The organism is Nocardioides agri, from assembly GCF_013778305.1.
Classification (GTDB): domain Bacteria; phylum Actinomycetota; class Actinomycetes; order Propionibacteriales; family Nocardioidaceae; genus Nocardioides; species Nocardioides agri.
The window spans coordinates 1,630,242-1,685,193 of the sequence record NZ_JACEIC010000002.1; the positions used below are offsets into that span (position 1 = coordinate 1,630,242).

At 70.6% G+C, this 54,952-nt stretch carries 60 protein-coding genes (2 of these 60 only partly in view); 19 read left to right on the forward strand and 41 right to left on the reverse strand.

Annotated elements, in window-relative coordinates; all coding sequences use genetic code 11:
- Positions 1–17 carry the end of a sulfate adenylyltransferase subunit CysN gene (gene cysN, locus HZF07_RS12535; RefSeq protein ID WP_157342037.1) on the forward strand. Its footprint begins 1,291 nt before the window's first position, so the window shows 17 of its 1,308 coding nt (coding positions 1,292–1,308); its start codon lies off the left edge, out of view; it ends in the stop codon at positions 15–17.
- Positions 18–68: 51 nt separating this feature from the next.
- Here cysN and HZF07_RS12540 read toward each other — a convergent pair whose 3' ends face one another.
- From HZF07_RS12540 to HZF07_RS12550, 3 genes are all read right to left on the reverse strand, one after another.
- Positions 69–1,241, reverse strand: a complete 1,173-nt coding sequence (locus tag HZF07_RS12540) for a CDP-glycerol glycerophosphotransferase family protein (protein WP_157342039.1) — start codon at positions 1,239–1,241, stop codon at positions 69–71.
- 120 nt (positions 1,242–1,361) lie between these two features.
- Positions 1,362–2,303: a glycosyltransferase family 2 protein gene (locus HZF07_RS12545; protein WP_157342041.1), complete on the reverse strand. Its 942-nt coding sequence runs from the start codon at positions 2,301–2,303 to the stop codon at positions 1,362–1,364.
- 154 nt (positions 2,304–2,457) lie between these two features.
- On the reverse strand, positions 2,458–3,720 hold the full coding sequence (locus HZF07_RS12550) for a polysaccharide biosynthesis protein (RefSeq protein WP_157342043.1): 1,263 nt from the start codon (positions 3,718–3,720) through the stop codon (positions 2,458–2,460).
- 207 nt (positions 3,721–3,927) lie between these two features.
- Here HZF07_RS12550 and HZF07_RS12555 point away from each other — a divergent pair, with 207 nt between their 5' ends.
- The gene (locus HZF07_RS12555) at positions 3,928–5,253 is read left to right on the forward strand and encodes a hypothetical protein (protein WP_157342045.1); all 1,326 of its coding nucleotides are present in this window, start codon (positions 3,928–3,930) and stop codon (positions 5,251–5,253) included.
- Positions 5,250–6,236 carry a glycosyltransferase family protein gene (locus HZF07_RS12560; protein WP_157342047.1) on the forward strand — a complete coding sequence of 329 codons (987 nt, stop codon included), beginning with the start codon at positions 5,250–5,252 and terminating at the stop codon, positions 6,234–6,236. The genes HZF07_RS12555 and HZF07_RS12560 overlap by 4 nt, the downstream gene beginning before the upstream one ends.
- 45 nt (positions 6,237–6,281) lie before the next feature.
- On the opposite strand, the gene HZF07_RS12565 is transcribed toward HZF07_RS12560, so the two are convergent.
- The 8 genes from HZF07_RS12565 to HZF07_RS12600 all read right to left on the reverse strand — a co-directional run bounded on the left by HZF07_RS12565 (position 6,282) and on the right by HZF07_RS12600 (position 12,548).
- Entirely contained in the window at positions 6,282–7,145 is an 864-nt protein-coding gene (locus HZF07_RS12565; RefSeq protein WP_157342049.1) for a hypothetical protein, read from the reverse strand.
- A 4-nt stretch (positions 7,146–7,149) separates the two neighbouring features.
- Positions 7,150–8,274 carry a Gfo/Idh/MocA family protein gene (locus HZF07_RS24455; protein ID WP_181645129.1) on the reverse strand — a complete coding sequence of 375 codons (1,125 nt, stop codon included), beginning with the start codon at positions 8,272–8,274 and terminating at the stop codon, positions 7,150–7,152.
- A gap of 1 nt (position 8,275) precedes the next feature.
- Positions 8,276–9,421 carry a DUF1972 domain-containing protein gene (locus HZF07_RS24460; protein WP_181645130.1) on the reverse strand — a complete coding sequence of 382 codons (1,146 nt, stop codon included), beginning with the start codon at positions 9,419–9,421 and terminating at the stop codon, positions 8,276–8,278.
- Positions 9,422–9,542: 121 nt separating this feature from the next.
- On the reverse strand, positions 9,543–9,824 hold the full coding sequence (locus tag HZF07_RS12580; RefSeq protein ID WP_157342051.1) for a PqqD family protein: 282 nt from the start codon (positions 9,822–9,824) through the stop codon (positions 9,543–9,545).
- The gene (locus tag HZF07_RS12585; RefSeq protein ID WP_157342053.1) at positions 9,821–10,711 is read right to left on the reverse strand and encodes a nucleotidyltransferase family protein; all 891 of its coding nucleotides are present in this window, start codon (positions 10,709–10,711) and stop codon (positions 9,821–9,823) included. Before HZF07_RS12585 ends, HZF07_RS12580 begins: the two co-directional genes overlap by 4 nt.
- A 75-nt stretch (positions 10,712–10,786) precedes the next feature.
- Positions 10,787–11,242 (reverse strand): hypothetical protein, encoded by a 456-nt coding sequence (locus tag HZF07_RS12590; protein WP_157342055.1) that lies wholly within the window; start codon positions 11,240–11,242, stop codon positions 10,787–10,789.
- A gap of 203 nt (positions 11,243–11,445) precedes the next feature.
- Positions 11,446–11,718 (reverse strand): hypothetical protein, encoded by a 273-nt coding sequence (locus HZF07_RS12595; RefSeq protein ID WP_157342057.1) that lies wholly within the window; start codon positions 11,716–11,718, stop codon positions 11,446–11,448.
- On the reverse strand, positions 11,715–12,548 hold the full coding sequence (locus HZF07_RS12600; protein ID WP_181645131.1) for an ATP-binding protein: 834 nt from the start codon (positions 12,546–12,548) through the stop codon (positions 11,715–11,717). Before HZF07_RS12600 ends, HZF07_RS12595 begins: the two co-directional genes overlap by 4 nt.
- 42 nt (positions 12,549–12,590) lie before the next feature.
- On the opposite strand from HZF07_RS12600, the gene HZF07_RS12605 reads away from it, so the two are divergent.
- Positions 12,591–14,015: a tyrosine-protein kinase domain-containing protein gene (locus tag HZF07_RS12605; RefSeq protein WP_181645132.1), complete on the forward strand. Its 1,425-nt coding sequence runs from the start codon at positions 12,591–12,593 to the stop codon at positions 14,013–14,015.
- Positions 14,016–14,022: 7 nt separating this feature from the next.
- On the opposite strand, the gene HZF07_RS12610 is transcribed toward HZF07_RS12605, so the two are convergent.
- The 6 genes from HZF07_RS12610 to HZF07_RS23915 all read right to left on the reverse strand — a co-directional run bounded on the left by HZF07_RS12610 (position 14,023) and on the right by HZF07_RS23915 (position 18,957).
- The gene (locus HZF07_RS12610) at positions 14,023–15,780 is read right to left on the reverse strand and encodes a DUF4012 domain-containing protein (RefSeq protein WP_157342061.1); all 1,758 of its coding nucleotides are present in this window, start codon (positions 15,778–15,780) and stop codon (positions 14,023–14,025) included.
- A gap of 138 nt (positions 15,781–15,918) precedes the next feature.
- A complete protein-coding gene (locus HZF07_RS12615) occupies positions 15,919–16,317 on the reverse strand; it encodes a hypothetical protein (protein WP_157342063.1) in 399 nt (132 codons plus the stop codon).
- A 288-nt stretch (positions 16,318–16,605) separates the two neighbouring features.
- A complete protein-coding gene (locus HZF07_RS12620; RefSeq protein ID WP_157342065.1) occupies positions 16,606–16,902 on the reverse strand; it encodes a DUF1416 domain-containing protein in 297 nt (98 codons plus the stop codon).
- On the reverse strand, positions 16,902–17,750 hold the full coding sequence (locus tag HZF07_RS12625) for a sulfurtransferase (RefSeq protein WP_157342067.1): 849 nt from the start codon (positions 17,748–17,750) through the stop codon (positions 16,902–16,904). The genes HZF07_RS12620 and HZF07_RS12625 overlap by 1 nt, the downstream gene beginning before the upstream one ends.
- Before the next feature lie 50 nt (positions 17,751–17,800).
- A complete protein-coding gene (locus tag HZF07_RS12630; RefSeq protein WP_157342069.1) occupies positions 17,801–18,250 on the reverse strand; it encodes a DUF4395 domain-containing protein in 450 nt (149 codons plus the stop codon).
- A 236-nt stretch (positions 18,251–18,486) separates the two neighbouring features.
- The gene (locus tag HZF07_RS23915; RefSeq protein ID WP_309504716.1) at positions 18,487–18,957 is read right to left on the reverse strand and encodes a thioredoxin family protein; all 471 of its coding nucleotides are present in this window, start codon (positions 18,955–18,957) and stop codon (positions 18,487–18,489) included.
- A gap of 60 nt (positions 18,958–19,017) precedes the next feature.
- On the opposite strand from HZF07_RS23915, the gene HZF07_RS12640 reads away from it, so the two are divergent.
- The gene (locus HZF07_RS12640) at positions 19,018–19,476 is read left to right on the forward strand and encodes a VanZ family protein (RefSeq protein WP_309504717.1); all 459 of its coding nucleotides are present in this window, start codon (positions 19,018–19,020) and stop codon (positions 19,474–19,476) included.
- Here HZF07_RS12640 and HZF07_RS12645 read toward each other — a convergent pair.
- A complete protein-coding gene (locus tag HZF07_RS12645; protein WP_157342075.1) occupies positions 19,397–19,699 on the reverse strand; it encodes a MoaD/ThiS family protein in 303 nt (100 codons plus the stop codon). The two genes, HZF07_RS12640 and HZF07_RS12645, sit on opposite strands and share 80 nt — an antisense overlap.
- Before the next feature lie 85 nt (positions 19,700–19,784).
- Here HZF07_RS12645 and HZF07_RS12650 point away from each other — a divergent pair, with 85 nt between their 5' ends.
- Together HZF07_RS12650 and mshD are read left to right on the forward strand one after the other, a co-directional pair.
- A complete protein-coding gene (locus HZF07_RS12650; RefSeq protein WP_157342078.1) occupies positions 19,785–20,519 on the forward strand; it encodes a response regulator transcription factor in 735 nt (244 codons plus the stop codon).
- A gap of 4 nt (positions 20,520–20,523) precedes the next feature.
- Positions 20,524–21,339 (forward strand): mycothiol synthase, encoded by an 816-nt coding sequence (gene mshD, locus HZF07_RS12655; protein ID WP_181645133.1) that lies wholly within the window; start codon positions 20,524–20,526, stop codon positions 21,337–21,339.
- Positions 21,340–21,498: 159 nt separating this feature from the next.
- On the opposite strand, the gene ygfZ is transcribed toward mshD, so the two are convergent.
- The 4 genes from ygfZ to HZF07_RS12675 are packed head-to-tail and all read right to left on the reverse strand — an operon-like array spanning position 21,499 to position 24,064.
- Positions 21,499–22,449: a CAF17-like 4Fe-4S cluster assembly/insertion protein YgfZ gene (gene ygfZ, locus HZF07_RS12660; protein WP_157342080.1), complete on the reverse strand. Its 951-nt coding sequence runs from the start codon at positions 22,447–22,449 to the stop codon at positions 21,499–21,501.
- On the reverse strand, positions 22,442–22,861 hold the full coding sequence (locus HZF07_RS12665; RefSeq protein WP_157342082.1) for a Fur family transcriptional regulator: 420 nt from the start codon (positions 22,859–22,861) through the stop codon (positions 22,442–22,444). The genes ygfZ and HZF07_RS12665 overlap by 8 nt, the downstream gene beginning before the upstream one ends.
- Positions 22,858–23,358 (reverse strand): heme-binding beta-barrel domain-containing protein, encoded by a 501-nt coding sequence (locus HZF07_RS12670; RefSeq protein ID WP_157342084.1) that lies wholly within the window; start codon positions 23,356–23,358, stop codon positions 22,858–22,860. Before HZF07_RS12670 ends, HZF07_RS12665 begins: the two co-directional genes overlap by 4 nt.
- Before the next feature lie 10 nt (positions 23,359–23,368).
- The gene (locus HZF07_RS12675) at positions 23,369–24,064 is read right to left on the reverse strand and encodes a hypothetical protein (RefSeq protein ID WP_157342086.1); all 696 of its coding nucleotides are present in this window, start codon (positions 24,062–24,064) and stop codon (positions 23,369–23,371) included.
- Between the two features lie 22 nt (positions 24,065–24,086).
- On the opposite strand from HZF07_RS12675, the gene HZF07_RS12680 reads away from it, so the two are divergent.
- Together HZF07_RS12680 and HZF07_RS12685 are read left to right on the forward strand one after the other, a co-directional pair.
- Positions 24,087–24,443 carry a DsrE family protein gene (locus tag HZF07_RS12680; RefSeq protein WP_157342088.1) on the forward strand — a complete coding sequence of 119 codons (357 nt, stop codon included), beginning with the start codon at positions 24,087–24,089 and terminating at the stop codon, positions 24,441–24,443.
- A gap of 49 nt (positions 24,444–24,492) precedes the next feature.
- A complete protein-coding gene (locus HZF07_RS12685) occupies positions 24,493–27,144 on the forward strand; it encodes a hypothetical protein (RefSeq protein ID WP_157342090.1) in 2,652 nt (883 codons plus the stop codon).
- On the opposite strand, the gene HZF07_RS12690 is transcribed toward HZF07_RS12685, so the two are convergent.
- Positions 27,141–28,154, reverse strand: a complete 1,014-nt coding sequence (locus tag HZF07_RS12690; protein WP_181645134.1) for an alpha/beta hydrolase — start codon at positions 28,152–28,154, stop codon at positions 27,141–27,143. The two genes, HZF07_RS12685 and HZF07_RS12690, sit on opposite strands and share 4 nt — an antisense overlap.
- A 71-nt stretch (positions 28,155–28,225) precedes the next feature.
- Here HZF07_RS12690 and HZF07_RS12695 point away from each other — a divergent pair, with 71 nt between their 5' ends.
- From HZF07_RS12695 to HZF07_RS12705, 3 genes are all read left to right on the forward strand, one after another.
- Positions 28,226–30,379: an RNA degradosome polyphosphate kinase gene (locus HZF07_RS12695; RefSeq protein WP_157342094.1), complete on the forward strand. Its 2,154-nt coding sequence runs from the start codon at positions 28,226–28,228 to the stop codon at positions 30,377–30,379.
- A gap of 108 nt (positions 30,380–30,487) precedes the next feature.
- Positions 30,488–31,111, forward strand: coding sequence for a DUF47 domain-containing protein (locus HZF07_RS12700; RefSeq protein ID WP_181645135.1), 624 nt, complete (start codon positions 30,488–30,490; stop codon positions 31,109–31,111).
- 6 nt (positions 31,112–31,117) lie between these two features.
- On the forward strand, positions 31,118–32,122 hold the full coding sequence (locus HZF07_RS12705) for an inorganic phosphate transporter (protein ID WP_157342096.1): 1,005 nt from the start codon (positions 31,118–31,120) through the stop codon (positions 32,120–32,122).
- Between the two features lie 86 nt (positions 32,123–32,208).
- Here the strand turns inward: HZF07_RS12705 and HZF07_RS12710 are convergent, their stop codons facing one another.
- Complete coding sequence (locus tag HZF07_RS12710; RefSeq protein WP_157342098.1) at positions 32,209–33,276, reverse strand: PDDEXK family nuclease; 1,068 nt, start codon at positions 33,274–33,276, stop codon at positions 32,209–32,211.
- Positions 33,277–33,584: 308 nt separating this feature from the next.
- Between HZF07_RS12710 and HZF07_RS12715 the strand changes: the two genes are divergently transcribed.
- Together HZF07_RS12715 and HZF07_RS12720 are read left to right on the forward strand one after the other, a co-directional pair.
- Complete coding sequence (locus HZF07_RS12715) at positions 33,585–33,899, forward strand: hypothetical protein (protein ID WP_157342100.1); 315 nt, start codon at positions 33,585–33,587, stop codon at positions 33,897–33,899.
- Complete coding sequence (locus HZF07_RS12720; protein WP_157342102.1) at positions 33,896–34,093, forward strand: hypothetical protein; 198 nt, start codon at positions 33,896–33,898, stop codon at positions 34,091–34,093. Before HZF07_RS12715 ends, HZF07_RS12720 begins: the two co-directional genes overlap by 4 nt.
- Here the strand turns inward: HZF07_RS12720 and HZF07_RS12725 are convergent.
- The 6 genes from HZF07_RS12725 to HZF07_RS12750 all read right to left on the reverse strand — a co-directional run bounded on the left by HZF07_RS12725 (position 34,033) and on the right by HZF07_RS12750 (position 39,883).
- On the reverse strand, positions 34,033–34,767 hold the full coding sequence (locus HZF07_RS12725) for a response regulator transcription factor (RefSeq protein WP_309504718.1): 735 nt from the start codon (positions 34,765–34,767) through the stop codon (positions 34,033–34,035). The genes HZF07_RS12720 and HZF07_RS12725 overlap by 61 nt on opposite strands.
- 88 nt (positions 34,768–34,855) lie before the next feature.
- Positions 34,856–35,635 (reverse strand): phosphate ABC transporter ATP-binding protein PstB, encoded by a 780-nt coding sequence (pstB, locus tag HZF07_RS12730; RefSeq protein WP_157342104.1) that lies wholly within the window; start codon positions 35,633–35,635, stop codon positions 34,856–34,858.
- Between the two features lie 31 nt (positions 35,636–35,666).
- Positions 35,667–36,764 carry a phosphate ABC transporter permease PstA gene (gene pstA, locus HZF07_RS12735; RefSeq protein WP_157342106.1) on the reverse strand — a complete coding sequence of 366 codons (1,098 nt, stop codon included), beginning with the start codon at positions 36,762–36,764 and terminating at the stop codon, positions 35,667–35,669.
- Positions 36,761–37,702 (reverse strand): phosphate ABC transporter permease subunit PstC, encoded by a 942-nt coding sequence (gene pstC / locus HZF07_RS12740; protein WP_181645137.1) that lies wholly within the window; start codon positions 37,700–37,702, stop codon positions 36,761–36,763. Before pstC ends, pstA begins: the two co-directional genes overlap by 4 nt.
- Positions 37,703–37,712: 10 nt before the next feature.
- Positions 37,713–38,846, reverse strand: a complete 1,134-nt coding sequence (pstS, locus tag HZF07_RS12745) for a phosphate ABC transporter substrate-binding protein PstS (protein WP_309504719.1) — start codon at positions 38,844–38,846, stop codon at positions 37,713–37,715.
- A gap of 173 nt (positions 38,847–39,019) precedes the next feature.
- On the reverse strand, positions 39,020–39,883 hold the full coding sequence (locus tag HZF07_RS12750; RefSeq protein WP_157342108.1) for an NUDIX hydrolase: 864 nt from the start codon (positions 39,881–39,883) through the stop codon (positions 39,020–39,022).
- Between the two features lie 43 nt (positions 39,884–39,926).
- Here HZF07_RS12750 and HZF07_RS12755 point away from each other — a divergent pair, with 43 nt between their 5' ends.
- Positions 39,927–40,961, forward strand: a complete 1,035-nt coding sequence (locus HZF07_RS12755; RefSeq protein WP_157342110.1) for a hypothetical protein — start codon at positions 39,927–39,929, stop codon at positions 40,959–40,961.
- A gap of 5 nt (positions 40,962–40,966) precedes the next feature.
- Here HZF07_RS12755 and HZF07_RS12760 read toward each other — a convergent pair whose 3' ends face one another.
- The 8 genes from HZF07_RS12760 to HZF07_RS12795 all read right to left on the reverse strand — a co-directional run bounded on the left by HZF07_RS12760 (position 40,967) and on the right by HZF07_RS12795 (position 46,687).
- Positions 40,967–41,173 (reverse strand): copper ion binding protein, encoded by a 207-nt coding sequence (locus tag HZF07_RS12760; protein WP_309504720.1) that lies wholly within the window; start codon positions 41,171–41,173, stop codon positions 40,967–40,969.
- On the reverse strand, positions 41,170–41,463 hold the full coding sequence (locus HZF07_RS12765; RefSeq protein WP_157342112.1) for a metal-sensitive transcriptional regulator: 294 nt from the start codon (positions 41,461–41,463) through the stop codon (positions 41,170–41,172). Before HZF07_RS12765 ends, HZF07_RS12760 begins: the two co-directional genes overlap by 4 nt.
- A 33-nt stretch (positions 41,464–41,496) precedes the next feature.
- Positions 41,497–41,661, reverse strand: a complete 165-nt coding sequence (locus tag HZF07_RS12770) for a hypothetical protein (protein WP_232523044.1) — start codon at positions 41,659–41,661, stop codon at positions 41,497–41,499.
- A gap of 198 nt (positions 41,662–41,859) precedes the next feature.
- A complete protein-coding gene (locus HZF07_RS12775) occupies positions 41,860–42,063 on the reverse strand; it encodes a cold-shock protein (protein WP_157342116.1) in 204 nt (67 codons plus the stop codon).
- A gap of 416 nt (positions 42,064–42,479) precedes the next feature.
- Positions 42,480–42,977: an RDD family protein gene (locus tag HZF07_RS12780; protein ID WP_157342118.1), complete on the reverse strand. Its 498-nt coding sequence runs from the start codon at positions 42,975–42,977 to the stop codon at positions 42,480–42,482.
- On the reverse strand, positions 42,978–43,658 hold the full coding sequence (locus HZF07_RS12785; RefSeq protein ID WP_157342120.1) for a hypothetical protein: 681 nt from the start codon (positions 43,656–43,658) through the stop codon (positions 42,978–42,980). It abuts the gene before it with no gap.
- Positions 43,659–43,692: 34 nt separating this feature from the next.
- On the reverse strand, positions 43,693–46,251 hold the full coding sequence (locus HZF07_RS12790; RefSeq protein ID WP_157342122.1) for a hybrid sensor histidine kinase/response regulator: 2,559 nt from the start codon (positions 46,249–46,251) through the stop codon (positions 43,693–43,695).
- Between the two features lie 106 nt (positions 46,252–46,357).
- Entirely contained in the window at positions 46,358–46,687 is a 330-nt protein-coding gene (locus HZF07_RS12795; RefSeq protein WP_157342124.1) for a YtxH domain-containing protein, read from the reverse strand.
- Positions 46,688–46,887: 200 nt separating this feature from the next.
- Between HZF07_RS12795 and HZF07_RS12800 the strand changes: the two genes are divergently transcribed.
- The 4 genes from HZF07_RS12800 (at position 46,888) to HZF07_RS12815 (ending at position 52,097) form a co-directional block, all read left to right on the forward strand.
- On the forward strand, positions 46,888–47,652 hold the full coding sequence (locus HZF07_RS12800) for an SDR family NAD(P)-dependent oxidoreductase (protein WP_157342126.1): 765 nt from the start codon (positions 46,888–46,890) through the stop codon (positions 47,650–47,652).
- A gap of 236 nt (positions 47,653–47,888) precedes the next feature.
- Positions 47,889–48,890: a hypothetical protein gene (locus HZF07_RS12805; protein WP_157342128.1), complete on the forward strand. Its 1,002-nt coding sequence runs from the start codon at positions 47,889–47,891 to the stop codon at positions 48,888–48,890.
- Between the two features lie 284 nt (positions 48,891–49,174).
- Complete coding sequence (locus tag HZF07_RS12810) at positions 49,175–50,878, forward strand: WxL domain-containing protein (protein WP_157342130.1); 1,704 nt, start codon at positions 49,175–49,177, stop codon at positions 50,876–50,878.
- 145 nt (positions 50,879–51,023) lie between these two features.
- Positions 51,024–52,097, forward strand: a complete 1,074-nt coding sequence (locus HZF07_RS12815; RefSeq protein WP_157342132.1) for a hypothetical protein — start codon at positions 51,024–51,026, stop codon at positions 52,095–52,097.
- Positions 52,098–52,121: 24 nt separating this feature from the next.
- On the opposite strand, the gene HZF07_RS12820 is transcribed toward HZF07_RS12815, so the two are convergent.
- From HZF07_RS12820 to HZF07_RS12830, 3 genes are all read right to left on the reverse strand, one after another.
- Positions 52,122–53,105 carry a LacI family DNA-binding transcriptional regulator gene (locus HZF07_RS12820; protein WP_157342134.1) on the reverse strand — a complete coding sequence of 328 codons (984 nt, stop codon included), beginning with the start codon at positions 53,103–53,105 and terminating at the stop codon, positions 52,122–52,124.
- 158 nt (positions 53,106–53,263) lie between these two features.
- Positions 53,264–54,751: a TRAP transporter substrate-binding protein gene (locus HZF07_RS12825; RefSeq protein ID WP_157342136.1), complete on the reverse strand. Its 1,488-nt coding sequence runs from the start codon at positions 54,749–54,751 to the stop codon at positions 53,264–53,266.
- A 71-nt stretch (positions 54,752–54,822) separates the two neighbouring features.
- Positions 54,823–54,952, reverse strand: the final stretch of a protein-coding gene (locus tag HZF07_RS12830) for a TRAP transporter substrate-binding protein (protein WP_309504906.1). Its footprint extends 1,193 nt past the window's final position; only the last 130 of its 1,323 coding nucleotides appear in the window; the start codon falls outside the window, past its right edge — the gene reads right to left on this strand; the stop codon is at positions 54,823–54,825.

The window sequence follows — 54,952 nt, forward strand, 5'->3', positions numbered from 1 at the left end:
TCAATAGCGGCAGCTGAGGGCTGCTAACCGCCATGTGACTGGGCGTACCAACGCGCAGAGGTCCGCAGTCACATGGCGGCCGGGCAGCGTCCGCCACACCGCCGCAGCTCGGACAGCACCGTCCGCCAGACCCGCTCAGCCGACCCGGGTTCCTCGTGGAGCCCGAGCGCCGCGCGCACCCTTGCCCTCTCGGCGGGCCAAGCGGTCGCTGTGCCACTCAGATCCCTGATGAAGTCCTCGAGTGCACCGGCCGCGGACAGATCCGGCCCCGGGAGCGGCATGTCGAACGCCGGCGGCAAAGCGCCTCTTCCGCTCCGGAAGGCGGGCTCGTCTGCGACGTGGAATGCGATCGGTCGGTCGGTTACCAAGAAGTCGACCCACACCGCCGAGTAGTCGCTGATGAGCCCGGCGGCCGACCCCAACAGCTCGTAAAGGCCGATCCCCGCTCGACGCAGCGTGCCGTCGTCGATGGTGATAGCGCCCGGAACCTCGCGGTTCACGATGTCAAGAGGATGCGGTTTCACGATCACTGCGAGTCCCTGGTCTTGGAGCAGTCCGACAGCGTCGACGAGACCCGAGCCGAGTCCTTCATCACTCGCGACGTCTGTTGTGTTGCTCCAAGCGACGCCGCCTTCCGGTGTGCCCGCGCGTCGGTATGTCGGCATCCAGACGACGTAAGGTCTCTCAATTCCGAGTGCCTCGAGTCGCTCGGCTGCGACGCCGCGACGCAACTGATCCGAACGCGGATACCCCAGCCACCGCATTCGCCCGGGATCGATGTCGCCGAGGTCGGCCATGTAGTCGCTCATCGCTGAACATTGCCCGACCATCATCGAGGCCGGTTGCGACTTGAGGCGTCGGGTCGGAAACAACTTGCCACCGCCCTTGGGCCCCTCGCCGTGCCACAGATTCACGACCAGCTGGGTCGGCGCGGGTGCTGGCTGGCCGAGGACGCCGTGGGTGAAGAACACGATGCGGGCCCGCAGGAAGCGCCAAAGGACCCTCCCACGATGTCGACTCAGAATCCGGACGATGTCCTGCCCTCGGATTCCCAACGCCGCGAGATAGTCGTCGTCGGGCGCGTCGACCCAGTAGACGCGCCCGCCCCGCCATCGCGAAGCTTGTCGACCGATCTCAACGATGTTCGCTTCCTCTGGGGGAGTTCCCACTAGGAGAACAGAACTCGATTTCGGCACGTACTGATTGATCAAACCAATCAGGTAGGTGAGGAGCCGATTCACAACAGACTCCAATGCTCAGGTTCCCATTCCTTGTGCGCTTGCAATGGACTGCGCGGCCGCAGTCCCCGATTCCCGAAAACACCCGACGGTCGGCCTCGGTGACGCGCCGGCAGACGGGCCTCAAGCTTTCGCGGCAGCACGGCCATCCTTGAGCGCCTGCCAGAGACCTCCGACCACACGAGTCCGGGATGGTTCCCGCCGCCGACTTCGACGCCAAGCGCCACCCGCAGCGATCCCGACTGCCAGTGTCGAGTACGGCCAGCGGCCCCATCGTCGTTGGAAGAGGACGGTGTTCCTGAGCAGGTAGTAGGGCGGAACGCCATCCGACGCCTGGTGCATCACAGCGGAGGGCTGCCAGTAGACGGTCTTGCCGTCTCGGCCGAGCTGGACGTGGTAGTCCAACTCCTCGAGATACAGGAAGTACTGCTCCGGCAACGGCCGATCGCGCAGCGTCTCTCCGTCGTACAAGACGGCTGCGCCGTCCAACCATCGCCGCCTGACCGGTGACTCGGGCAGTCGAACTCGCTCGGGCCACGGCTCGCCATGACCGACGTGCGACGGCCTCAGCAGTCGCTTCGAGAGCACTCCGCCGCGTGACCAGACCCGGGCATCGGCGCCGTGTCCGACAACAAGTGTCGGACCGACAGCAACGGCGCCGGTGGCGAGCATTGCCTGCTCAAGGGCGTGGATGGCACCTAGTTCGGGGAGTGTCTCATGCGTGAGGACGAGCACACGACTTCGTAGCCGACCCTCACTCGCGAGATGCCGGACACCAGTGTTGACGGCAGCCGCGTAGCCGGCGTTGTCGGTGAACAGGAGGTTGATGCCTATGTCGTTTCGCTCACGGAGCTCAACGCTGACATCAATCGACTCGCTGTTGTCGACAACAGTGATCTCAGTAGGGCTTACCCCTTCATCGACGACCGCACGAACCGTCGTCCAGATCGTGTCGACACTGTTGTGGTGAACGATCAGCACCGAGTTCGCAGGTTCTGCGTCGCTGGAGCGGTCCACCACTTGCGGGCCAGTCTCGATGGCCAGGCTCCTTTGCTGCGCGTCCATGTGCAGTTCCGCCGATCCGCCCATCCCTCGCAACAAGCAGGATCCGACCGATTCTATTCGGGCGCCACACTATCGATGGCCCTTTGAGCCGACTGCTCCTGCCGAACCGGGTCTGACGACGACGGCGGATCACAGCGTGTCCAACCTTGGTGCGTCAAGGTTGTGCACCGGCGCTCGCGCCGATCAAAAAGCGCACGCGGTGGAGACCCGCCACCTGGACCACGATGACGATCGCCTCTGCCACCGCCACCGCCACCGCAGCCCCCGCCGCGCCGAACGCGTCGCCCAGGACGAGCAACAACGGCACCCCGACGGCGCTGGCCGCGATTCCGCTGAATGCGATCGTGCGAACCTGTCCGATCCGAGCAAGGTAATAGAGGGTCAGACTCAGGCTTCCGCTTCCCAACGCAACGGTCAGCCCGGTCGCCGCCGCCGTCACGACGCTGATGCTCACCTCGTTCCTGAAGATCAGGGATTCGATCACGGGGCGCATGACGACGAACCCGACGCCGACGAGCGTGCCCAGGCAGAGGGTAAGTACAGTTGCGCGCTTGCTCCGCGAGTCCGACTCCGAGGGATCGTTCGTGGAGACCCAACCTTGAAAGCCAGCCGCGATGGACGACAGTGCCGTCAGGCTGAGGATTCGCAGGCGATCCACTGCTGCGTACTCGGCAACCGCGTGCGGAGCGACGATCATGACGAGCGGCACGGCAAGGGCCGTGTATCCAGCCTGGACCAACCGCGAGCTCACGAGACCGGCGTTCTGCCGGAGGTGCCCCAGCCCTGCAGCGAAGTCGTCTCGGTCTAGGCGCCCACCGAAGCGAAAGGCTCCCAGGCTCGCGCTGGCCAGGGCCGCGAGCAGAAAGAGCAGCGGATACACCACCAGGGGAACCCCCTGGACGAGCAGAACCGCACTCAGCGCACTCACACCAACCTTGGGGAAGGTGTCGAAAAGCAGAATCGCCCTCGAGCTTCCCGTGCCCACCAGATACCAGATCGGGCCTAGACCCCAAGTGCCGTAAGCAAGCGCCATCACGACGGCAGCGACTTGATGGTCGGCGCCCAGCAGGCCAGTTGCCACAGCTCCCAAAGGGATGAGCAAGCTGGCGACACACGTCCTGGAAGTCAGGCTCGCCCGGTAGTAGCGATTGCGGTCCTCCTGCTGCGCAACGGCAATCACGCTCGGACCTGTAGTGCCCCACCCGTATCCGACTGCCATCATCACAAAGGTGCCGATCGCCTGGCCGAGAGCGATAGCGCTCCAACCGTCAGCCCCCGCAGAGGAGGTGATGGCAGGCAGGACAACCAACGGGGAGAGCATCGCGAGCGCCGGGATGCCCGCGAACCCGACGAGACGCCGCCACGGTATGTCCGTCGCGACCTGTTGTCTCACCGTACGGCGCGGATGGCGGCGCACCGACTCGACTCCTGACAACGGGCTCCTTGGCAAAGGGTTTCTCTCACGTCCCTCAACCATGCGACGCGACTCCCCACATCCTAAGCGGCGGACCGCCTCTGCATTCGCGAACCGGCTTCGATCGCGACTCTCGTCGGATAGAATCGTTGCCGGTCAGCGCCTCTCCACTGGTTAGCCCCGCTCGGCCGTCTCACCTTGGAGAGATCGATGGCACGAACCTACGAAACACGCCAACTGGGCGGCCCTGCGCTCACGTCCGCCCTTCTCGGCGCCGCGATCGTCCTGGCCGTTGCCTACACCACACGATCTGCCGTCTACGCGATCACAGTAGGGGCGCTATCGCTACTCCTGACAAGGGTGGACGCTACTCTCCGCACACCATTCGCGATCTGGCTGGGCGCGACCATTTGCATCCCGATCTGGTTCGGGGTCACGGTCGGAGGTGTTCAGGTCCCGTTCGCGACTCTCCTCGCGGTCGCCGCATTGTTCTTCATCGCGACCAGTGGGATGAGTTTTCAGCTCAACATCTACGACTGGCTCGTCGTCGCTCTCTGGGCAGGCACGTTCATCGCCTGGCAGTTCGGGGGATCGCCGGCCTTCTTCAGCGATGCCACCCTCCGGTGGTCTGTGCCGTACTTCCTGGTGCGACTGACCGTCAAACAGGTGGGCCTCGAGCCGGTCTATCGCGCTTTCCTCGCCGCAGGATTGGTCGTAGCCGTGTGGTCGGTCGCCGAATGGGCCACCGACGTCCACATGTTCGCTGACACTGGGTACACCGGGATCGCTCAGCTCAAGGAGATCTGGCAAACAATCCAGCTCCGCAACGGTCACGCGCGGTCTGAGGCCGCGTTCGGCCATTCGATTGCCTTGGGCTGCTTCTTGGCGATGCTGGCACCACTGGCGATGCGCTCCAGGCACCCCGTCGTCTACTGGCTAGTCATTGCCGCCGGCGCCGCAGCGTCGCTCTCCCGGACAGCGGTATTGGCCGTCGCGCTCTCGACCTTGCTCGCCCTCTGGAGCGACTATGGTCGGCGGAAGCGCGCATCCGGCCGCGTTCTCATCATCGGCGTGTTGGCAGCGGCGGCCTATTACGTGGCTACCAGCTACACCACGGTCTCATCGTCGACGGAAGTCGAACTCAGCGATTCGTCGACGTACCGGAGCTTTGTCCTCGAACAAGGACTGCCATTGACTCAATGGATCGGTACCGCGCCGGGAATCAAGGGACTCTTCCAATCCGTTGACAACGCTTATCTCAGGCTGGCCCTTCAGGATGGTCGCTTGGTAGCGCTTGCACTCCTCGCGCTGATGCTCTGCCCGCTGATCCTCGCCATCTTTCGCAGGCCTGGGCCGGCGACCGCCGGCGTCGCAGCAATGAGCGTCGCCTTGACCGCCGTCGCCCTGATCACGCAGTGGGAGATGCTTGTCTTCGCATTACTCGCTACGGCTGCTAGCGAGCTTGAGCAACTTCGAGCGACCTCGGTCGCCGCGATGGATGCTCATGTGATCCCCTCGGGAAAGTCTGAGTCTTGAGATCAATCAGCCTGTCGAACCCGCTCCCCCAGGCACTGCGCCACTACGAAACCGAACTACAAGACACGCTCGCCCGCATCGGCCTCGTTGGAACCGACATCGGAATGCGGGGCGTTGAGGGCGGTCACGGACTCGCGGGTCATATCAAGATGGCTGTCGACTCCGTCCGGAACACTCGCCAGTTTCGACGCGCGTCTGTTCCAATCCTGCAGCTGTGGCCGACCTGGGGACTCATGGAGCTAGCGCTGCTTCAGTCTGCGCGCGCCCGTCACGCGTTGGTCCTCCACGATCCGATTCCGATCACGAAGCAACCTGGCTACGGCAACCTGGGTCGACGTGTCGTCAACGCTGGCAAGTCCGCGGAACGAACCATGGTCATCGTTCACTCCGATCGTGCCCTCGAGGTGGCTCAACAGCAACTGCCCCACCATCACATCTCCAAGGTGCTGCACCCGGTCACGTCCACGGACGCAGCGCACGGGAACGCGAGCGACGCAGCCCCGTTAGTGCTCGTGGCCGGGCAGTACAAGCCAGAGCGAGATCTGCAACTTCTCGCTCGGCTGGGCCCCGAGCTCACGCGGCTGGGATACGACACGCGCATCTCTGGCCGAGGCTGGCCGGACGTACCGGGTTGGACCGTCGACTCTCGGTTCCTTACCGAAACCGAGCTGGAGGCAGAACTGAGTGCTGCCAGCGTTCTTCTGATGCCCTATCGGAACTACTTCCAGAGCGGCGTCGCCCTCCGGGCGCTGGAGTGCGGAACGTTGACCGTTGGCAGGCGCTCGACGTTCCTGACGGACTTGTACGGCGGTCGCTCCGACCTTCTGGTGGACGACGATCGGATCGACTCCTACCTCCGCGCGATCGGAACGGGTATCGAGCGGGCCGGTGCTGGACAACTGCTCGTGGCCTACCGACGCGCTGTCGACATCTCCTGGCAGTCCTTCCTCGCGACGGATGGGGCGTCGCTCATCTCGGAATAGTCGCACGCCCGCTCGCGCGCGGAGCCGCGCCGCACGATGACTGCGCTAGCTGTGCCAGTACCTGTCGACCAGCTCGACGGTCGACTCGATGTTGGCGCGGCTCGAGGCGCCGAAGACGATCGACTCGATGTTCGGGAGGCCGGCGACCCACTCGATCGCCTCCTCCGGACGGATCGCTCCGGATGCGTAGACCGACATCGCGATCGCGCGGAACTTCCGGTTGTGGAGGGCGTCCAGGTAGGAGTCGATCCCGCCCGACATCCGGAATCCGATCTTGTTGATGTTCGAGCAGACGATCGGGTTCACGATGCCGACCGAGTCGAGTGCGTCCAGCAGCCGGGGCAGGTTCATCGTGATGAAGGCCGGCTCGGCGTCGTACCGGGTCGCCACGTGCTCGGCGAAGATCCGGAACGCGTCGGTGAATCCCATGCCGAGCAGGAAGTCGACGACGACGTTCTGCAGGAAGACCACCGGGGTCTTCAGTCCTGTGAACATCTTCATCTCGGCGTCGATCAGCAGGGTCGTGATGCCCTCGATGTCCTTCTTCGCCAGCGATCGCCCGCCACGCATCGCGGCATCCATCAGACCGCCGTCGGGCAGGAACTGCCGGATCGCGCCGAACATGCCCTCCTCGGCCATCGCGTTGGCGTACTTGTGGGCGTACGGCATGCAGGGATAGAAGACCTGCTTCTCGTAGCGCTCCGGATCGGTCCGCATCCGGTCGGTGACCGAGGCGATCCGGTCGTGGGTCGTGCACATGAACGTCGTCACGCCGGCGTCGTACGCCGCGTCGAGGACGGACATGATCGCGTCGAGAGACTGGAAGCGCATCGCCTGGGCGCGCGCCTTCTCCTCCGACATGTGGTTGACGCCGAAGAACTGGTTGTCCCCGAACAGAAGTCGATCCATCGTCTCAGCCCTTCAGCTCCGCGCGGACCGCTCGACGAGCGGCCCTGCGCTCCCGCCAGCTGCGGCGCCGCGGTGTCGTGTCCGTCGTCTCCCCCGTCGCCACAGGACGAACGCCGGCCCGGTCGTTGTTCGCGATGGCGTAGAGCACCTCGTCCGCCGCTGCCGCCTCGACGAAGTCGGCCGCACCACGGATGGCGCCCTCCTCCACCCGCTTGACGAAGGTGGCGAGCTGCGCGCTGTACTCCTCACCGCGGACGTAGAAGTCCACCTCGTCGCTGAGCTCGGTCGTGTAGCGCACCGTCCACCCGGTGTCGTAGCCCTCCGGTGCCTCGACACCGTCGCGCAGGTAGACCTGGATCTCCTGGCGGTCGACGTAGATCTTGCCGTTGGTCCCCCACACGGTCACCCGGGTCGTCATCTTCCGGTGCGACTCGTCGGACCAGCTGACGCTGAGCTGGCCGCTGAGGCCGCCACCCCAGTCGAGGGTGGTGAAGACCTCGTCCTCGGTGTCCTCGGAGAAGACGTGGCCGAGGTAGGTGCCCGACACCGTCTCCGGGCGGCCGAAGTACCAGGTCAGCAGGTCGACGGGGTGGGCAGCGTAGTCGTAGAGCGCGCCCCCGCCCTCCTCTTTCCGGCTGCGCCAGGTGCTGCCCTTCGGCTTGAGGACGACGGGTCCGTACGCCTCGGCCAGCACGTGGCTGACCTTCCCGAGCACGCCGAGATCGAGCAGCCGCTTGGCCTCCGCGAACGCGCCGACGTGGCGGTTGTGGTAGCCGACCTGAGAGACGAGACCCCTGTCCGAGGCGAGCTTCGCCAACGCGAGCGAGTCAGCAGGATCGAGGCAGAACGGCTTCTCGCAGAAGACGTGCAGACCCCGCTCGAGACAAGCGCGCACCATCGGCGCGTGGAACTTCGACGGCGTGGAGATCACGACGGCTTCGACCCCGGTCGACTCCAGCATCTTCTCGTAGTCGGAGAAGGTGTCGACCCCGGTGTACTTGCTCAGCACGTCGAGCACGTAGCTGCTCGAGTCGCAGACGCCGACGACCTTGACGTTGTCGTGCGCGTTGATGATCGAGAAGTGGGACAGCCCCATCTTCCCGAGACCGATGACTCCGACGTTGACCACGTCACGCCCTCTTCTTGTTGGTGGTGCGCGCCAACGTCTTCCGCAGCAGCGCTTCGTACTGGCCGGCGACGCGATCCCAGGTGAACTCGTCCTGGTGCCGGGTGAGCGCGTTCTCGCTCAGCTGCTTGCGCAGGTCGACGTCCGAGATCAATCGATCGACGTGCGCGTCCACGTCGTCCGGAGTGCTGAAGTAGAGGCCCGCGGCTCCGGCCACCCACGCGTTGTACTTGTTGTCGTGGGCGATGACGGGGTTGCCCGCCGCCAGGGCCTCGACGAGCGACGGATTCGTGCCGCCCACCGTGTGCCCGTGCAGGTAGCCGAGCGAGTGGTAGCGCAGGCTCTGGACGCGCTCCGGCTCGTAGATCGCGCCGAGGAAGACGACCTCGTCGCTCGCCGCCTCGATCACGGCGCGGTGGTAGGGGTCGCTCGCCGCTTCGTAGTTGCCGAGCAGTGCGAGCTTCACGCCGCGCTTGCGGGCGGAGAACCCCTGGACGATCTCGAGGATCGAGTTCTCGGGGATCGGCCGTGCGATGAGGGTGAGGTAGCCGTCCGGCTCCAGCCCGAGCTCGCGCACCGGCGCTGAGGAAGCGTGCTCGATCGGGTGCGCACCGTAGGTGATCGTGGTGATCTTCCGGGCGGGCGCTCGGGTCTGGAGGTAGGTGTTCAGCTCCGGGTGGTCGGCGATCAGCTCGGTGCCGGTCCACGCCGCGAAGCGCTCGCCGACGTAGAGGATCGCCTGGCGGAGCTTGCCCCATCGCTTGCGGGACCACTCGATCCCGTCCATGTTGATCACGTTCGGGACACCGGCGATCCACTGGATCAGGTTGAAGACGCCGGTGTTGTAGCCGAACGTCAGGCACAGGTCCCGCCGGCGCACGGCGTGCCAGATGGAGATCCAGTCGAAGCGCGCCGTCCCCGTCCAGCCCTTGTCCGGCACGGAGATGTTGACCCTCTCGATGCCCTGCCAGGTGTCCTCGAATGTCGGGCCAGCGTGGTCGGTCTGGCAGTAGACGATGGCTCGCCAGCCGTGGTCGACCAGGTAGCGCGCGACGTTCTCAGCGGCCGTCTCGAAGCCACCGTAGTTCGCAGGAACGCCGTGCGTCCCGAGGATCCGGACGACAGGCCGAGTGTCGTTGGTCTGGCGCACAACCGTTCCCCATCAGTGTTCAGCAGGCCGCCGGCGTGGCTGCAGCCTCTCCCCCGAAGGAATTATCGCCGACGACAGTCCGCAGTTTGGTCGAACCGTGAAATACACGAGGTCTGACGCGTCACGTCGCCACCTCGAGGAGGCGCCTGCGGGCGAGGTCGGCGACGAACGCCTCGACTCCCGCGACGATCGTGGTGCGCTCCACACCGGGGTGGCGTCGAACCTGCGCCTCGACCAGGTCGTCGAGCGAGACGCCCCCCGCCAGATCGCGCCAGAGCTCGGCGCCGGTGCCTTCGAGAATGACGGGCAACGCTGACGGGTCGCCCAGGTCGAGCACCGCCGCCCGCCCATCGATCTGCACGTACGCCGCTTCGCGGCTCGGCAGCCAGCGCTCGGGCGTCATCGACGCCGTCCGTCCCGGCGTGCCGAACGGAGAGCGCGCGCCGCTCCCGGCAGTGCTGCCACGCCCCTGGAAAGCCGTCGCCAGCGCAGGGCCAGCAGCTCGCGTGTGCTGGCATCGGGCCGGTCGTGCTTGACGCGCAGCGATCCGGCGGCCGGCCACGCAGCGCGCCACAGGAGCGATGGGCGACGGCGCCACGGCTCGCGGGTTAGGGCGTAGAGCCAGCCCACGCTCGTCGACGAGGTCGACGTCGCCTGGACCAGCCACGTGTCCAGGCCGTCGGCGTACCGGGGGTCGCGGTCGGGCACGTCGACGCCGACACGCTGGAAGAGCGGCCGCAACGTCGTCTCCGCACCGGTCGCCTCGGCGATCGTGACGAGGTCCGTGCCCTCGATCTCGGGGTGTGCCGCCACGGCCGCCGCCAGAGCATCGAGCTCGACGACCCTGTCCTGCGACGCGAGGTCCCGGATGTAGTTGAGGCCCGCAATGACTGAGTGGGCGGCCGGGTCCGGCGCCTGCACCGATCGGCCGGCCACCCGGACCGTCACGCGTCGCTCCCAGAGCTCTTCGAACACGACCTCGGGTGGGGCGAGGAACCCCGGGAACCGGTGGTGGAGGTCCAGCTCGCATGGCCAGGTGGGGTGTCGCAGCGTGCCCGCGAACTCCCCGAGGACAGACGGCGCTGCGTCGTCCGGCCGGTGTTCCCAGCCACGGTCACGGAGTGCGTGAACCAGGTCGGGGGCGCGGGCGGGATCGACGAGGACGTCGACGTCGCCCGAGCTGTAGGCGGGACGGAGTCCCTGCGCGGTCAGCACCGGGCCCTTCACACAGAGCGCACGGATCCCCTGGGACCGCGCCACGTGGTCGACCAGCGCACATGCAAGTGGCACCGCCTCGCTCAACGTGAGCGAAGACGGTGCCACTGCTGGAGCTTCGGTCAGGACCTGCGGAACGCAGGGTCCCGATCAGACCGTGACGCTGGAGAACGCCTTCGGCGTTCCCGTGGCGCCGGGGGAGGCGGTGATGGTGAGCGTCGTGGCCTGGTTGTTCTGCAGCGTGAGCAAGAACGTGGCCGGCGTGGTCGACGAGTTGCCGGCCAGCTGCGACTGCCGCGTGAAGACCACCGAGTTGCCGGACCTGGCCGCGCTCCACCCGGTCGGCGCCGCGGGCTGCGTGCCCGCCAGCGATCCGCTGGACGCGACGGTCACTGTCAGCGCGGTCGTGCTCTGGTTGTTGGAGTTCACGACGACCACGTTCGGGATCGTGACGTCCTTCTTGTTGCGGCTGGCGGTGCCGACCGAGCTGGTCGACAGGTTGGCCGGACCGGAGGCAGCAAAGCTCGGCGCTGCCGCGGCGATCTGCACCATCGGGACCGCCCACGCGGCCGCGGCTCCGGCACGGACAACGGAGCGGCGGGTCATGCCGGACCGCTCCTGTGCAATCAGGTCGTCAGGCACCGAGGACGAGTCAATGGACGGCATCTTTCCCCACATTCGTGTGTTTGCTTCCGGAGCGGGCCGTCCGAGCTCGGCCTGAATCGTGAACATTAGTGCTGCGTCAAGATCCGTGCGGAGATTTCCTCAGATTCGAGGACAAGTTGCCGATTCCTTGCAGTTTCGGAAAATCAGCGGGGCTCCGGCGACGCCTCGGTGAGCGCCCCGGTCTGGATCAGCGTCTCCACGGCGCCCCTCGTCGCGGCGAGCGGATCGTCGGTGGGAGGTGCCCCGAACTCGGCAACGAGGGCGACGTGCAGGTCCTCGACCTCGACGCCGCCCGCGCCAGCGGCGGCGACGATGAAGGCGGCCAGTGGAGACAGCACCAGCACCTGGTCGTCGAGGAGGACTGCGGTCTCGCCATCCTCTTCGTAGGACTCCAGGACTGCGGACTGCACCCTCATCTCGCACCGTCCAGGAGACCGGACACGATGGGGCGCAGGTCGCCGACCTCCCGGTAGCGGACCCGGTGGAGCCCGCCGACGCGGTGGAGCGTCGACGCGACGCGACGCAGTGGGGTCTCGAACCTCGTCAGGGACGAGATCTGGGGGCTCAGCTGGGCGATCGCCCGCACGGTGGGCATCGACTCGACGGTAGGTCGCTCCGGGCCGTCCGGGTCGCGGTCCAGCCACAGGATCGCAGCCAGCTCGAGCCGCTCCGGCGCCACGGGAAGTCCGAGCACTCCGGGGTCGACCTGCTGCTTGACCGTGTCGTCAGGCCCGACCAGTACCGAGAGCGGTTTGGGGTACGCGACCACGGTGCCGTCCGCGGTCACGCCGACGGTCTCGTCGGAGACGTAGGAGAGATGACGTCCGAGCGTCGATGCCGCCGTCGTCTTGCCGGTGCCGGACGGCGCGACCAGGGCGATCGTGCGTCCCGTCCGTGGGTCGGCGAGCCCGCAGGCGTGGAGCATCAACAGCTCGCCTGCCTGACGCTCGATCGCGGCGACCGTCACCGCCGGCGAGATGGCATCCATCAGGCGCGGCAGGCTCGTGCTGCTCAGGGCGACCCTGGACTCCGCGACGGCGGATCCGTCCGTGTCCGCGAGGACGGCCAGCGTCACCGGGTCATCCAGGCCGGCCAGGTGCTCCTCGACGAGGCAACGCGACCATGCGCTGCGCAGCTGCGTTGCAAGAACCTTGCGCTGGTCACCTCTGACGTTCAGCCGCACAGGAATGCCCAACGCCTTAAGGTTTATGGGAATGCAGGCGTCGTCTGCATGATCGTCGGGCACCCGCGGATCCTACCCGGGTGCCTTTGCTCGGAAGGCAGTTTGATGGAGCTCAGGGACTACTTGCGGATCCTCCGCGCGCACTGGGTCGGCGTGACGGTGATCACGCTGGCATCGGTCGCGATCGCGGGCGTCTACACCTTGAGCCAGCCGAAGATCTACGCGGCGAATGCCAACGGCTTCGTCTCGAGCGGGCAGACCACCGACCCCGCACTGGCGTCTGTCAACGACACCCTGGCGAAGTCGCGCGCCAAGTCCTACGTCGACATCGCCACCAGCAGGGCCACCGCACAGCGGGTGATCGACGACCTCGGGCTGGACGCCAGCCCGGCGGGCCTGATCGGAGACATCTCGGTCGAGCAGCCCATCGACACCGTGCTCCTGAAGATCACCGCGAAGGCGACCAGCCCCCAGGAGGCACAGGCCCTCGCCGATGCGTGGGTGCGTGCGCTCGCGAGCCAGGTCGACACGATCGAGAACCCGAAGGGCGGACCGACCGAGGTCGTCAAGATCGTTCCCGTCGAGGCGGCTGCGCTGCCGAGCGCGCCGGTCTCGCCCCGCCCCAACCTCAACCTGTTGATCGGCCTGCTCGCCGGTCTGCTGCTCGGGTTCGGGTACGCCATGGTGCGCAACCAGCTCGACCGGCGCCTCCGGTCGGCGACCGAGATCGAGCGCGAGTTCGGCGTGCCGGTCGCGGGCACCGTGCCCGCGACGCGCGTGGTCGAGCAGGCCAACGGTCGCGCCGCGCTGACGGTCGTCGACGGCGCCGGCGAGCGCGCAGCGGCGCCCGCCGAGGCCTACCGCAAGCTGCGCACCAACCTCGCCTACATGGACGTGGACAACCCGCCGCGGGTCATCGTCGTGTCCAGCCCGCACCAGTCCGACGGCAAGTCCACGATCGCGGCCAACCTGGCGGCAGCCATCGCCCTGTCCGGCGAGTCGGTCACGCTGGTGGACGGCGACCTACGCCGGCCCATGGTGGCGAACTCGTTCGGCCTCGTGGAGGGCGCCGGCCTGACCGACGTGCTGGTCGGGAACGTCGGGATCGACGACGTGCTGCAGGAGCACCACGACTACGAGCGGCTGCGGGTGCTCGCCGCGGGCAGCATCCCCCCGAACCCCAGCGAGCTCCTCGGCTCGAAGGCGATGCGCGCCACGCTCGAGAAGCTCGCGTCCGACAGCATCGTCATCATCGACGCCCCGCCACTCCTGCCGGTCACCGATGCCGCCGTGCTGACGACGCACGCCGACGGCGCGCTCGTCGTGATCTCGCACGGGCGCACGCTCGACACCGAGCTGAAGGCAGCTCTCGGGCACGTGTACGCCGTGCAGGGCAAGGTGCTCGGCGTCATCCTCAACCGGGTCCCGCGCAGCGACACCGAGTCCGGCTACTACGGCGGCTACTACTACCGCCGGACCGAGGAAGCGACGGGCTTGGCCCGGCTGCGCGAGCGCCTCACTCGCGCCTGACCAGCGACTAGGAACCGTTCGGGGCGGAGCAGGACGTCCGCACGGCGACGTCCTTGCTCCCCGCCTCGATGCCCGGGGTGACCCGGACCTCGAGGTCCCCCGACTGACGGCGATCCGTCGTCATCGTCCACGTGACCTCGACCGGCTCCGGACCGCTCACGAGGATGGCCAGCGTGGTGGCCGGCCGGCCGCCGAGGTCGACGACGTCGACCGGCACCCTCTCGCCGTCGATCCTGACGTCGCTGATCGCGCCGCCGGTCGGAGCGATCAGGTGGACCGCATCGGTCTGAGCGCCGGGCTCGGTGCCGAAGTGGCCCGCGGCAGTCAGGTAGTCCGGGAGCCGCGCCGCCTCGGACTGCGGGATGGTCTGCGCCATCGTCAGCCGGCCGGCGAGAGTCTGACGATCGTCGGCGCACCCGGTAGAGGACATCTCGACCGCGTAGCGCAGGTAGTAGGACATCTTCGCGCCGGTCGCGTCGTTGATCGCCACGTCGACGGTCGCAGCGCCGCGACGGCCCGTGGCCAGCTCACCGGCGATCGGCGTGCCGGCCAGGTCGCGGCGGACCTTCGCGTCGAACGACGCCACCAGCAGGCGGCGTTCGCGGACCGACCTCACCAGCCCGTCGATGAGGTCGGCAGGCGAGTCGGGTGCGCCGGTCACGGCGTCGAAGACCTGGCGCGCGGCGCCGGCGAAGAACGCGTCCTGCTGGGCCGGCGTCAGCTCGAGGTAGGGACGGTTCAGGAGCTCGGACACAGCGTTCTCCTGCGTGAGCGTCCGCCCCTCGGCCTGCACCGGTCCGGTGCCGGCCAGCAGGTAGGACATCGCCACGGGGTCGAGCGCGATCACGCCGTCGAGAGCCGTGCCCGGCTCCTCCTCCTGCCAGCGCGCCGCCAGGAGACGCGCTGCGCGCGGGAAGTCCGGGGTGAGGTTGGCGTCCACGAAGAAGGTGCCGACCTGCGGGCCGAAGAGCGCCTCTTCGGCGCCGGTGATCGGCAGGACGGGGGTGTTGCGTCGCGGCAGCGTGCCGCCGGCGCTCTGGGACTCGAGCGACAGCCTGCCGTCGTCGGCGCTCAGGAGGGCCGAGGATCCCGGGATGCCTCCGGTCGCACGGATCTCCGCGTTGTTCTGGAAGACCAGCAGGTAGTGCTGGGGGCGGCTCGCTCCCAACATGCCGGGAAGGACGCGGAGCGCGGTGTCGGCGTTGCGCAGGGCATCGGCGGCATCGTCCACCTGGTGGGTCAGGTCCGCGAACTTCGAGCGCAGCGGGGCGACGTACGACGACGGATCCTCGGCGCTCAGTCGCTCGTTCGCATCGTCGAAGGCGGTCAAGCCGGTGGTGACCGACTGACGGAGTTGCTCGAGGGCGCGCAGGTCGACCCGCCCGTCGCCGAGGACGATCGCGTCGAGCGTGTCCGACATCGCGACCAGCGGCGCGACGCCGTCGGCGGCCAGGTCGCGGACCACCCCGCTGGTGAGCGCGACCCCACGAGCATCGTCGCCACCGAGGGGGAGGTGGGTCAGCGTCGACCAGGTCCTGCCCGAGGTCCGTTCTGCCGCCGCGGCGCTGTGGTCTTTCAGGCGTGCGAGCGCGACCTCGGTCGCGGGCGCGTCGCCGAGCTCGACGCTCTCACGGACGGCGGCAGCGTCGGCCACGGCTGCCGCGAGGTCCCGGTTGACCTGGTAGGCGGTCCAGAGGACCCACCCGGTAGCGAGCACGACGACGGCGAGGAGGACGAGCGCGACCCAGGACAGACCGCGCTTCACGACGCTCAGAGTATGCGCCCGCGATCCGGTCATCGACCACTACCCCCCTCTTGCAGTCGCCACGGCGACGAAATGCGTCCGGGCCCCGCGACGAGGTCGCGAGGCCCGGACGGTGCTCAGCTGGTCGAGCGCGTCCCGTCAGCGAACGACGAGCGTCGCGCTGCGGCTCGACGGCTTCAGGTGCGACGTCGCAGCCGGGGTGAAGGTCACCTTCACCTTGTAGGTGCCCGCCGCCATGAGGGGCAGCCGCACAACACGGGTCTCGTCGTTGTAGCTGCGGACGATCGTCCGGTCGCCGAACTTCACGGCGAGCTTGCCCTTCACCTTGGCGTTGCTGGCGGCCCGGACCGTCACCGTCACCGTCGGGTGCTGGTCTGCCGTGACCCTGCTGCCCTTGGCAACGGTCTTGGTGGCGAAGCAGATCGTGTACTTGGCCGCGCAGTCGACGCTGGGCGCCGCCTGAGCCTGTCCCGAGAGAGAGACGAAACCGGCCGTCAGCAGCAGCGCCGCAAAGAGACCAGTGATGAACTTCTTCATGTGTGGGGCTCCCCCAGGTTGGTTCTCGAGTCTGTGGAGCGGTCATCAAATCACGAAAATTGGCGATGCGTAGGCGAGTTGAGCAGGAAACCCCTCAGATCACACCACCACCTGCCGATACGAGCCTTTTCGGGGCCGATGAGCGCCGCGAACGGCCACGCGAACGGCCTCATCGCGTCAAGTGGTCTAGGGCAGACAGTGGTCCTCGGAACGCGAACGAGCCCCCTTCCCCGCCGGTGGGAAAAGGGGGCCCGTTCGTGTCCGAGGGCGGCGCTGCAGTGCCCGGGCTCAGATCGCGACGACGACCTCGGCGATCGAGCCCGTGGCGGCGATGACCCGCTTGTCGACGGGGTCGGCCTTCGGCGCGAGGGTGCGCAGCGTCCACTCGCCGTCGCCGGCGAAGAACCGGAAGTGACCGGTCGCGGAGGTCGGGACCTCGGCGGTGAACTCACCGGTCCGATCGAGCAGGCGCACGTAGGCGTTGCCGACCGGCGAGCCGTCACGGACCACCTGGCCCTGGACGATCGCCTCCTTCTTCACGTCGATGCCGTCGAGCGAGAGGCCGCCCTCGGTCGCGCCGCACATCAGGCTTCCCCTGCCTCGTCGCCCAGCACGACCGGGACGCCGACGAGGGAGCCGTACTCGGTCCACGAGCCGTCGTAGTTCTTGACGTTCTCCTGGCCGAGCAGCTCCTTGAGGACGAACCACGTGTGCGAGGAGCGCTCACCGATGCGGCAGTAGGCGATGGTGTCCTTGCTCCAGTCGACGCCGGCCTCGGTGTAGATCTCCTTCAGCTCCTCGTCGGACTTGAAGGTGCCGTCGTCGTTGGCCGCCTTGCTCCACGGCACGTTCGCCGCGGTCGGGATGTGGCCGGCGCGCTGGGCCTGCTCCTGCGGGAGGTGGGCCGGGGCGAGCAGCCGGCCGGCGTACTCGTCGGGGCTGCGCACGTCGACGAGGTTCTTCACGCCGATCGCCTCGACGGTCTCGTCGCGGAAGGCGCGGATGCTCGTGTCCTGCTCCTGCGCGGTGTACGACGTCTCCGCGCGGGTCGGCAGCTCGTCGGTGAGCTCGCGCGAGTCGAGCTCCCACTTCTTGCGGCCGCCGTCGAGGAGCTTGACGTCCTGGTGGCCGTAGAGCTTGAAGTACCAGTAGGCGTAGGCCGCGAACCAGTTGTTGTTGCCGCCGTAGAGCACCACGGTGTCGTCGTTGGCGACGCCGCGGCCCGAGAGCAGGGCCTCGAACTGCTGCTTGTTGACGAAGTCGCGGCGGACCTGGTCCTGCAGGTCGGTCGTCCAGTCGAGCTTGATGGCGCCCCGGATGTGGCCCTTGTCGTAGGCGGTGGTGTCCTCGTCGACCTCGACCAGCACCACCTTCGGGTCGTCCAGGTGCTCTTCCACCCACTGGGCGGAGACGAGGGAGTTCTCGCGAGTCATGTGCTTCTACCTTTCTTGTGCGCCGGGGAAGGCGCGGGGTCTGGTGGGGATCAGGCGGTGACGCGGCGGATCAGGAGGTACATCTCGCAGCCCAGACAGAGCCGGAAGACGGCGTTGAGCAGCGCCGCCACCAGCGCGAAGCCGACGGCGACCAGGCCGAGCACCTCGAGGCCGAGGGCGAGCCCGACCAGGCCGACGAGCGCGAAGACCAGCCCGACGGCCTGGGCGAACCGCGGCGGGGCCGGGTCCTCGAGTTCGTCGGGCGCGGACAGGCGCGGACGGACCAGGGTGCGGAAGACCCAGGAGTACGGCGCGTGCTGCACGCCCCGGGTGGCACCGATCGCGAAGACGACGCCCTGCAGCGCGAGCAGCACGACGGCGGCGGGGCCGGGGGCGAGCAGCAGCACCACGACCAGCACGACCGAGGTCAGCGCAGCGGCGAGCTGCGGACCGCGCGGGTCGATGCCGGCGGTGGTGCGGGGCGTGGCGACGGTGGACATGTCTCTCCTGCGAGCGGGTGCGTGGCGGACCGGATCGGTCGCGTGGCACTCAGAAGGAGGCAGACAGGCGCGACCGGCTCAGCGCATTCGACACAGCGCCGAGCGGACGCGGCAGTGGTCCACTGCGCGGCGCTTGGTCAGCAAGGTCGAGGACATGTCGTCCAGAGTAGGGAGCGGCGGGGCCGTGCTCACAATCGGCGTCTCACGATACGGAACGGATATCCACGATGTGGACATCAGGCGTTCCCGAGCGCGGCGATGACCTGCTCCTTGCGCGGCGCACCTGCGGCACGGGTGACCTCGTGGCCCGTCGCGTCGAGCACGAGCGTGGTCGGCGTGCGCAGGACGCCGAGCGCTCGCACGAGCTCGAGGTGGTGCTCCGCGTCCACCTCGAGGTGGGTCACGCCCGGGACCAGCTCCGCCACCTCGGACAGCGTGCGCCGGGTGGCCCGGCACGGTGCGCAGAACGCCGAGGAGAACTGGAGCAGCGTCGCGCGCTCGCCGAGCTGCGCCTGGGGTACGGCGGTCCGCACGGCGTCCCAGGCGACCGGCGTCGAGACAGCACGGGGCCCTTCCTCGACGGTCGGCGGCTCGGCGTCGCGCACCTGGTGCGTCCCGCGGAACCTCCCATCGGTGAGCAGCCGGTAGGCGCCGAACCCGAGGGCGAGGACGACGGCCGCGACGGCGATCCAGGCTCCGGTGCTCACGTCCCGCGCAACGACCGCGCCGTCGGCCACATTCCCTGCGCCGTGAGAGGGTCTCGTCACGTGACCCGAGTCGACGTACGCCGGTGGGAGGTCGTCGGGCTGCTCGTCTACTGCGCGCTCCTCGGCGTGGCCCTGCTGGCGCCGACCTCGAGCACCCAGTCCGGCATGGCGGGCTGGCTCGCCCATGGCGGCCTGAACCAGTCCGACGCGGAGTTCCTCTGCAACGCCCTCATCGTCGCGCCGGTCTCGGCGCTCGGGTCGATCCTCTGGCCACGCACCACCTGGCGGACCTGGACGGCGCTCGCGTTGGTGGGCGCCTGCGCCGTCGAGATCACCCAGGGAGCGCTGCTCACCGAGCGCACGGCGTCGTACGTCGACGTCGTCGCCAACACCCTCGGCGGCCTACTCGGGGCGCTGGTGGTGCTCGCCTGGCGACGCGTCAGCCGCCGGCGAACGGCGGCAGGAACTCCACCGTCGAGCCCGGTTGGACCACGACGTCCCCGGGATCCTCGGAGCTGACGGGCCGGTCGCCGACCAGCGCGGAGCAGACCTTGAGCACGTCGGGCAGCCGCGTGCCCGGGTGCAGTGCGCTCGCGCGGCGGACCACCTCGTCGAGGGTGATCGGCCCGTCGACCTCGAGCGCGTCGCCGCCCACGCCCGCAGCAGCACGCGCCGACGCCCAGTAGTGCACCTGGATGGTGTCGGTCTCATTTCGCTTGGAAGGATCCAATGCGACGCTCATGTAACGGTATTCTTCCCGACGAGAGTCACCGGCCGAAGCCCAGCGTCGCGTTTCGGTCCCCGCCCGATCGGGAGGAGACCACTCCATGAGCACGCTCCTGCTTCTCACGAGCGCCCTCCAGCCGTCCGCCGAGGTGCTGCCCGCCCTCGCGCTGCTCGGCCACCAGGTCCGGATCCTGCCCGCCGAGGGCAGCGCGCTCCTCGAGGCGCCCGACTCCGACCTGCTGCTCGTCGACGGTCGCCAGGACCTGGCGCACGCACGCGACCTGTGCCGACTGATCCGCACCACCGGCACCGACGTCCCCGTGCTGCTGGTCTGCACCGAGGGCGGCCTCGCGGTCGTCGCCCAGGACTGGGGCATGGACGACGTCGTGCTGCACACCTGCGGCCCCGCCGAGCTCGAGGCCCGGATCAAGCTCGCCATCGGCCGGCTCAACGCCCGCCGCGACGCGGACGACCCCGAGTCCCACGTGATCCGCTCCGGCGAGGTCGTCGTCGACGACGCGACGTACACGGCCAAGATCAGCGGCCGCCCGCTCGACCTGACCTTCAAGGAGTTCGAGCTGCTGAAGTTCCTGGTCCAGCACCCCGGCCGGGTGTTCAGCCGCCAGCAGCTGCTGCAGGAGGTCTGGGGCTACGACTACTTCGGTGGCACCCGCACCGTCGACGTCCACGTACGCCGCCTGCGCGCGAAGCTCGGACCCGAGAACGAGACGCTCATCGGCACCGTCCGCAACGTCGGCTACCGCTTCGTGCTCCCGTCGAAGGAGCAGAAGGCCGCCGCCGACGCCCGCGCCACCGAGGACGCCGCCCTAGGCTGATCCCGTGACCGACCTCGACGCCATCGCCGCCATCGCGGGCGAGGCCGAGGCGGCTGACGGTGCGGCGCCGCTCGACGAGGCGACCTGGCGCGCGCTCAAGCACCGGCCCGACGACGTGCGGAGCTGGAGCCACGACGACGGCTTCGCGCTGCTGGTCGGCGGCGAGCTGAGCCTGGTCGTCCGTCCGTCGGCGCGAGGCCGAGGGATCGGCGCGGCGCTGCTGGCCGAGGTCCCCGCCGGTCCGCTGACCGCCTGGTCGCACGGCGACCACCCCGCGGCCGCGGCGCTGGCGCGGCGCCACGGCTTCGAGCGGGTGCGCGCACTGTGGGTGCTGCGGCGGCCGACCTCGACGCCGCTGCCCGACCTCGCCGTCCCGGACGGCGTGACGATCCGCGGCTACACCCCCGCCGACGCCGACGATCTGATCCGGGTCAACGCCGCGGCGTTCGCCCACCACCCCGAGCAGGGCGCGATGGACGCGGCCGACCTGGCCGAGCGGATGGCCGAGCCGTGGTTCGACCCCGCCGGCCTCCTGCTGGCCCACGACGGGGACCGGCTGGTCGCCTTCCACTGGACCAAGCAGCACTCCCCCACCCTCGGCGAGGTGTACGTCGTGGGCGTCGACCCGGCCGCCCAGGGCCGCGGGCTCGGCAAGGTCGTGACCCTCGCCGGCCTCCACCACCTCACCGGCCTCGGCGTCGACGAGATCCATCTCTACGTCGAGTCCGACAACGACGCCGCCGTCGCGCTCTACACGAAGGTCGGCTTCACCCACGCGGACGCCGACACCCACGTCATGTACCGACGCGGCACCGCATAGCGGCCCGGTCTGGACAACGCCTGGTCAGGTCCGGCCCAGTCGAGCGTTCGCCCACGTCGGTGGACGAGTTGCCCTATCTTCCCGTCGAGTGGCGCGAGCAGGTCCTCTCCAGCTGCGGGAGAGGACCTGCTCGCGCTCTCGCTTCTCGACGGGCCGCCGTCAGCGCAGCGGGCGGACGTGCAGGCCGACCTCGGGGTCGACGACGACCTCCTGGGCGGCCGGCATCCCCTCGACGCTGAGCTCGACGTCGAGGGGCACGTTGCGCTTGACCATCGCGAGCGCGATCGGGCCGAGCTCGTGGTGGCGGGCGGAGGTGCCGACGAAGCCGACCACCTTCTCGCCGTGCAACAGGTCGGACCCGACGGTGGGCAGGCGGTTCTCGGAGCCGTCGAGGTGCAGCAGGGTCAGCCGGCGCGGCGGCCGGCCGAGGGTGTGCACCCGCGCGACCGTCTCCTGCCCGCGGTAGCAGCCCTTGTCGAGGTGGACGGCGGGTCCGATCCAGCCGACCTCGTTGGGGATCGTGCGGTGGTCGGTGTCGAGGCCGAGGCGGGGCTCGCCGCGCGCGATCCGCAGCGCCTCGAACGCCCACAGCCCGCAGGCCGGCCCCGCCGCGTCGGCGTACGCCGTCAGCTGGGCGCGCGGGACGAGCTCGTAGCCGGCGTAGGGACCCTCGGCCGCGGCGCCCGGGCGCCAGGTGACGGCCAGCTCGTCGGTCACGTCGGCGACCTCGACGCGCATCATGAAGCGCATCCGGTCGAGGAACTCCACGAGGGCGGCCGCCGCGCCCGGCTCGGTGTGCGCGGTGAACGCCTCGCCGTCGTCGTACCCGAAGAACGCGTGCTCGACGTGCCCCTGCGGGCTCAGCACCAGCGCGCCGGTCCACGCCTTCGGGGCGAGCGACTCGAGGTGCTGCGTGGTGAGCGAGTGCAGCCAGGTCAGGCGGTCGGGTCCGGACACCCGCACGACGTCGCGGTGCGAGAGGTCGACGAAGCCGTCGCCGGACTCGAGCGTGCGCTGCTCGGTGTTGAAGGAGCCGTAGTGCGCGGCGACGTCGTGGTCGACGCCGTCGCCGGCCACGGCACCGGGCAGGCTCAGCAGGGGGCTACGCATCCGTCTCACACTCCACGCACTCGCCGAAGATGGCCAGGTGACCGACGTCGAGCACGAAGCCGTGCTGCGCCCTCGTCGCGTCCGCGAATCCGGCCACCTCACCAGCATCAACAGAAACGACCCGCTGACACTTCCGGCAGACCAGGTGGAAGTGCGTGTGGTCGCTCACGGAGTGGTACGTCGGGGCGCGGTCGGACAGGTGGGCGTGCCGCACCAGGCCGAGCTCCTCGAGCACCTCGAGGTTGCGGTAGACCGTGGAGGCGTTGACCGCGCTCGCGTGCAGCTGCACCTCGGCGAGGATCTCGTCCGGCGTGGCGTGGCCCAGCTTGTCGACCGCCTGGAGCACGAGCTGGCGCTGCGGGGTGAGCCGGTAGCCGAGGCTGTGCAGCCTGGCGGCGAGTTCCTCGTTCATTGCCTGACGAGCTGCGCGTGCGTGTGGGGCTGCAGCTCGTGCCCCATCGCGGCCATGTCGAACGCGTAGAGGAGGTCGCCGTTGACGTAGCCGTAGAGGCGCTTGCCGCCGGTGTACTCCTTCGCGGTCGCGGTCCGCGCGACCGCGTCGGTGACGATCTCGAAGCGCGGCTGCTCCGGGTGGATCTCGCCGGTCCAGATCTCGACGAACCCGGTGTTGTGCGTGAGCAGCACCTCGAGGGTGCCGTCCGCCTTCGGCCGGAGGAAGCCCGTCTCCTGCGCGGCCTCGCGCACGTGCTTGCCCTCGGCGTCGACGATCCAGGCCCGGGACACGTAGTGGATGAACGGCCGCCCGTCCTGCTGGAAGATGACCTCTTGGCCGAACTGGAAGTTCTCGATGCCGGGGTACTCACCGTGCCCGTTGCCCGCCCACTTGCCGATCAGCCAGGCGAGCCGGGCGCAGTCGGGGTGGATGTTGTCCGGGATCTCGAACGGCATGGGGTCAACTCTAGAGAGCGGCGGGCAGGCCCAGCGAGTCGCGGACGATCCGCTCGAGGGTCCCGTCGACGCGCAGCTGCCGGACGAAGGTGTGGCCGCCCCCCGGGTGGCGGTGCACGGTCACCCCGGGCCGGCCGGCGGCGAGGTCGGCGTGGGCGAGGTCGAGGTCGTCGTCGGAGACGTGCAGCTCGACCCGGGTCGAGCCGTCGGAGGCGTCGAGCAGCGGCCGCAGGTCGAGGAGGGTGTCGGATCGGGCTGCGTCGTAGAGGGCCCGCGCCCGGGGGCGCCACCGCGCGTCGTTCATCGCCGCGCGGTCCTCACGGCGCATCGAGACCTGCGCGCCGAAGGCGTGCACCTCCTCGAAGCGGCCGACCAGGGCGGCCGCGACCGCGGCGAAGCCGCCGGCGGAGCTGCCGAACAGGACGGCGCGGCCGCAGAGGTCGTCGACCACGCGGCGCAGCCCGAGCGCCGCCGCGCGCAGGTCGGGGCCGAGCTCGGGCACCCCGTCGACGTACCAGGCCTGCGCGGGGTCACGGATGAAGACCTTGGTCACCGGCATGCCGCGCGTGAGGCCGAAGAACTCGAACGGCGCGATCGCGAGCCGACCCTTCAGGCCGCCGAAGGCGACCAGCGCGACCTCCGATCCCTGGTCGTCCACCGCCAGGTTGCAGGTCGGGTCGTCGAGGAGCTCTTCGAAGGAACGCACCGACGAACTATAGGTTGCTGCCATGCGCCCTCTCGTCGTCAAGGTCACCTGCGGCGCGGACGAGCCCGAGCGTGCCAACCAGGGGCTCACCGTCGCCGCCACCGCGCTGAGCGCCGGAGCCGACGTCAGCCTGTGGCTGACGGGCGAGGCTGCCTGGCTGGGCGTGGCCGGACGCGAGGGCTTCTCGCTCCCCCACGCGGCCCCGGCCGCCGACCTGGTGGCCGCCGTCGCCGCGGGTGGGCGGGTCACCGTGTGCACGCAGTGCGCCGCGCGACGGGAGATCGGCGAGGCCGACCTGCTGCCCGGAGTCCGGATCGCGGGCGCCGCGGCGTTCGTCGAGGAGGCGCTCGCGGCGGACGCCCAGGCGCTCGTCTACTGACGGGCGCATCGCGCCGCATCGACGCCCTGAGGCCCTAGGCTTTCGCCTGATGACATCGAACGACCCGACTCCGACCCGCTGGTGGCAGCGCAAGGCCGAGCACGGCGAGCTGAGCGAGCAGGCCGGTCCTGAGTCCCCCGCGCCCCCGCCGAGCCAGCCGGAGCCGGCCGTCCGGACGCCCGCCGACCTCCAGGCCGCGGTCGAGCGCGCCACGGAGCTGCGCCGGCGCACCGAGCAGGCCGCCGCCGAGCAGGCCGCCGAGCGGCTCGTCGCCGAGGAGGCGGCCACCCAGCACGCGCGCGCTCGCGCGGAGGCGGACGACCGGGCCGCCGAGCACGCCGCCAAGGCGCAGGAGGCGTACGACGCACGCCGCGCCGCCGAGGAGGCCGCAGCCGAGCACGCCGCCGAGCGGGTCCGGCTCGAGGAGGCGGCGACCGCCGCGGCCCGCGAGCGCGTCGAGGCCGAGGAGGCCGCCCGCAAGCTCGTCGACTCCGCGAAGGTGGCGACCGCCCTGCGGCTGGCCGCCGAGCAGGCCGGCGCCCAGCAGACCGTCGACCGCGCGGCCGCCGAGGAGGCCGCCCGCGAGGCCGCCGCCCGGGAGGCAGCGGCCAGCGAGGCTCGGGCCGCCGCCGAGGCCTACGCCGAGGAGCAGGCGACCGCCGCGGCCGAGGCCCACCAGGCGCGGGTGGCGGCGGAGCAGGCCGCTGCCGCAGCCGCGGAGCGGGTCCGCGCGGCCGAGGAGGCCCGCGCGGCGGCCGAGGCCCGCGTCGCCGACCTCGAGGAGCAGATCGCCGCTGCCGGCGAGGCGCGCCTCGCCGCCGAGCGGGCCGCGGCCACCCAGGCCGACGCCCGCGCCAAGGCCGAGACCGCGGCGCGCGAGCAGGCCGAGGCGCGCGCCGCCGCCGAGGCCGCGGCCGCCGAGCAGGACGCCGCCGCCACCGCCGCGCACCAGGCACGGACCGCCGCGGAGCAGTCCGCGACGGCCGCAGCCGAGCGGGCCGCCACCGCCCTCACCGAGCGGCAGGCGGCCGAGCAGGCGGCGCAGGAGGCCGCCGAGCGGGCGACCGCCGCACACGCTGACCGCGAGGGCGCCGAGACCCGTGCCACCGAGCTCGCGGCCCGCCTCACCGCAGCGATCGCTGCGCACGAGGAGTTCGTGACCGGCTCGCAGGAGGCCCGCGCGGCCGCGGAGCAGGCGGCCGCGGACGCGGTCGAGGCCCGCGCCGCCGCCGAGGCCACCGCCGCGGAGGCGCTCCAGGGACGCGCGACGGCCGACTCGTCGGCCGCCGAGCACGCCCGGCTCGCCGACGAGGCGCACACCGCGCGGCTCGCCGCCGAGCAGGCGGCCGATGAGCGCGCCGCCGCGGCCGAGGCCGCGCAGGCCGCGCGCACCACGGCGGAGGAGGCGGCGACCCGGGCGGCCGAGGCCGCAGCCGCAGCCGCGCTCGGCGAGGAGGAGGCGCGCCGTACCGCTGCCGAGATGGCGGGCGCCCTGCAGGTCTCCCACGAGGCCAAGCTCGCGGCCGACGAGTCCGCGCGGACCGAGGCCGAGCGAGCCGCCGAGGCCCACGTCGCCCGGACCGTCGCCGAGCAGGCGGCCATCGACGCGGCCGCCGCCCGCGAGGAGGCCGAGCGCCAGGCTCGCGCCCAGCTCGACGCCGCCGCGGCCGCCCACGCCGACCGGGCCGTTGCCGAGCGCGACACCGAGGCCGCCGTCGTCCGCGCCGGACAGGCCCAGGCCGAGCGCGAGGAGGCCGAGCGCCGAGCCACCGCCCAGACCGAGGCGGCCGCCGCCGCGGCCGCGGCCCAGGCAGCCGCCCACCAGCAGGCAGCAGAGCACGCCGAGGTGGCCCGCACCGCCGCCGAGGCCCGAGCCGCCGCCGACGCCACCGCCGAGCAGCACGCCCACGCCCGCGCGGACGCCGAGCGCGCAGCGGCCGAGGCCACCGCCGCGCGCGAGCAGGCCGAGCGGCAGGCCAGCGCCCAGCTCGAGGCTGCCGGCGCCGCCCACGCCGACCGGACCACGGCCGAGCGCGACGCCGAGGCAGCAGCGACCCGCGCCGAGCAGGCCCAGTCCGAGCGCGAGGAGGCCGAGCGCCGAGCCACCGCCCAGGCGGAGGCCGCCGCCGCCGCGGCCGCGGCCCAGGCAGCCGCCCACCAGCAGGCAGCAGAGCACGCCGAGGTGGCCCGCACCGCCGCCGAGGCCCGGGCCGCCGCCGACGCGACCGCCGAGCAGCACGCCCAGGCCCGCGCGGACGCCGAGCGGGCCGCGGCCGAGGCCCTCGAGGCCCGGCGCGCGGCCGAGGACGACGCACGGGCGCACGCCGAGCTCGCCGCCCGCGCCGCTGAGGAGCGCCGCGAGGCCGAGCAGCGGCTGCGCGAGGTGCTCGCGGCCACCGGCGAGGAGACCACCCGTCACGCCGACGAGCTGCGGACCGCCGTCGCCGCCCGGGAGGCTGCCGAGCAGGCCGCCGCCGAGCAGGCCCGGCTGCGGACCGAGGCCGAGTCGGCCGCCGCCGACCGGGCCTCCGACCGCAGCGCCGTCGAGGCCGCCGTACGGCACCAGGCCGAGCTCGCCGAAGCAGCGATGGAGGAGCGGCTCGCGGCCGAGGAGCGAGCCCGCGAGCTCGCCCAGGAGCTGGAGCAGGTGCGCGCCGATCTGCTGGAGCTACAGAAGAAGAAGGGGATCTTCCGGCGCTAGGCGAGGTGGCGTCGGAGCGCGGCCGCGATCTCCGCGTTGGCCGCCCGGGCCGAGCGCCCCACGCCGACCATGTTGAAGAAGCCGTGGATCTGGTCGCCGAACCGGCGCAGCTCCACTGCCGCCCCCGCCTTCTCCAGCAGCGCCGCGTACTCCTCGCCCTCGTCGCGCAGCGGGTCGAAGCCCGCGGTGACCACGTACGCCGGCGCGAGGGTCGCCGGCAGGTCGGCGTACGCCGGCGAGATCCGCGGGTCGCGCGGGTCGCCGCCGGCCACGTAGCTGTCGTGGGCGAGGTCCATGAACGCGCTGGTCAGGTAGAAGCCGGTCTGGAACGACGTGGAGCTCGCGGTCTCGCGCGCGGCGTCCGTCACCGGGTAGACGAGCAGCTGGAGCGCGAGCGGCAGCCCCTCGCGGGCCGCCTCGATCGCGACCACGGCAGCCAGGTTGCCCCCGGCGGAGTCGCCACCCACCGCGAGCCGCGTGGGGTCGGCGCCGACCTCGTCGGCGTGCTCGACGACCCAGCGGTACGCCGCGAGCGCGTCGTCGTACGCCGCCGGGAACGGCTGCTCCGGACCGAGGCGGTAGTCCACGGCCAGCACCCGTACGCCGGAGCGCTCGGCGAGGAACCGGCAGGCGGCGTCGTGGGACTCGAGGTCGCCGTACATGAAGCCACCGCCGTGGAAGAACACCAGCAGCGGCCCGCGCGAGAGCGACGGCGTGTAGAGCCGGGCCGGGAGGCCGGCCACCCGCAGGTCGCGCACCTCGCCGATCGGCTGCCGGCCGGCGACCAGCCGGGTGTGCCGGCGGATCGCGCGGCGTCCCTCGGGGATCGGCAGCGACTCCGCGGCCGGCTCGCGGATCAGCCGCTGGATCCGCAGCATCAGCTGGGTGTCGACGGCGAGCGGCTCGCCGTCGACGACGACCGGCCGGCCGGCGAGCACGCGCTGGACGCGTGGTGGCAGCGCGAGGGCGGCTCGCAGCAGGAGGGTCTCGACGGGTTCGAGGGCGTTCACGCCCGGCAACCTACCGATCCGTCCGCGGTCGGCGTCACCCCGTGTTCACCGGTTGGTGCCAGACTCGGTGCATGACGCTCGACAGCCTGCCTCCCGACGCCCTGTCCAGCCATGGCGAGGCGATCCCGGAGGAGACCTTCGAGGTCGAGCCGCCGTACCTGCCCGACCACGACGCGCTCGCCGCGGTGGAGAAGTACGAGGACCGGTTCCTCGACCGCGAGCTGTCCTGGCTGCGGTTCAACCAGCGCGTCCTCGAGCTCGCCGAGAACCCGGACCTGCCGCTGCTCGAGCGGACCCGGTTCCTCGCGATCTTCACGAGCAACCTCGACGAGTTCTTCATGGTGCGGGTCGCGGGCCTCAAGCGCCGGATCGCCGCCGGGCTCGCCGTGCGGGCGGCGAGCGGGCTGATGCCGAGTGAGGTGCTCGACCTGATCCTGCGCACGACCCGCGAGCTCTCCGAGCGTCAGGCGCGGCTCTTCCGCGACGAGATCGTGCCCGCCCTCCGCGACGCCAACATCGAGCTCGTCCGCTGGGACGACCTCGACCGCGACGAGCAGCGGGCCTGCAAGCGGCTCTTCAAGGAGCGGGTCTTCCCGGTGCTGACGCCGCTGGCCGTCGACCCGGCGCACCCGTTCCCCTACATCTCGGGGCTCTCGCTCAACCTGGCGGTGCTGATCCGCAACCCCAAGACCGGCAAGGAGCACTTCGCGCGGGTGAAGGTGCCGCCGATCTTCTCCCGCTTCGTGCCGGTCGGCAACCAGCGCTTCGTGCCCCTGGAGGACGTGATCGGCGAGCACCTCAAGCGGCTCTTCCCGGGCATGGAGGTGCTCGAGGTCCACACGTTCCGGGTCACCCGCAACGAGGACCTGGAGGTCGAGGAGGACGACGCCGAGAACATCCTCGCGGCCCTGGAGAAGGAGCTGCTGCGCCGTCGGTTCGGGCCGCCGGTCCGGCTGGAGGTCGAGGAGTCGATCGCTCCCCAGGTGCTCCAGCTGCTCGTATCCGAGCTCGGCGTCTCCGAGGCGGAGGTGTTCCGGCTCCGGGGTCCGCTGGACCTGCGCGGGCTCCACGACATCGCGGACCTGCCGCGGGCGGAGCTGAAGTACCCCGCGTTCGTGCCGGTCACGCACCCGCGGCTGGCCGAGGTCGAGTCGTCAGCGCCCGTCGACGTGTTCAAGGCGGCCCGCAGGAACGACGTACTGCTGCACCATCCCTACGACTCCTTCGCGACGTCGGTGCAGCGCTTCCTCGAGCAGGCTGCCGCCGACCCGCACGTGCTGGCCATCAAGCAGACCCTCTACCGCACCTCCGGCGACAGCCCGATCATCGACGCGCTCATCGATGCCGCCGAGGCGGGCAAGCAGGTGCTGGTGCTCGTCGAGATCAAGGCGCGCTTCGACGAGGAGGCCAACATCCGCTGGGCCCGCAAGCTCGAGCAGGCCGGCTGCCACGTCGTCTACGGGCTCGTCGGCCTCAAGACCCACTGCAAGCTCGCGATGGTGGTCCGCGACGAGCCCGACGGCATCCGGCGCTACACCCACATCGGCACCGGCAACTACAACCCCAAGACGTCGCGGATGTACGAGGACCTGGGGCTGATCACCACCAACGAGCAGATCGGCGAGGACGTCGCCCATCTCTTCAACAACCTCTCGGGCTGGTCGCGCAACGCGTCGTACGAGCAGCTCCTCGTCGCGCCGGACTCGGTGCGCTCCGGGCTGGTCGAGCAGGTGCACCGCGAGATCGCCAACCACCGCGCCGGCCGCCCGGCCCGGATCCGCCTCAAGGCCAACTCCGTCGTCGACGAGGCGGTCATCGACGCGCTCTACCTCGCCTCGCAGGAAGGCGTCCCGGTCGAGCTGCTCGTGCGCGGCATCTGCGCGCTGCGGCCCGGCGTACCCGGGCTGTCGGAGACGATCACCGTGCGCTCCGTGCTCGGCCGGTTCCTCGAGCACAGCCGGATCTTCTGGTTCGAGAACGCCGGCGACCCCACCGTGTGGATCGGCTCCGCCGACATGATGCACCGCAACCTGGACCGTCGGGTCGAGGTGCTGGTGCGGCTGCCCGGCGCCGACAGCATCCAGGTGATCGGCGAGCTCCTGGACCTCGCCTTCGCCCCGCACGTGACCGCCTGGGAGCTCGACAGCGAGGGCTGCTGGGCGCGCAACGAGGGCGCCACGGACCTCCAGCAGGCGCTGATCGAGAGCCCGCGCCGGCGTCGGTGACCACCGACACAGGGCGCGGAGGGCTCCCGGAATGGGCGCCACTTGCGTTTTCGGGCATCTCACCCCCTAGGCTGATCGCGTTCTTTTCCTCCTCACCAGGAGTTATCCGTGGGTTTGCGCCTTCGCCCCGTCGACACGTCGTTCTACGTCCTGCTGACCGAGTCGGCCCAGCACCTCATCAGGGGAGCATCGCTGCTCGCCGAGATGCTCGCCGACGGCGCCGACCACGATGACGTGGCGCGCCGGATGCGCGAGGCCGAGCACCAGGCCGACGAGACAACGCACGCCATCGTCAAGAAGGTGAACTCGACCTTCGTGACGCCGTTCGACCGCGAGGACATCTACTCCCTCGCGTCCGGGCTCGACGACGTCATGGACATGATGGACGAGGTCGTCGACATGATCCTGCTGTACGAGGTCAAGCTCCTCCCGGCCGAGCTCTCGGCCCAGGTCGAGGTGCTCCAGCGCTGCGCGGAGCTGACCGCGGACGCGATGCCGAACCTCCAGTCGATGCAGTCGCAGTCCCTCGAGGAGTACTGGATCGAGGTCAACCGGCTCGAGAACGCCGGCGACAAGAACCACCGCCGTACGATCGCGAAGCTCTTCAGCGGCGAGTTCAAGACCATCGAGGTGCTCAAGCTCAAGGACATCGTCGAGGGCCTCGAGGAGGCGATCGACGCGTTCGAGAAGGTCGCCAACACGGTGGAGCAGATCGCGGTCAAGGAGTCCTGACCCCACATGGAGCTCGCGATCGTCATCACGGTCGTCGTGGTGGCCCTGGTGTTCGACTACACCAACGGGTTCCACGACGCCGCCAACGCCATCGCCACCTCGGTGTCGACGCGTGCGCTGACCCCCAAGGTCGCCCTCATCCTGGCGGCCGTCATGAACTTCGTCGGCGCCCTGCTCGGCCAGGAGGTCGCGCACACCGTCAGTGAGGTGATCTCGCCACCAGAGGGCACCCACGGCCTCGTGGTCATCCTGGGCGGCCTGCTCGGCGCCATCACCTGGAACCTCATCACCTGGTACTTCGGCCTGCCGTCCTCGTCCTCGCACGCGCTGATCGGCGGCATGGTCGGCGCAGCGATCGCGGCCGGGGGCGTCGACCTCGTGCACTGGGCGACGATCGTCGACAAGGTGCTGATCCCGATGGTGCTGTCGCCGGTGTTCGGCTTCTTCGCGGCGTTCGTCGTGATGTTGACGATCATGTGGGTCTTCCGGAAGCGGAATCCGCACCGGGTCTTCCGCGGGTTCCGGATGGCGCAGACCGTCTCCGCCGCGGCACTGGCGCTCGGCCACGGCCTCCAGGACGCCCAGAAGACGATGGGCATCATCTTCCTGACGGTCACGACCGCGGGCTACTACGCCGGCCAGGAGAACCTCCCGATCTGGATCGTGATCTCCTCCGCCGCGGCGATCTCGCTCGGCACGTACTCCGGCGGCTGGCGCATCATGCGCACCCTCGGCCGCCGGATCATCCACCTCGACCCGGCCCGCGGCTTCGCGGCCGAGTCGGTCGGCGCAGGTGTCCTGTACACGACGGCCTTCGTCTTCCACGCCCCGATCTCGACCACCCACCTGATCACCTCGGCGATCATGGGCGCCGGCGCCACCAAGCGCTTCTCCGCCGTCCGGTGGGGCGTCGCCCGCTCGATCGTCACCGCCTGGGTCCTCACCTTCCCCATGGCCGGCCTCGTCGCCGCCGGCTTCTACGCGGTCCTGCACGCGATCCTCGGCGTCTGAGCCTGCTCGTCGTCGCGATACCCAGCGACGTTCTGGTTGGTCCGGCACGGTCGGAACGACCACTACGTCGCTGGCTATGCCGGCGGTCAGCCCGTACGGCGATACCGCAGGAGCCGTTCGCGCTGGTCGAGTGACAGCGAGCGGCGCTGCTCGACCGTCGCGGTGGGGGTCCACGACGGTGGCGGCTCGATCGTCCACCTCCGGTCCGGCACCGGCGTGAACGGCGAGCGCGCGCGGGCGGCCAGGATCCGCCGGGCCATCCGGGACCGGTCGGCCCGGTCGGCGGCGACGAGCGTGAGGTACTCGAGCCCGAGTCGCCGCAGGTCGTCCTCCCGGACGAGGTCCCGGGCACGCCGATCGGCGGCGAGGTGGACAGGACCGTCGTACTCGACCACCAGACCGGCTTCGACGTCGATCAGGTCCGGAGTCGCGACGTGCCGGCCATGACTGTCGAACACCGGCCGGTTGGTCAACGGAGGCTCGAGGCCCAGCTCCAGCGGCCAGGTCAGCCGGACGTCGACCTCGGCCGGTGACCATGCGTTCTCGTCGACCAGCTGCGCCGCCTCACGGGCCTGCGGGATCCCGATCCAGTGGTAGAGCAGCTCCAGGTGGTCGAGGAGCTCGGCGACCGACACCAGGTCGGCCGCCGCCGCCATGTCGAACGCCCGCACCGCCGCGACCAGGCTGTCGGCGTACCGCATCTCGAACGCGACCGCGCACGCCGGCGTGACCACCCTGAGCCCGTCGACCACCACGCGGTCGCGAGGCGGGATGCACTCCGACGTCACCGCCAGACCGGGGCGCGACCGCACGGCGTTCCTGATCGTCGTGACCGGCACCGCGAGCTCCGACCTGCCCCCGTCCGTGCGGCCGTCGAACCAGCCCGCCAGCCTCCAGCTCAGCGCTGCCCATCCGGTGACCGCACTCGCGCTGGAGAGATGGTGGGCCGCTTCGACGATGCGCTGCTCGGGGAGGTTGCGGCTCACCTCGGCCGGGACGTAGAAGCCACGGCTCGTACGCCGCCACCGCGCCCCGCGGACCTGGGCACGGGTCGGCCCGGTGACGCCCTCCGGGTCGACCCGGACCGGCCGCACGACGTACGGCCGCGCCGGGTCGAACGGCGGCGGCCACATGTGTCGGGTGCGAGGTCTCACGCCGCCACGGTGCGGGACAGCGGCGCTGCCTCGCCGCGCTCATCCACAGCCCTCCGCCGCGCGCCCGGCTGGGTGGTGCCTACGTCCCGATAGCCACAGACGTTCTGGTTGTTCCCAACGGTTCGGAGCAACCAGAACGTCGCTGGCTATCGCCGACAGGTGCAAGGCAGGACCTGAGGGCATTGCAGTTGTCTTGCAGGAAAACGGGGGACGGGTCGGGCGGGGTCTTGAGGTCGGCGCGGTTTGATCGTCCTGTCACGAACACCCGCGGCGGGTCCAGCGGCGGGATCCCAGGGGGGAGGGACCAGATGCGCACCACCAGCTCAGCACCCAGCACCGTGGTCACCGCGCTCAGCGCGGTACTCGCGGTCACCGTCGTCCTCGTCGTGGGGCCGGCCGCTCTGGCCGAGCACGCGGAGCACGCCGTCCGGGCGCTCACCCACCGCTACGGGACCACCTGGGTCGCGGCCGCCGGGGTCGTGGCGCTCGCCGTCGTCCTGGTACGCCGCGCGCAGCCGCGTCGCGGCGCACGGGGCACCGCCCCGGCAATCGTCCCGACGCCGACCCACCGGCCCGACGGCCGCCCGCGGCTCACCCTCGTCCGGGCGGAGGCGCAGTCGTGAGCACCACGGCCGAGACCTTCCAGCCCGCGACGTTCCGTCGCCTGGTGCCCGCGCACAGCGGCGTCGATCTGTCCCGCGGCGTCCGGATCGAAGCCGGGTCACTCGTCGCCGACGGCGAGCAGCAGGGCGTGGTTCAGCTGGCGGGGCACATGCGGTACCCGACGCCCCGCACCGTCTCGACGAACCGCACCTGACCTCGCCGGTCGCCGAGCTTGCGGCGCAGGTTGCCCATGTGGACCTCCACGTGGTGGGTCTCGCCCCAGGTCTGCCCCCAGACCTCCTCCATCAGCAGCGCGCGCGTCCACACCCGGCCGGGCGCTCGCATGAGGCGGGTGAGCAGCTCGAACTCGGTCGGCGTCAGGTCGACCTCCTCGCCGTCGCGCCACACCCGGTGGGCGTCCACGTCGACGGCCAGGCCTCCGTGCCGGAGGACCTCGTTGGCGTCACCGGAGAAGCCGCCGGCGACACCGGCCGGCACGGCGACCAGGTCGGCGCCCACGGCCACCGGGACCTCGAAGAAGTGCCGCGGCCGGCGGAACATCGCGTTGACCCGCGCCTTGAGCTCACGGACGCTGATGGGCTTGGCGAGGTAGTCGTCGGCACCGGTCTCGAGGCCGATCAGCCGGTCGATCTCCTCGGCCTGTGCGGTCACCATGATCACGTAGGCGTCGGTGAGCGGCCGGATCCGGCGACACACCTCGAGCCCGTCGATGCCCGGCAGCCCCACGTCGAGGGTGACCAGGTCCGGCGACAGCGCGGCGACCAGATCCACCCCGTGCTGGCCGTCGTGGGCGATCGTGACCTCGAAGCCCTGGGAGGTCAGCGCAGTCTCGAGGAGCGTCGCGATGTCCGCGTCGTCCTCGATCACGACAGCGCAGCGTGGCACCTGTCCCCCAGGGTGAAATCGACAGTTCAGGCCCTCTCGATCGGCCGGGGCAGCCGCTCCCTGAGGGATTTCAGCCGAAGCGCCCTGAGATGTACGCCTCAGTCGCGGGCTCGTCCGGGTTCGTGAACATCTTGTGGGTCGGGTTGAACTCGACGAGATGGCCCGGCTGACCTGCGGCCTTGAGGTTGAAGAAGCCGGTCTCGTCGGACACCCGGGCCGCCTGCTGCATGTTGTGGGTGACGATCACGATCGTGTACTCGGACTTCAGCTCGTGGATGAGGTCCTCGATCGCGGACGTCGAGATCGGGTCGAGCGCCGAGCACGGCTCGTCCATGAGCAGCACCTCCGGCGAGACCGCGATGGCGCGGGCGATGCACAGGCGCTGCTGCTGACCACCGGACAGACCCATGCCGGGCTTGCCGAGGCGGTCCTTGACCTCGTTCCAGAGGTTGGCGCCGCGCAGCGACTTCTCGACGATCCCGTCCGCGTCCGACTTCGAGAGCTTCTTGGAGTTCAGCCGCATGCCGGCGAGCACGTTCTCGTAGATCGACATCGTAGGGAACGGGTTCGGGCGCTGGAAGACCATGCCGATCTGGCGGCGTACGGCGACCGGGTCGACCGTCGGGTCGTAGAGCGACTGCCCCGACACGATCACCTTGCCCTCGACGCGGGCGCCCGGGATCACCTCGTGCATCCGGTTGAGCGCTCGGAGGAACGTGGACTTGCCACAGCCCGACGGACCGATGAACGCGGTCACCGCCCGCGCGCGGATGGACATGTTGACGCCCTCGACGGCCTTGAAGTCGCCGTAGTAGATGTCGAGGTCGGAGACGTCGATGCTCTTTGCCATGGTGTTCTCTCTGCTGTCTCTCGGCTGGCGCTCAGCGGCGCCGCTCGGTCTTGGGGGCGAACGTCTTCTGGAGGATGCGGGCGGCGAGGTTGAGGACCATCACGATCGCGATGAGCACGAGCGCGGCCCCCCACGCCCGGGCGTAGCCGGGCGGCGGCCCCGTCTCACCGAAGGCGGGCACGCCCGGCGAGCTGTACTGCGTGTAGATGTAGACCGGCAGCGTCATCATCCGGCCCGAGAAGAGGTTCATGTTCACCGAGTCGGTGGCCCCGGCCACGACCAGCAGCGGCGCGGTCTCGCCGATGACCCGGGAGATCGCCAGCACGATGCCGGTGACGATGCCGCCGAACGCCGTCGGGAGCACGACCTTGATGATCGTGCGCCACTTCGGCACGCCGAGCGCGTACGACGCCTCGCGGAGGTCGCTCGGCACCAGGCGCAACATCTCCTCGGCCGAGCGCACGACCGTCGGGATCATCAGCAGCGACAGGGCCACCGAGCCCCCGAACCCGATCCGGATCGCGGGCCCGAAGATCATCACGAAGAGCGCGAGCGCGAAGAGGCCGGCGACGATCGACGGGATGCCGGTCATGACGTCCACCAGGAACGTCGTGGTGCGGGCCAGGCGGCCGCCGCGGCCGTACTCGACGAGGTAGATCGCGGTGAAGAGCCCGATCGGCACCGAGATCAGCGTCGCGGCGAGCGTGACGAGCAGCGTGCCCATCAGGGCGTGGTAGATCCCGCCACCCTCCCCGACGATGCCGCGCATCGAGTAGGTGAGGAACTCGACGCTGAGAACGCCGAAGCCGTTCTTGAGCACCAGCCAGACCAGCCAGACCAGCGGCACGACGACGGCCGCGAACGACGCCCACACCAGGCACGTCGCGAACCGGTCGGCCGCGGCGCGGGAGCCCTCGACCATCCGTGACCACAGCGGCAGTCCGACGACGAAGAGCAGCGCGGCGACCACGAAGCCGGCGACCAGGCTCAAGCCGAGGACCATGGTCAGCAGGCCGGCGAGCGCCAGCGCCATCACGGCCACCAGCGCCGAGCCCCATCGCGGCAGCCGCGGCTGGACGAGGCCGGCGGAGACCGCGAAGTCCGGCTCGATCGGAGTCGTGGTGCTCATCGCGACACCTTCTTCTCATGACGGGAGACGATCAGCCGGGCCACGAAGTTGACGGCGAACGTCACCGCGAAGAGCACCAGGCCGGTGGCGATCAGCAGCGCCTGCCGGTCCGGCGTGGCCTCCTTGTAGTTCGAGGCGATGTTGGACGCGATCGTCGCGGGGTTGGTGTTGGAGATCAGGTTCAGCGTCACCACCGGCGTCGCCGAGAGCACCATCGCGACCGCCATCGTCTCGCCGAGGGCACGGCCGAGGCCGAGCATCACGCCGGAGACGACGCCCGAGCGGGCGTAGGGGAAGACGGCGAGGCGGATCGTCTCCCAGCGGGTCGCGCCCAGCGCCATCGCCGCCTCCTCGTGGAGGCGCGGCACCTGGGCGAACACCTCCCGCGAGATCGCGGTCGTGATCGGGATGACCATGATCGCGAGCACGATGCCGGCGGTCAGCATGGTCCGGCCGGTCACCGACGGCGGGCCGGCGAAGAACGGGATGAAGCTGAGGTTGTCGTAGAGCCAGTTGATCGCGGGCGTCATCGAGTGGGCCAGCGCGAGGCCGCCCCAGAGGCCGTAGACGACGCTGGGGATGGCCGCGAGCAGGTCGATGACGTAGGCGATCGGCGCGGCCAGCCGCGGCGGCGCGTAGTGGGAGATGAAGAGCGCGACGCCGATCGAGAACGGCACGGCGATGACCAGCGCGACGATCGCGGCCAGGATCGTGCCGAAGACCAGCGGACCCACGTAGGACCAGAAGTCGTCGGCGGGCTTGTAGATGCTCTCCGGCGCGGTCAGGCCGGGCAGGCCCTCGATCGTCAGGAAGACGAACACCCCGGCGAGGGCGAGCATGATGATCAGCGCGGCGGTGCGCGCAGTACCGGCGAAGAGCCGGTCGCCCAGGCGGACGACCGGCTTTCGCGTTGCTTCGGTTGGAGCGCTGAAGGTCACGCGTGCCCCATCAGCTCGAGGAGATCGCGCCGACGATCTCCTGCGCCTGCGAGGCGAGCTCGGCGTCGAGCGGGGCGGACCCGGCCTGCTCGGCCGCGGCCTGCTGGCCCTCGTCGGAGACGATGAAGGACAGGAAGGCGTTGACCAGCGCCGCCTCGTTGGCGTCGTCGTAGTGCTGGCAGGCGATCAGGTACGACGCGAGCAGCACCGGGTAGGCGCCGGCCTCGGTCGTGGTGCGGTCGATGTCCATCGCCATGTCGACGTCCGTGCGGCCCTCGACCCGCTTCGAGACGGCCAGCGCCTTCGACGCGCCCTCGGCGGACGGGGCGACGAAGTCCTCGCCGACCTTGACCGACACCTGGCCCAGGCCGGTGGTCTGGCTCTCGTCGGCGTACCCGATCGTGCCCTCGCCGCCCTTGACGGCCGCGACCATGCCGGAGGTGCCCTCGGCCGCCTCGCCGCCCTTGATCGGCCAGACGCCGTCGGGGTCGTAGCTCCACGCGCCCTCGCCGGCCTTGTTCAGGTAGTCGGTGAAGTTCTGCGTGGTGCCGGAGTCGTCGGAGCGGTGCACCGGCGAGATCGTGGTGTCCGGCAGGTCCGCGCCGTCGTTCTGGCCGGCGATCGCCGGGTCGTTCCACGTGGTGATCTTGCCGTCGAAGATCGAGGCGATGGTCTTGGCGTCGAGGTTGAGGCTGTCCACGCCGGGCACGTTGAAGACGATGGCGATCGCGCTGACGTAGGCCGGGACCTCGATCGGGTCCTCCCCGCCGCACCGCTCCTTCGCGGCGCTGAGCTCGCCCTCGTCGTCGTTGAGGTAGGAGTCGGAGCCCGCGAACGAGTAGGCCTTGGAGTTGAAGCTCTCGCGGCCACTGCCGGAGCCCACCGGGTCGTAGGTGATCTGGACGTCGGCGTTGGTGCTGCCGAACGCAGCGCGCCAGGCCTGCTGCGCGGTGTCCTGCGAGCTGGCGCCACCACCGGCCAGGGCGCCGCTGAGGTCGCCCGCGGCGGCGGCGGCGCTGGTGCTGTCGCCGCTGCTGGCCGAGCCGTTGTCGTCCTCGTTGCTGGCACCGCACCCGGTGAGCGCAAGGGCGAGCATGGCGATGCCGGGCACCACGGCCCGGCGGATGGAAGAAGTGCGAGTCACTTCGGAGCTCCTGAGTTCGTCTCTCGTCTGTCTGACAACAGCGAAGTTAGGGAGCGCAGGTGGACGGATCCGGGGTCGTCGGTGAACGAGGAGTGAACGCCGTCCGCCGAGTCGGCGACCAGTGACGGGGAATCCGACGACGGCGGGGTGAACGCCGCGCGTCCGCCCGCGCGTCAGTGGATCTGGTGCGCCTCGGTCGCCAGGACCTGGCCCTTGCGGACGTGGGCGACGAGCAGACCGCCGGTCTCCAGCTTGGGATCGCGGACCCCGAGCGCGTCGAAGACGGTCGGAAGCACCGGCCGGTGGCTGCAGACCACCGAGCCCTCGTCGGCCGCGAGCAGCTCGTCGACGAGCCCGACGACGCCCTCAGCCGACGCCGCCTCCTCGCTCAGCCCGTCCTCGAGCTCCAGCTTCCAGCCGGTGGTGTCGGCGTACGGCGCGACGGTCTCGACGCAGCGGGTGCTGCTGGAGCTGACGATCCGGGTGACGTCGTACGCCGCGAGCACGGGGATCACGCGCTGCGCCTGCTGCCGACCCGCCTGGAGCAGGGGGCGCAGCCGGTCGTCCTGGCGGCGCCAGGCCTTCCGGGATCGGGCGTCGCCATGCCGGAGCACGACGATGGCGCGCGTCGGGCGGCGCAGGGGGCGCGCCTCACGGAGCGTCTCCTGGTCGTGCTCGTAGCTGAGCCGATCGAGTGCCTCGTCGTAGGGCACCCACTCGACCCGGTCGATCTCCGCGTTGGCGCGGTAGCCGCTGACGTCGTCGGAGCCGACGGCTCGGCCGACCCAGTAGGACACCGCCTTCATGCGACCGCCGGACACGGCGTAGCGCTGCCCGGCGAGCGGTGGCCCGAGCCGCACGTGCAGCCCGGTCTCCTCGGCGACCTCGCGCACCGCCGCGACGGCGACGTGCTCCCCGCGGTCCAGCTTGCCCTTGGGGAAGGACCAGTCGTCGTAGCGGGGCCGGTGCACGAGCAGCACGCGCTTGCCCGGACGGAAGACGACGACACCGGCGGCGAGCACGTCCTTCGCAGGCATGCCGCTAGTGTCACACCACCGCGGCCATGAGGAGGAGACCGACGTGCGCAGAGGCCTGGTGGCCGCCACCGCCGCCGTCGGAGTCCTGGCCCTCGCCGGGGCGTGCCTGGTCGGGGTGCGTTGGTGGCAGAGCCGCGACCGGACGACCTTCGCGGAGGCCACGTCGTACGCGCCTGCCGACGCTGCGCGGCTCACCTGGACCGACTGGGCGGCGGTGCGCGACGCCGTCGGCACCGATGATCTCGACACCCTCCTCGACGACGCCTTCGAGCGCGACCTGAGCTCGGGCTCGGCGCTGGTGCAGTCGGCGCCCGTGCTCGAGCGCGCCTTCGGCTTCTCGCCCGCCTCGATCGCCTGGGAGCTCCTCAGCCAGTCGTCCGACGGGGCGGTGGTGATCGTGCGGCTCGGCGGAGGCTCCGATCTCGACGGGGTCGCCGACCACCTGGCCGACGCCGGCTTCACGGAGCCCGAGGAGGACGACGGGGTCTGGCAGGGCGGGCCCGACCTGCTGGCCGGGATCGGCTCCGACCTGACGCCGGAGCTCGGGTACGTCGCGCTCGTCCCCGACCACGACCTGGTGCTGACCAGCGACCAGCCCGACTACCTCCAGCAGGTCGTCGACGACCTGGGCGACGACTCGCTGCCCGCCCCCATGCGCGACGTGGTCGCGGCGTCGGGGTCGCCGCAGTCCGCGGTCGTCTACGACGGCGACTACACCTGCTCGGAGCTGGCGATGAGCCACGCCGACGCGGAGGAGCAGGCCACCGCGGAGCGGCTGATCAGCGAGGCGGGCGGGGTCGACCCGCTCACGGCGTACGCGATGTCGGTGCAGCCCGACCGCGAGGTGCGGGTGGCGATGGCCTTCTCCAGTGCGGAGCAGGCCCGTGCGAACGCCGACAGCCGCGCCGTGCTGGCTGCCGGGCCGGCTCCCGGTCAGGGCGGCGACTTCTCGGACCGCTTCACGGTCGAGTCGGCGACCGCCGAGGGGGATGTCGCCACGCTCGACCTGGCACCGGCGGAGGGCGCGTACGTGCTGTCCGACCTCTCGTCCGGGCCGGTGCTGTTCGCGACCTGCTGACGCGCTCAGGCGAGCGTGTAGCCGGCCTCGTCGACGGCGGCGGCGACGGCGTCCCGGTCGAGCGGAGCATCGCTGTCGACCGCGACGGCGCCGGTCTCGAGGGTGACGCGGACGTCACGGACGCCCTCGATCGCGCCGATCTCGGCGCTGACGGCCGCCACGCAGTGGCCGCAGGTCATGCCCACGACCTGCCAGGTCGTCGTGGCGCTCACGACCGCACCAGCCGGGAGATCGCGTCGACGGCCTCGCTGATCTTCGCGTCGGCCTCCTCGCCGCCGGCCCGGGCGGCGTCGACCACGCAGTGGCTGAGGTGCTCCTCGACCAGGCCGATCGAGACCGCCTGGAGGGCCTTCGTCATCGCGGCGACCTGGGTGAGGATGTCGATGCAGTACTGCTCCTCCTCGACCATGCGCTGGAGGCCGCGGGCCTGGCCCTCGATGCGCCGCAGCCGCCGCAGGTAGTCGTCCTTGCGGTGGATGTAGCCGTGCTGGTGGTCCGTCATGGCTCGATCATACCCCTCGGGGGTATGAGCCACTCACTCCTCGCGTCGCGGCTCGGGCAGCACGCCGAGGATCTCGTCGATCTCGGCGATCGACAGGTGCTCCTCGGCCTCGCTGGCCGCGATGATGAGATTGGTCGTGAGCTCGACCTCTCCGAGGAGGTCCGAGTCCTCGAGGGTGATGTCGAACTGGTCGTGCACGTGCTTCTCCCTGCCCATTCGGCGTGCTTGACCCCCTCCCAACGTCCAGCGTGCCCGACGGTCACGCCAGACAAACGCCACGGTCCAAATCTGACCCGTTCGGGCCACCCCGGGTGGCCCGTCGGGGTCCCACAAAGGCGACGAGGCCCCACCCTCGCGGATGGGGCCTCGCGCAGTCCCGGTCGGAACCGGGTCACATCACAGCGGGCGGACGTTCTCCGCCTGCGGGCCCTTGGGGCCCTGGGTGACCTCGAACTCGACCTTCTGGTTCTCGTCGAGGGACTTGTAGCCCTGCGACTGGATGGCCGAGTAGTGGACGAAGACGTCGTCGCCGCCGCCGTCCTGCGCAATGAAGCCGAAGCCCTTCTCGGCGTTGAACCACTTAACGGTGCCCTGAGCCATGTGCTCGTTACTCCTCTGTCGGGGCGAGAGATCGTCACTTCGACGATCCCGCACAGATGCGGGTGACACGTCGCTCCGACTTACCGTGAGTGGCAGGCCCACGAAAGCTGAAACGCCGTTGGATCACAAACTCCGCGGGCGTCAGACCTGCTGGAACTTGCACCTGTTGCGTGGCACACGTTACCAACCATCGCGCGCAAGGAAATGGGGTCCGCTGGGATTTTCTCACCCCGCGGATGACCCAGCCCACACGCCGGGCACACGCGGGGCACACACGCGGGCGCGCGCGAGGGCGCAAATAGAAACAAGCCGCGCTGGCGTCTCGGGTCACCAGCGCGGCTTGTGACAGTGACTTTATCGGCCCACCGGACCGCTCTCCAAGGGGATCGGGCACACCTTGTAGAAAACTTGAGCATCTACCCCGCGGTGAGCGGGCGACGGGTCCGCGCCCGCCAGTCGTACACCACTGCGGTGGCCAGCACCCGGTCCTGCAACGACCGGTTCCGCCGGTCGACCGCCACCCACATCAGTCCGATCGGGAAGACGATGTACGCCGCAGCGCGCAGCGCGGCGCGCGGCCAGCCGACGTCCCCGCCGTAGACCCCGACGACGCGCAGCCCCATCAGCAGGTTGCCGTAGGTGCGCCCGCTGACGGCCCAGGCCGCCGTGAGGTAGACGAACATCAGGCCGGCCGCCACCAGCATGCTGCGGAAGAGCTGGGTGTCGGGGAAGCTGAACGACCGCGGGTCGAGGAGGAAGAGCACTCCGGCGTACCCGAGGTAGAGGGACAGCAGCGTCACGGCGATCACCGCGGCGTCCACGGCGGCGGCGAGGGTCCGGGTCACCACGCCGGCGCGGCGGCCCTGCAGTGCGCGGGCCTCCCGCGGGACGGCCGAGAGCTCGTGCTCGTGCATTCAGGGGGTCCCGCCGGCCTCGAGGCGCGGACGCCGCATCAGCAGCCGGTCGATGACCCGGTTGACGGCCTCGTCGGCGCTGGCGCCCTGGAGCCGGACACCGTGCACGGTGTCGGAGGCCATCGTGCCGGTGGACTCACGGATGATCTCGGGGAGGTCGATCTCGTCGAGGACCTCCTCGACCAGTGCCGGCAGGTCGATCTGCGCCAGCACCGTCTCGACGACCCGCTTGAGGTCGACGCGGCGCAGCACCGTCTCGGTCAGGTCGAGCCGGTCGAGGATCGCCTCGACGTCGATCCGCGCGGCCACCTGGTCGAGGTCGACGCGCGCGATCACGGCCTCGACGTCGAGCCGGGCCGCGACCGCGTCCAGGTCGACCGTGGCGACCAAGGCGTCGAGGTCGACGTACCGGCGGACCAGCTGGGTCGGCGGCACCGTCCGGAAGACGACGTCGAGCACCTGGGGCAGCAGCAGCTCGACGTCGCGCAGCGCCCGCGCCCGCCACTCGCCGCCCAGCCGCACCAACGGTCGCGCGGCCACGCCGAGCACCGGCGCCAGCCGCAGCGTCCGCACCGTGGCGCCGGCGACCGTCACGGTCGCAGCGACCGCGCCCACGGCGAGGTCCAGCGCGGTGACGGCGCGCTCGGCGTCGCGGGGCAGCGGGCGCACGACAACGGTCACGCCCGCAGTGTCCGCCCCGCGCACGCCGGATGCCTCACCCCTCTTGGGTGAACGGCTCCCGATCGGCCCTGCCGACCCACTTGTGGATCGCCTGCTCGATGGCGCGCAGGTGCACGGGCTTGGTGATGTAGTCGTCCATCCCGGCCGCCAGGCAGCGCTCGCGGTCGCCGTCCATCGCGCTGGCCGTCATCGCGATGATCGGCGTGCGCTGGATGGTGCGCTCGATCCGGCGGATCTCGGCCGTCGTCTGGTAGCCGTCCATGCCCGGCATCTGCACGTCCATGAAGATCGCGTCGAAGGTACGGCGGCGGATCGCCGCCAGGGCCGCCGGCCCGTCGTCGACGACCACCGCAACGCACCCGAGCCGCTCGAGCATGCCGGTGGCGACGATCTGGTTGATCTCGACGTCGTCGACGACGAGGACCACGCCGCGACCGTCGACCTCGGTGGCCTGCCGCGGCGACCGGGCGGACGTCCGGCCGGGGAGCGCGAGCTCCTGGAGCGCGGCGTGCAGGCGGTCGAGGCGGACCGGCTTGCTCAGCGTCGCCGCGAACCCGGCCGCCTCGGCCTCCTCCGCGCTGACGTCGGCGCCGGTGGCGAGCAGCGCAAGCTCGGTGCTGGCGAGCATCGGATCGGCGGTGATCCGCCGGGCCAGCGCCAGACCGTCCATGTCGGGCATGCTCAGGTCGATGATCGCGACGTCGAAGGGTCGCCCGTCCCGGGCCGCCGCGACCAGCGTGTCCAGGGCGGTGTCGCCGTTGTCGGCGACGGACACCGCCATCCCCCAGGCGATGAGCTGGTCGTGGAGCACGAGCCGGTTCGTGGTGTTGTCGTCGACGACGAGGGCGCGCACGTCTCGCAACAGGTCGGTGGGGCGGGGCGGGCGGATCGTCTTGTCGTGCGCGTGGGCGAGCGGCAGGGTGACCCAGAAGGTGCTGCCCTCCCCCGGCGCGCTGTCCGCGCCGATCGAGCCGCCGAGCGCGGTGACCACCTGCCGGCAGATCGCGAGCCCGAGGCCGGTCCCGCCGTACCGGCGCGTGGTGGAGGAGTCGGCCTGGGAGAACGGCTCGAACAGCCGGGCGACGTCCACGCCGTCGATCCCGATGCCGGTGTCGACGACCTCGAACCGGACCAGGACGCCGTCCGCCGTCGTGCCGTCGAGGTGGGCGCGGACGACCACCTCTCCCGACGAGGTGAACTTCACCGCGTTGCCCACGAGGTTGAGCAGCACCTGACGGATCCGGGACGGGTCGCCGCGCAGGGCGAGGGGCAGGTCCGGCGAGCAGTACGCCAGCAGCTCCAGGCCCTTGGCCCGCGCCGGCTCGGCCACCAGCTCGGCGACCTCCTCGACCACCTGCACGAGGTCGAAGTCGATCTCCTCCAGCTCGAGGTGGCCGGCCTCGATCTTCGAGAAGTCGAGGATGTCGTTGATGACCGCGAGCAGCGCGTTGCCGGCGCTCTCGACGCCTTCGGCGTACTGCCGCTGGCGGCCGTCGAGCTCGGTGCCGAGGAGCAGCCCGGTCAGCCCGATCACGCCGTTCATCGGCGTCCGGATCTCGTGGCTCATGGTCGCGACGAACTCGGACTTCGCCCGAGAGCCCTCGAGGGCGGCGTCCCGGGACGCGGCGAGCTCGATGCGGGCCGCGTCCGCGAGGTGCAGCAGCCGTGCCGTGCGGGCGAAGGTGACCAGCGCGAGCAGGCACAGGGTGACGACCGCCTCGGCGAGCGGGACCCTCCCGACGCCGAGGTAGTGGTCGAGCACCAGCATCGCGGGCGGCACCACCAGCGGCAGGACGGCCAGCACGAGCCGGCGCCGGGGCATCGGGCCCTCGAGCTCCGCCCCGGCCGCTTCGCCGTCCGCGACCCTCGGCCGGAAGGTCGCCGTCGCGAGCAGGGCCGACCCGAGCAGCCAGATCACGTCGAGGTACGCCGTCGACGCGCTGCCGAACGCGCCCTCGAACGGGACGTAGCCCACGTGCGCGACCAGCCAGCACCAGACCGCGCCCGCGAAGGCGAGGCCGACGCTCGCGCGGGTACGGCGGTGCGTGGTCGCGCGGAGCACGAGCGCGAACATCGCCGCGTCCAGGGCGGGGTAGCCGACGAGCACGGCCTTCGTGAACGCCGACTCCGCGGAGTCGGCGACGATGTCGCTCATCGAGATGTTCCAGAACACCAGCACGCTGACCACGACGACCGTGGCGGAGTCGATGACCGCGTCGATGTCGACCCGGCGCTCGCCGTCGCGCGAGACGAGCGTCAGCACCAGCATCGCCACCGCCACGCAGACGTAGCCGCCGAGGTAGAACCCGTCGGCCACCGACACCACTGCGACATCAGCGGTCACCGAGCCGCTCAGCTGCTCCGCGGCGTACCCGAGCGGGAGCAGCGTGAGCCCGGTCGCGATCAGGGCCGGCACCAGCCGCTCGCCCCGCGGGGCGCGGGCCGTGCCGATCCAGGCCACCAGCGGGGGCAGGGACGCGCCGTAGTACGCCAGCTGCGCGACGATCCCCTGCGGGAAGAAGAGGTGGATCAGGGCAGGGAGGACCGCGAGCGCCCAGAGTGCGATGACCGGGCGTGGCCACGCAGCGCGCATCGGACCTCCGTCGTGCCGAACACAGGTAGTGCTGACCTGATCGGCAGGGAGGTCGATCTCCTGCGTGGTCGGGGCGAGGTTCTCCCCCCGTTCGGGTGAGGCGGCCTCAGCGCCCCGAGGCCGCCGGCGACGAGGTCGACGACGTCGTCGATGTCGTCGTCGTCGGGGTCGGCGAGCTGTCACCGCCCGGCAGCTTGTCCTTGACCGCGTTGCCCGCCTGGCTGGCCGCGTGACCGGCCTTCTCGGCGATCACGTCGCCCGCCTGGCTGGCCTTCTCCTGCACGACACCCTGAGCCTGCGACGCCTTGCGCTGCACCCGCGGGTCGTGCCAGACCCCCTGGGCCTTGTCGACGATCTGCTCGTAGCGCTCACGCCCGGCGCGGCTGCCGAGCACGTAACCCGCGCCGAACGCCACCAGCATCTTCAGCTTCGCCATGGTTCCTCCCAAGTCGTCCGATGACTCGGACAGTGCCCCTGGCGGCACCGATCATGCTCCGGACGTCGCGGAGCGGTCGGTGGCTCGACGTCATCCTGGTCAGCCGCTCGGGGTCGGTGCAGGATGGCTGCTACCGGCCAGGAGGGAGCTGACATGGTCCACCGCGGCCTCACGCTCCGCGTCGCCATCGGGGGTGGCTGATGACCAACCCGTTCAGCCTCGAGGGACGCACCGCCCTGGTCACGGGGGCCAACCAGGGCCTGGGCCGCGCGTTCGCCCAGGCGATCGCCGATGCCGGTGCCGACGTGGCCGTGGTCGGGCGCCGGGACGACCGCAACCGTGAAGCGGCCGCGGAGATCGCCTCACGGTCCGGTCGTCGGACCACCGTCGTGACCGGCGACGTCACCGACCGCGACGACGTACGGAGGATCGTGGAGCAGACCGCGGCCGCGCACGGCCGCATCGACGTCCTGGTCAACAACGCCGGCATCTGCTTCCACCGGCCGGCGCTCGAGGTCCCCGACGCGGAGTTCGAGGCGGTCTTCGACGTCAACGTGACGGCCCTGTGGCGGATGTCCAGGGCCGTCGCTCCGTTCATGATCGAGGCCGGAGGCGGCTCGATCGTCAACGTGGGCTCGATCTCGGGGCTGATCGTGAATCGTCCGCAGTGGCAACCCGCCTACAACGCCTCGAAGGCTGCGGTCCACCAGCTCACCAAGTCGCTGGCAGCGGAGTGGGCGGCGCACAACATCCGGGTGAACGCGATCGCCCCCGGCTACGTGAAGACCGACATGGCGCCGGTCGACCAGCCTCGGTACCGGCGGCACTGGATCGAGGACGTACCCATGCAGCGGTACGCGACTCCCGAGGAGATCGCGCCGAGCGTGGTCTACCTCGCCAGCGATGCGGCGTCCTTCACCACTGGTGCGGTGCTCGTCACCGACGGGGGCTACACCCTGCACTGACCTCCCGTCGTGCGGCGGCCACCGGCGCGACGTCAGGCCCTCGAGGCCTGGCTGCTCCAGCTCTGGCCAGCGCACGGTCGGCGTCCGATCCGCGGAGTCCTGAGCGCCGATACCCCATTTCGGGTTTGTCGAGCCGCGACGGTGGCGTCACAGTGACGCGCATCACTGATTCGTCTCAGTGACACGTGCGATCGCACCAGAGAGGCCCCCTCATGCAGCTTCGACACCGGACGACCGTGGCGACCGTAGCCGCCCTGCTCGCGACCACTCCCGCACTGCTCGCGCTCTCCATCTCCACGGCCTCGGCCGGGACCTCGAGCGGCCACATCACCTGCACCAATCCCGCGGGCACGCCGGCTGGCACCCCGGACGCACCGTTCGACCTGAACTTCACCGCGACGCCTCCGGCGACTGCGCCGCCGACGGGTGCGCCGTACTCGGTGACGGGCAACCTCACCGTCACGGTCCCCGGGGCGGTGCTCGCCGGGTTCAAGGCGAATGCCGTGACCGCCTCGACGACCGCCGTGGCCTTCAGCGGTGGGAAGTTCGCCTTGGACGCGACGCGCACGACCGGCGCCCTGACCATGCCCATCCTCGGCGCCAAGCCCGCCGTGGACATCACGAACTACAACGCGGCGGCAGGCACTGCTGACGACATCAGCTTCACGTTCACCGGAGTGACCTTCAGCGGCGCCACCACCGCCGGGGCCAACAACGACACCGTCGTGGTCTCCTTGTCGGCGAACCAGGCCGCGAGTGGCCTGGCCCTCAAGTTGATGCCCTCCGGCCTGAACCTCGGCTGGGGCGCCCCTGGCATGGGCGGTCTGATCCAGTCCACCGGCGGGACGTGTCATGCCGTTGCTCCGTTCTCCTCCCTCGGATCGACGACGCTGAGCAGCCCGGGCTCGACCCCGACCCCGAGCCCGACGCCGACACCCCCGCCCGCCGGCACGCAGACCTTCGCCAACACGGCGAAGCCGAAGGTCGTCGGGACGGTCAAGGTCGGCAAGACGCTGACCTGCAAGCCCGGATCCTGGTCGCCGGCACCCGCCACGACCAGCTTCCGGTGGCTGCGTGACGGCAAGGCCATCAAGAAGGCGGCGAGGTCGAGGTACAAGGTCGTGCTCGCCGACGCCAAGCACCGGCTGAGCTGCCGGGTCGCGGTCGCCGCCCCCGGCGTCACCCCCGCGACGGCGACCTCCGGCAGGACCGCGAAGGTGCCCCTGCCCAAGCGCTAGCTCGAGCACGCGAAGGCCCGCCCGGCGCACCGGGCGGGCCTTCGCGCGTCTCGAGGCGATTACCCACTTTCGGGTTTGTCCCCCTCCTCCCCTTCCGAGGAAAGTGACGCGCGTCACTGACACGTCTCAGTGACGCGCGTGCGCGATGCGCGGGACGAGGCCCGGCGATCGCGCGAGGCGTGCTCGGAGGAGGTGAGGCCCCAGATGAGAGACGGCCGCGCGCGGCCCTCAGACGCGGGTGGTCGCTGTCAAGTGCATCGACTTCTCTAGAGAGGCAAGACTCCATGCATCTTCGAAACAAGAGGACACTGTCGGCGATCGCCGCCCTGTCCGCGACCAGCCTCGGGCTCACCGGGCTCGCGTCGTCGCCTGCGAACGCACTCAACGGCATCAACTTCACGGTGACGAGCAACAACGCCACGAGCGTCGTCATCCCGGTCGACGGCCAGGGCACGTACTTCATCAAGCACGCCGCCGTCGGCGACGTCCTGACGTTCACCCCGGCGAGCGCGACACCGTTCTCGGCCATCGCTCAGGCCCACGGTGCGGCGGGCCTGGTACCGCCTGCCAGCGCGGCGGCGTTCGCCAACATCGGTGGTGCCGTCCTCGGCGTCTTCCCGGCGGGTGTCGGTCAGAACTTCACCCTCGCGAACTACTCGCCCGCCGCGCCGCTGGCCGCGTTCGGCATTTCCGGTGGTCAGGCCAACCAGGCCATCGTGGACGCCGGTCTGGCACCCGTCGTGGCGGTGGCCGACGCCGGCACGCAGGCGCAGTTCGCGGTCGCCCAGCTCCAGATGGGCAACCAGAACCCGAGCCAGGCCCCCACGCTGACGGCGACCAACTCGAGCGCCGGGGGCACAGTGACCCTCGGTGGCGCGCACTTCTGGGGCGCTCCGGTCACCGGTGTCGGCACCGCCGCTGCTGCGGCCGCTGGCATCCCGGCCCCGACCGTCCTGCTCGACGGTACGACCCCCCTCGGCGCGGCCAGCGTCCAGACCTCGGCGGCGACCCTGAACGTCGGGACCGGAGCGTTCACGCCCGGTGGTGTCCCCAGCGGCACCGTCTCCCTGCCGAACAACCTCGCAGGTGGCTCGCACACGCTCACGCTGATCCAGCCGAACGTGACGCCCTACGACGGCAACGGAACCGGCCCGGCGGCGAACCAGGTCGTGGCCACCGCGAGCTTCACCGTTGCCGGTCCGACGGCCGCGGCCTCGCCTGCCACCGCGCAGGACGGCACCGTGGTCGCCATCACCGGTGACAACTGGGCGCCGAACTTCGCGGCGTCCCTCGCCTTCACCAACGGCTCTGACACCGGCTCGGCCACGGTCGACGCCAGCGGCCACCTCAGCGGCACGATCACGGTGAACACGGCGAACGAGGCCCTCGGGTCGAACGACGTGATCGTCACCCAGGCCACCTCCGGCCTGACGGCCACCGCGTCGCTCAACATCTCGTCGATCCCGACGCTGCACCAGGACATCAACGAGATCGTTCTGCCGGGCTCGGGCCTGGGTGACACCCAGTCCGCCTCGACGGTCAACCTGAGTGCCACCACGCTGAACGGACACGTCCAGACGGCGACGGGCAGCCTGAACCAGGTGACCGTGACCGACACTCGCGGCACCAACGCAGGCTGGACCCTCACCGGCCGGCTCGCCGGTGACTTCATCAACGCCACCCCGGGCAACGAGAACGGCAACACCACCGCGACGGGTGTCGAGCCCAACTCGCACAACAGGATCCCGGCGAGCAACCTGTCGTGGAACCCGGCCGTGTCGCTGGCCGTCCCGACCGACGGCCTGCCCGGTGACGTCGCTGCCGGCTCGACGACGGCGCTGTCGAAGACGGTGGCCAAGACGCTTGCGGTCGCAGGCGTCGGCGGCGGTGGCGGCACGTGGCAGGCGGACGCTGCGCTCAGCCTGACCGTGCCGGCGTACGTGAACAAGGGCACGTACACCGCCACGCTCGACCTCGTCCTGGGCTGAGCCCTCGCGAGTGCACGACCAGCACCACCCCGGGGGCGGCGGATCGCACCGCCGCCCCCGGGCACCAACAGCACGGCAGAACACGAGCACGACAAGGGGGAAGCACGTGAACGAGTCAGTGAGAAGGACATGGTCCCGGTGGGGGGTGTCCGCAGCCGGCCTCGCGCTGGTCGCCGGCGTCGCGCTGCCCGGCGCCGCAGCCGCCCAGTCCGCCGAGTCCGCCGAGTCCGTCGGGGCCCCGGCGGCAAGGCAGTGCCCCAAGTCGCACATCACCTATGCCAAGGCCGGGGGCGAGACCACGCAGTTCGGCTGGCTGCTCGCGCCGGGCGGCACCCGCGATCGTGACGTGCTCCAGTACAACGTGGTCGGCGGCACCGTGATCTGTGACTCTCTGGTGCTGAGCAACAGCTCCGAGCATGCGATCTCGGTCCGGCTCTACTCCGCAGACGCCTACAACACCAACGACGGCGGCTTCGCGTTCACGGGGTTCAAGGACACGCCCAAGGTCGTCGGCACCTGGATCCAGCTTCCGTTCAGGCGCGTCACCGTGCCGGCGGGACGGGCGGCTGAGATCCCCATCGTGGTGCGCGTGCCGATGAACGTCAGCCCCGGCGACACGGCGGGCGGCGTCGTCGCCCAGGACACCAAGGTGCGTGAAGGACCGAGCGTCGCGGACGCGAACGTACGCGTGGGTGTGCGCGCCGGTGTCGGGGTGCGCCTCTACGCCCAGGTGGCCGGCCTGCGTCATCCCGAGCTGACGGTGACGAGGCTGAAGCTCGACCTGAGCGGCGGGCTGTGGTCCCGGTTGCTGGGCGTCGACTCCGGGAAGGTGAGCTACCAGGTCACCAACACCGGCAACGTGATCCTCGCGCCCGAGGCGACCGGCGAGGTCACGACGCGCACCTCGTCGATCACCCTGCCCGACCACCTGCTCGGCGAGACGCTGCCCGGAAGCACGGCGGTGGTCGCCGATCCGGTCCACGGGCTCCGCTGGGGGAGCCTCATCGGTCGCGCGCAGGTGAAGGTCACCGTGTCCGCCGACGGGGCCGCACCCGTCACCGTGGTCGCGAGCGGGTGGCGGGTGCCGTGGCTGTCCCTGGTCGCGCTGACGCTCCTCGTCGCGCTGGCCGTGTGCCTCCTCCTCATCCGGCGCCGGCGTCGCCAGGCGCCGGCCGAGGACGAGCCGACCGCCGAGGAGCTCGAGCCGGTCGGCGTCTGACCGGGTCGCTGGGGTCCGGTGCGGTCAGACCGATCCGCGCCGGATCAGGTGCACGCGCGGCGACGGCAGCTCGTCCGGTGCCGGCAGGTGGTTGATCCGTCGGGTCACGACCTCGACGAGCGCCTCAGCCAGGCCGTCCGGGTCGCCCACGACCGTGGTCAGCGCCGGCTGCGTCACCGCCGACAGCACCTGGTCTCCGGCCCCGATGACTGCGACCCGGTCCGGCACGGTGATCCCGGCCTGCCGGGCGCCGGCCAGCACGACGCCCGCGACGTGGTCGTTGATCGCGCAGATGGCGGTGTAGCCGGCGTCGACCAAGGCCTGCAGTCGCGCGGCCGCCGCCTCCGGGTCCTCGGGGAACACGTGGTGGGGCGGCTGCTCGATGCCGAGGGCTGCCGCCACCTCGGGCAGCAGCACCTCCCTGGACGCCGTCGTCAACCGGTGCGCGGAGTCGAGGGACGCGAAGGCGATGCGCTCGTGGCCGGCGTCCAGCAGGGTCTGGAGCTGGAGCATGACCACGGCGCGCTCGCTGTCCATCGCGACTGCCTGGGCGTCGTCGTCGCCGCCGTAGAGCGGCAGCACCAGCGGTACGCCGGCCGCCCGCATCGCGCGGGCCTGCTCCGGCTCGACCGTGATGCACAGGACGGCCGCCGGCACGATCGTGCTCCAGACGTCGTCGATCCGCTCGCGGCCGAACCGCCCCGTGTGCGCCAACAGGGTGAACCCCTCCTGGGCGAACCGCCTCGACATCTGGCTCAGGACCCGGCGGCCCCAGTCGGCCAGGGTCACCTCGGCCGGGAAGACGAACAGGATGACGTCGCTGCGGCCACGGACGAGAGCGCGCGCCGCCGCAGACGGGCTGTAGCTGAGCCGCTCAGCGGCCTCGAGCACGCGTTGGCGAGTGACGTCCGGGATCTGCTGGTGCGGGGTGTCGTTGAGGACGTAGCTCACCGTGGTCCGCGACACGCCCGCCGCTCGGGCGACGTCTGCGGCGGTGGCTCGCTTCATGGGGCTCCTTCAGCCGGCTGGACCATCCATCCTCACGCACTCCTCTTCTATCACCCGCTCCCCAGCCGATCGAGTCCCGAGATCTCGGTAGCGACTCCCGCACGGGACGTGGCGGGCCGTCCCGGCGATGTCACGGGCTGGTCCGGGACGTGACAGCCCTACGAGTCGCCCCGCTTCCAGTGGCGGTAGTGAACCTGCGCCATTCGCTGCCACTGCGGTCCTTCGCCGTCGGTGACGTCGGTGAACGTCACGGAGCCGTCCGGCAGCACCGTGAAGGTGGCCCTGACCCAGTTGCCGGGTTCGTGGTTCCAGAACCACTCGAGGCGGTTGCCGTGGATGGTGTAGTCGCCGGATCCGTTGTCCGTCTGGCCCTCCATCGGGCCGGTCGCGTACACCTGTTCTAGCGTCCAGGTGCCACCGTCCATGGTGACGGTGAATTCGCCCGTTGCGGACTCGATGACCTCTCGTGATGTGACGCCGGCCGTGCGGGCTGCGGAAGGGCTGACGGTGAAGGTGTAGGTCCCGTCGAGCTGGCGGAGCACCTCGCTGTCGGTCTTGGCGCCGCAGTCGGTGAGCGGCGCCTCCGGCTCGATGCCGTCTGTGAGCGACTCGATCTGGGCGACGATGGGGCCGGTGAGGTCGTCGTTCCGCATGGCCTCGACGACTGGACGCGTGGCCTCCACCATCGCCTCGAGCTCAACTGCGGTGGCCGACTGGATTCGACCGCCCTCGTCGCAGAAGGTGCGCGCAGCTTCGTTGTCGGTGGGCCAGGTGTCCACCACCCACCGCGTCGTGTCTGCTGCTGCCCGTGCCAGCACCTGCCGCTGTTCGTCGGCGAGCGCGGCGGCGACCGCCTCGTTGACGACCAGGGCGTTGACCTTCGGGTAGAAGACGACGTTGGCTGTCGCCTCGCCTGCGGGGGCGAGCCTGTACGCCGACTCTGCGCCCCGTTGCTCGGTGGGGTCGGCGGGTGCGTCGGTCGTGTCGGCCCCGAGGGCCCGGAACATCTGTTGGGTGGTCGTCGAGTAGGGCGCTCGAATGAGCGCCTGGTCGTAGTCGTCCGGTGCGTTCAGCGGTGACCCGAATCCGAAGGGGTGCCGCAGTCCTTCGGGCCAGAGTCCCAACCCGACGACGCCGGAGTCCGCGAGTCCGGCCAGGAGGCTCTCCGTGGTCGCGCCGGTGACGACCTGGGAGACGAGCTCGTCGGTGTTGACGAGGAAGGGTGCATTGAGCGGAGTCAGGGTGGTGACGCCGACGGTGTCCCAAGCCCGGCTGGCGACCAACGCCAGGTCGAGGTCTCCGTCGATCGCCTGTCGGGCGACCGCCGTCTCGAACCGGGGCACGTCGCCCGCCGCGAGCCAGACCGGCTTGATGGTCATGTCGCCGTCGGTGAGCTCGCTGACGCGTTTGGCGAACCAGCGGATCTGGTCGGCGGCGGGGGCGGTCTTGGCGTCGCCGGTCCCGAGCCGGAGACGGACCGGAGCGACATCTTCGCCCGGGTCAGCGCCGATTGCCGGGCTCGCGGTGATGGTGGGCGAGGGTGAGGTCTGCGGTTCGGACGACGAGCCGTCAGGTGCCGCAGAGCATGCAGTGAGGGTGGCCGCGATGGTGAGGAGGCCGAGGGTGCGCTGCCGGGTGGAGTTCATGCCGCGACGCTAGGAAGACCAGGGCCTCCGACGAATCGGAGTGGCATCCCGGCTGCGACTGCGAAATTTCCCTAGTCGGGGAGGTCTGCGATGCGCCGCCACGGCTGCCCGAAGAAGCCCTCGGTCGCCTTCTGAAGCTCGGGGAGGTTGTCGTGCAGGTCGCTGAAGTGGATGGTTCCGTCACGGTCGATGGTCAGGCGC

What these genes read in the sequence shown, in the direction of transcription:
- HZF07_RS12545 (WP_157342041.1), bottom strand. Translation starts at nt 2,303, where the DNA reads ATGGACGCGCAGCAAAGGAGCCTGGCCATCGAGACTGGCCCGCAAGTG.
- HZF07_RS12555 (WP_157342045.1), top strand. Translation starts at nt 3,928, where the DNA reads ATGGCACGAACCTACGAAACACGCCAACTGGGCGGCCCTGCGCTCACG.
- HZF07_RS12565 (WP_157342049.1), bottom strand. Translation starts at nt 7,145, where the DNA reads ATGGATCGACTTCTGTTCGGGGACAACCAGTTCTTCGGCGTCAACCAC.
- HZF07_RS12580 (WP_157342051.1), bottom strand. Translation starts at nt 9,824, where the DNA reads ATGACGCCCGAGCGCTGGCTGCCGAGCCGCGAAGCGGCGTACGTGCAG.
- HZF07_RS12590 (WP_157342055.1), bottom strand. Translation starts at nt 11,242, where the DNA reads ATGACCCGCCGCTCCGTTGTCCGTGCCGGAGCCGCGGCCGCGTGGGCG.
- HZF07_RS12595 (WP_157342057.1), bottom strand. Translation starts at nt 11,718, where the DNA reads ATGAGGGTGCAGTCCGCAGTCCTGGAGTCCTACGAAGAGGATGGCGAG.
- HZF07_RS12605 (WP_181645132.1), top strand. Translation starts at nt 12,591, where the DNA reads ATGGAGCTCAGGGACTACTTGCGGATCCTCCGCGCGCACTGGGTCGGC.
- HZF07_RS12615 (WP_157342063.1), bottom strand. Translation starts at nt 16,317, where the DNA reads ATGAAGAAGTTCATCACTGGTCTCTTTGCGGCGCTGCTGCTGACGGCC.
- HZF07_RS12620 (WP_157342065.1), bottom strand. Translation starts at nt 16,902, where the DNA reads ATGTGCGGCGCGACCGAGGGCGGCCTCTCGCTCGACGGCATCGACGTG.
- HZF07_RS12625 (WP_157342067.1), bottom strand. Translation starts at nt 17,750, where the DNA reads ATGACTCGCGAGAACTCCCTCGTCTCCGCCCAGTGGGTGGAAGAGCAC.
- HZF07_RS12630 (WP_157342069.1), bottom strand. Translation starts at nt 18,250, where the DNA reads ATGTCCACCGTCGCCACGCCCCGCACCACCGCCGGCATCGACCCGCGC.
- HZF07_RS12645 (WP_157342075.1), bottom strand. Translation starts at nt 19,699, where the DNA reads ATGAGCGTCGCATTGGATCCTTCCAAGCGAAATGAGACCGACACCATC.
- HZF07_RS12650 (WP_157342078.1), top strand. Translation starts at nt 19,785, where the DNA reads ATGAGCACGCTCCTGCTTCTCACGAGCGCCCTCCAGCCGTCCGCCGAG.
- ygfZ (WP_157342080.1), bottom strand. Translation starts at nt 22,449, where the DNA reads ATGCGTAGCCCCCTGCTGAGCCTGCCCGGTGCCGTGGCCGGCGACGGC.
- HZF07_RS12665 (WP_157342082.1), bottom strand. Translation starts at nt 22,861, where the DNA reads ATGAACGAGGAACTCGCCGCCAGGCTGCACAGCCTCGGCTACCGGCTC.
- HZF07_RS12670 (WP_157342084.1), bottom strand. Translation starts at nt 23,358, where the DNA reads ATGCCGTTCGAGATCCCGGACAACATCCACCCCGACTGCGCCCGGCTC.
- HZF07_RS12680 (WP_157342088.1), top strand. Translation starts at nt 24,087, where the DNA reads ATGCGCCCTCTCGTCGTCAAGGTCACCTGCGGCGCGGACGAGCCCGAG.
- HZF07_RS12685 (WP_157342090.1), top strand. Translation starts at nt 24,493, where the DNA reads ATGACATCGAACGACCCGACTCCGACCCGCTGGTGGCAGCGCAAGGCC.
- HZF07_RS12695 (WP_157342094.1), top strand. Translation starts at nt 28,226, where the DNA reads ATGACGCTCGACAGCCTGCCTCCCGACGCCCTGTCCAGCCATGGCGAG.
- HZF07_RS12705 (WP_157342096.1), top strand. Translation starts at nt 31,118, where the DNA reads ATGGAGCTCGCGATCGTCATCACGGTCGTCGTGGTGGCCCTGGTGTTC.
- HZF07_RS12715 (WP_157342100.1), top strand. Translation starts at nt 33,585, where the DNA reads ATGCGCACCACCAGCTCAGCACCCAGCACCGTGGTCACCGCGCTCAGC.
- pstB (WP_157342104.1), bottom strand. Translation starts at nt 35,635, where the DNA reads ATGGCAAAGAGCATCGACGTCTCCGACCTCGACATCTACTACGGCGAC.
- pstA (WP_157342106.1), bottom strand. Translation starts at nt 36,764, where the DNA reads ATGAGCACCACGACTCCGATCGAGCCGGACTTCGCGGTCTCCGCCGGC.
- HZF07_RS12750 (WP_157342108.1), bottom strand. Translation starts at nt 39,883, where the DNA reads ATGCCTGCGAAGGACGTGCTCGCCGCCGGTGTCGTCGTCTTCCGTCCG.
- HZF07_RS12765 (WP_157342112.1), bottom strand. Translation starts at nt 41,463, where the DNA reads ATGACGGACCACCAGCACGGCTACATCCACCGCAAGGACGACTACCTG.
- HZF07_RS12775 (WP_157342116.1), bottom strand. Translation starts at nt 42,063, where the DNA reads ATGGCTCAGGGCACCGTTAAGTGGTTCAACGCCGAGAAGGGCTTCGGC.
- HZF07_RS12780 (WP_157342118.1), bottom strand. Translation starts at nt 42,977, where the DNA reads ATGCACGAGCACGAGCTCTCGGCCGTCCCGCGGGAGGCCCGCGCACTG.
- HZF07_RS12790 (WP_157342122.1), bottom strand. Translation starts at nt 46,251, where the DNA reads ATGCGCGCTGCGTGGCCACGCCCGGTCATCGCACTCTGGGCGCTCGCG.
- HZF07_RS12795 (WP_157342124.1), bottom strand. Translation starts at nt 46,687, where the DNA reads ATGGCGAAGCTGAAGATGCTGGTGGCGTTCGGCGCGGGTTACGTGCTC.
- HZF07_RS12800 (WP_157342126.1), top strand. Translation starts at nt 46,888, where the DNA reads ATGACCAACCCGTTCAGCCTCGAGGGACGCACCGCCCTGGTCACGGGG.
- HZF07_RS12810 (WP_157342130.1), top strand. Translation starts at nt 49,175, where the DNA reads ATGCATCTTCGAAACAAGAGGACACTGTCGGCGATCGCCGCCCTGTCC.
- HZF07_RS12820 (WP_157342134.1), bottom strand. Translation starts at nt 53,105, where the DNA reads ATGAAGCGAGCCACCGCCGCAGACGTCGCCCGAGCGGCGGGCGTGTCG.
- HZF07_RS12825 (WP_157342136.1), bottom strand. Translation starts at nt 54,751, where the DNA reads ATGAACTCCACCCGGCAGCGCACCCTCGGCCTCCTCACCATCGCGGCC.